The following is a 55,649-nucleotide window of genomic DNA, read 5'->3' as shown; positions in this document are numbered from 1 at the left end:
TTCAGGGTCCGCACCGGCTTCGGGTAGGCCGCGTTCCAGGTGTCCAGCCCCAGCGAGTGGTGGGCCGAGGTCCGGGCCAGCTCGCAGGGGGCCGGCCCCGGCTCGGCCACCGCGGGTCCCGCGACGAGCGACATGGCGGCGAGGGCCGTGAGGGAGGTGAGCCCCGCCGCGGCACTGCGCATGCGGGAGCTCTCCACTCCCCCGGGTGTCTGCTGTCGCGGCACATGGACCTCCGGTGAGCGTGGCGGGCATCCCCCTCACCTTGTGCCGATACATGGGCAATTGTCCTGTTCCAGTGCCCCACCTGAGTGAGCGGACGGTCACGCCACTGACCCTCCGGAAGATCACGGAACGTCACATGCGATCAGCCGGGGACCCGACCCGCTCAGAGCCGCGCAGGGTGTAGCCGAAAACTGTCGTACACCCGTCCGTACCCGCCCGACCCCCGTCACGGATACCGGCGGCGCGGCTGGATAGCCCCTCCCGGCTGGCTCTATGATCGGCACACTTTCCTGCTCCGACACCGGGAGAAAGCCGTGAGCGGAACTCCGGAAGGGACCGGACCGGCGGCCGAGGGGAACCGGCCGGTCACCACGCAGCGTCACCCCGACGGCGCCGACGCCCCCCGTCAGCACCCCGAGCACACCGACCGCACCGCGAGCCCCCGGCCCACCGGACCACCCGGCTCCGCCGCCGGACCCGGACCCCGGGACTACCGCGCCGCCTTCGACGCCGCCCACCTCGCCATGGCCGTCATCGACCGCGAGGGCCTGGTCGTCGCCGCCAACCGGGCCCTGGGCGCCCTGCTGGGCGCCGAACCGGAGGCCCTCACCGGCCGGTCCGCCGCCGATCTGGTGGACCTGGCCGCCGAGGCCCGCACCTGGCAGGCGTACCTGGAAGTGCTCCGGGGCCGCCAGGCCAAGCTGCGCTGCACCCGGCGACTGCGCCACCCGGAGGGCCACTCCCTCTGGACCGAGATCACCCTCGGCCCCGTGCCCGGCACCCCCGACGTGCTGCTGTCCGTGGCCGACATCAGCGACCGCCGCGACCTCCAGGCCCGGCTCCGCCACCTCCAGATGCACGATCCGGTGACCCGGCTGCCCAACCGCGCCCTGTTCTTCGAACGCCTCTCCGCGGCCCTGGAGTCCTCCGCGTACGAGCACGGCGGCACCGGCCGGATCGGCCTGTGCTACCTGGACCTCGACGGGTTCAAGGCCGTCAACGACACCCTGGGGCACCGGGTCGGGGACCGGCTGCTGACCGCGGTGGCCGCCCGGCTCACCACCTGCGCCGACCAGGCCGGGGACACCGGCGGCCGGCGCGGCGGCGGCCATCTGGTGGCCCGGCTCGGCGGGGACGAGTTCGCCCTGCTCGTGGAGGACTCCACCGGCACCGAGCAACTGGCCGAGTTGGCCCGCTCGGTGCTCGCCGCGGTGCAGGAGCCCTTCGACCTGGCCGGGCAGCGCCTGTCGGTGTCCGCCTCGATCGGTGTGGTGGAGCGCACCGCGGACGGGGCCACCGCCACCGGGCTGATGCAGATGGCGGACACCACCCTGTACTGGGCCAAGGCCGACGGGAAGGCCCGCTGGACCCTCTTCGACCCCGAGCGCAACGCCCACCGGATGACCCGGCAGGCCCTGGCCTCCACCCTCAGGCCGGCCGTGGAACGCGGGGAGTTCCATCTGGAGTACCAGCCGCTGGTGGACCTGGAGAGCGGGGTGGTGCGCGGGGTGGAGGCCCTGGTCCGCTGGCACCACCCGCAGTTCGGACAGTTGCCGCCGAATCGGTTCATCGGAATTGCGGAAGAAGACGGCTCCATCGTGCCGTTGGGCCGCTGGGTGCTGCGCGCGGCCTGCCGTCAGGCCCGCCGCTGGCAACTGGAACACCCGGCGCGCGAGCCGGTGTTCGTGAGCGTGAACGTGGCCGTCCGGCAGGTGTGGGACTCGGACCTGGTGCGGGACGTGGCCACGATCCTCGCCGAGACCGGGCTCGCCGCGGAGCTGCTCCAACTGGAGCTGACGGAGTCCGCGGTGATGGGTTCGACGGGCCGCCCGCTCCAGGCCCTCCAGGAGCTGCGGGACATGGGGGTGCGCATCGCCATCGACGACTTCGGGACCGGCTACTCGAACCTGGCCTACCTGAGCAGGCTGCCGGTGTCGGTGCTGAAGTTGGACGGCTCCTTCGTGCGGGGCTTCCGCTACGAGGAGGGCTCGCACCCGAACCCGGCCGACGAGACCATCGTCGAGGCCCTCGTGCAGCTGGCCCACCGGTTGGGGCTCACCGTGACCGCGGAGTGCGTGGAGACCGCGGGCCAGGCGGCCCGGCTGCGCCGGGTGGGCTGTGACACCGGGCAGGGTTGGTTGTACTCGCGGGCGGTGGCCCCGGAGCGGATCTCGGAGATGATCGGCGAACAGGCGGGCGCCCCGGCCCTCGGATCCTGAGGATCCGGGGGCCGGGGCGCCGGGCGCGCGGTCCGGGGAGCGGTCCCGGGAGCGGGGTCCGCCCCGCACCCCCGGTCACGGGGTGCGGGGCGGTCCGTCGCTCGGCGCGCGGTGGGGGGAGATCAGCAGGCGCCGAGGTCCTGCCAGACGCCCCACTCACCGGTGGTGCCGGGCTCCTCGTTCTGCGTCCACCACTTGGCCTTCCAGTTCTTGCCCTTGTGCGAGACCAGGGTGCCGCCGTTGTAGACGGTGCCCGCCGCGTACGCCGGGTTGGTGCAGCTACCGGCGGGCGGCGTGGTCGGCGGGGTCGTGGGCGGAGTGGTCGGAGGCGTGGTCGGCGGAGTGGTCGGAGGGGTCGTCGGCGGCTGGGTGCTGCCGCCGAGGGCGTCCGAGATCTGGTTCAGCAGCGTGATGTTGTTGTCCAGGCCGAGCAGGGAGTACATCATCGCGCCGCCCAGGCCGCGCTGCTTGCCGTAGTCCACGCGGGCCTGGATGGACTTCTGGTTGAGGCCGGTGAAGAACTCGCCGTCCTTGTAGAAGTACGAGGACTTGGCCTGGTCGTCCCAGAAGGTGGTCGCCGGGTTGTCGACGATCCCGCCGAGCTCCTTGTAGTGGGCGATGCCGGCCTGCTGGCTGAGCGGGCGGGCGCCGGAGCCACCGGTGGCGGACTGGGCGAGGCCGTTGGCGGCACCCGCGGGGACGCCCTTCCAGCCGCGGTAGTAGAACTCGTAGCCCAGGGTCAGCTTGTTGGCGGGGAAGCCGCCCGCGATCCCGTAGGTCGGGTTGCCGTCGATCCAGGAGTCGATGGCGTTGTCGATGCTGTACTTCTCGGTGCCCGGAGCGATCGGGTCGGTCGGGTCGTTGGCACCCGAGTACAGCGGCGACTGGTGGTACGTGGGCCCGTCGCCGTCCCAGGCGCCGTGCATGTCGTACGTCATGATGTTGGCGTAGTCCAAGTACTGGCCGATCTTGTCGGTCTCGATGTACTTGATCTTGTCCTGGCCGGCCGGCATGGCCGCGGTCAGCATGTACTTCTTGCCGCCGTTGGCCGCCCCGTACTCGTTGAGCTGCTTGCGGAACTCGGCGAGGAGCAGCGTGAAGTTCTGCTTGTCCTCGGGGCCGTAGTGGTTGCCCAGGTGGCCGCCGGAGGAGCCCGGGTACTCCCAGTCGATGTCGATGCCGTCGAAGATGCCCGCCGCGGTACCGGCGCCACCGAAGCCGCCCTCGACCGGGAGGTTGCCCTTGAGGTACTGGTCGATGCAGGAGGAGACCAGCTTCTTGCGGGAGGCGTCGGTCTTGGCCGCGTCGTGGAAGTACTTGGAGTACGTCCAACCGCCCAGCGAGATGTTGATCTTCAGGTGGGGGTACTTGGCCTTCAGTTCCTTGAACTGGTTGAAGACGCCCACGATCGGCTGGTCCCACTTGTCGGCGACGCCGTCCACGCTGTCGGCCGCGCTGAAGGACTTCTGGTAGTCGGCGTACGAGTCGCCCGCACCGTCACCCGCGTTGGGGTTGTTGTCGTCACCGGCGGCCTTGTTGGCCATGAAGCAGGTGAGGTTGGTGGGGTGGATGTTGCCGAACGAGTAGTTGATGATGTCCAACTTGCTCGCTATGCCACGGGTGTCCAGGTGCTTCGGGTAGAAGGCGTTGCCGTAGACGCTCCACTGGTCGTAGTACGCGATGCGCACTCCGCCGGATGCGGCGGTGGTGGAGGCGTCGGCTGCCTGTGCGGTGGTGAGTCCTGCGAAACCTGCCAGTGCTCCGGCGGCGAGCCCGGCGGTGGCGAGAGCCGCCACGAGCGGTTTACGGATGTGCATGAACTTCCTCCGGAGTGCGGGAGGGGCGGGGGGTCCACGTGTTGAGGAAAGTGATAGCCGTCACCCGAGGACCCCGTCAATGGTTCAGTCCAAAGAAGGACTAGACCAGTCTCAGAGCAAAACGGCATGTCAGGGACGTGAGCGCACATCAGAAACCGCCCGCCACCCCCGGTGACGAGCGGTTTCGTTGATCTCTCGACCATCCCGCGGGACAGGTTTCGGCAACAAACCAGCCAAACCCCGTTCGCACCCCGTTGGCCGGTCAGGCACCCCCTCCGGGCAGGCCGTACACATCTGCGACGAGCTCGTAGGAACGCAACCGGGCAGCGTTTCCATGGACGTTGGACGTGAGCATCAGCTCGTCCGCCCCGGTGCGCGCGAGCAGACCCCCGAGCCCGGCCCGGACCTGTTCGGCCGTGCCGTGCACCACGTTGCGCGTCCAGTCCGCCACGAACTCCCGCTCCACCTCCGAGTAGGGGTAAGCCTCCGCCTCTTCCGGGCCGGGCACCAGACCCGGGACGCCGCGACGCAGCCGCAGCATCGACAGCGCCCCGGTGAGCACCTGCCGGTACGCCTCCCGCTCCTCGTCGGCGGCCAGTACGGCCACCCCGATCAGGGCATAGGGGGCGTCCAGGACCGCGGAGGGCCGGAAGGACCGCCGGTACAGGTCCAAGGCGGGCACGGTGTTGGCCGCCGAGAAGTGGTGGGCGAAGGCGAAGGGCAGGCCCAGCTCCCCGGCCAGCCGGGCGCTGAAGCCGGAGGAGCCGAGCAGCCAGATCGGCGGCCGGCCGGTCCCGAGGCCCTGCACCGGTCCGGGCACCGCGTGGATGCGGGCGTACGGGTGCCCGTCCGGGAAGCCGTCGTCGAGGAAGCGGACCAGCTCGGCGAGCTGCCGGGGGAAGTCCTCGGGCCCGTCCTGGCCCCGGCCGGGCCCGCGCAGGGCCGCCGCGGTGCCTCCGTCGGTGCCGGGGGCGCGGCCCAGGCCGAGGTCGATCCGGGCCGGGGCCAGCGCCTCCAGGGTGCCGAACTGCTCGGCGATGGCGAGCGGGGCGTGGTTGGGCAGCATCACCCCGCCGGAGCCGAGGCGGATCCGGTCGGTGTGGGCGGCCAGGTGGGCCAGGATCACCGCGGGCGAGGAGCTGGCCACTCCGGGCATGGAGTGGTGCTCGGCGACCCAGTGGCGGTGGTAGCCGCGGCGCTCGGCGAGGCGGGCCAGCTCCACGCTGGTCCGCAGGGACGCGGCCGCGCTGCCGCCGGTGCCCACGGTGACCAGGTCGAGGACGGACAGCGGGACCGACGCGGAGCCCTGCGCGCGGCCGCGGATGCCGTGCGGGTCCGCGGCGGGGTCCGGGGCCCGGTCCGCGGTGGGGGTGGCCGGATCCGGGCCCCCGGGGGCGGCTCCGCCGCGCGCGGGTCCGGCGGGGGCCCGTTCCTCCGTTCCGGGGGCGTCCGGTCCACCCGGTCCGGCCTCCTGGCTGCCCGTTCCGTCCTGCCGTCCTGCGTCCTTCGCCTGCACCGTGCCGCTCCCGTCCGTGGTCGAGCCCGTCCGAACAATCCTTGCGAAGGGGTCGAACAGGGACGGGCCGCCGCCCATTCCCCCCGGGCACCTCCCGCACGGCGGTGACCTTGGCATATGCCGGGGGCGAGGGCGGTTCCAGGACGATGTGATCGAGCCATCGAACTCTTCAACAGCCGTGCCGCGCGGCGGGCTTGGTGGTTATCGTGGAAGTGGAAGCGCTGACTACCTGCCCAGGGGGGACCGTGGCGCTGAAGCCCGAGCCGACCGCGCCGTTCCATTCGGTGCAGTACGCACTCCGCGTACTCGAAACGATCTCGCGGCACGCGGGCGGGGTCTCCGAGCCACAGGTCGCCCGCGAGACGGGCCTCCCGGTGGGCCACCTGGCCCCGATGCTGCGGATGCTGCGCCGCGAGGGGTACGTGCTGGAGGTGGCGGACGGGGCCTACGCGATAGGCGACTCCCTGCTGCTGCTCGGCTCCGGCCCGGACCGACAGCGGGCCCTGCGGGACAAGCTCCAGGAGAACCTCGACCGGCTGCGGGACTCGCTGGGCGCGGCCGTCTACATCAGCCGGTACCTGGACGGCGAGGTGCGGATCACGCAGGTCGCGGACGGGCCGCGGGCCCCGAAGGTGCACGAGTGGGTGGACTTCCGCTCGGCGGCGCACGCGAGCGCGGTCGGCAAGTGCCTGCTCACGCAGCTGGACCGGAACGGTCGCCGGGACCACCTCGCGCGGCACCGCACGGCCCGGCTGACCTCGCGGACGATCACCGACGAGCGGGTGCTGTTCTCGCAGCTGGACGCGCAGCCGGCGACGGTGCCGGTGCTGGACCTGCAGGAGTACTCGCTGGGCACGGTGTGCGCGGCGGTCCCGATGACGGCGGGTGCGGCGGTGGGCTGCGTGGCCCTGTCGCTGCCGGTGTCGGACGTGTACCGGTTGCGGTCGGCGGCGGACACCCTGAACCGGCGGGCCGCCTCGCTGCTGCTGTCGCTGACGCTCTGAGGCCCCGACCCGTCGGGCGGGCGCGCGGGCCCGCCTCCGTCCGGAGACCGGCCGTCCGGCCCGGAAAGCACTTCGGGCGGTTCCCGGTGAACCGGAAACCGCCCGAAGATCAGGTGCGCCGCCAGGGACTCGAACCCCGGACCCGCTGATTAAGAGTCAGCTGCTCTAACCAACTGAGCTAGCGGCGCCTGCTGACAGAGAAAATACTACCCGGTCCCCGGGGGTGCTCGTGACCACCCCACGGGCGGGCCGCGCCGGGGCCGCCCTCACCCGGCCGAGGAAGGCCGCAGGTCAGCGCTCCAGCAGCGCGGCGCGGCCCTGGTCCCGGTAGCGGGCGAGCAGGGCGGCGAGGTCGGCCGGCGCGAGGGGGCGCAGGGCCTCGGTCCCGGGCGGGCGCCACCAGACGGGGTCGGGGGCCGCGCCGGGGGCGGGGGCGGGGCGGAAGCCCTCGCGGCGCAGGGCCACCCGGTGGATCTTGTTGGTGGCGGTGACGGGCATGGCGGGGACGATCCGGAGGTAGGAGGGGGACATCTTGGTGCCCAGGTCGGGCTGGGCGGCCAGGAAGGCGGCGAACCCCTCCGGGTCGAAGACCTCGCCGTCGCGGAGGGCGAGTGCGGCCATCACCTGGTCTCCGGCCACGGGGTCGGGGACGGCGTACACGGCCACGGCGGCGGCGCGCTCCCAGCGGGAGAGGATCTCCTCGATCATGGCGGCGGCCAGGTTCTCGCTGTCCACGCGGAGCCGGTCGTCGGTGCGGCCCGCGAAGTAGAGGTAGCCCTCCTCGTCGCGGTAGAAGAGGTCGCCGGTCCAGTACCAGCCGCCGCGGAGCCGGGCGGCCTCGGCCTCCGGATTGCGCCAGTAGCCCTCGAAGGGGCTGCGGCCGCGGTTGACCAGCTCCCCGATGGCCCCGGCGATCCCGTGCAGGGTGCCGTCCGGGCCGCGGCGGGCGGGCGGGCGTTCCCGGCGGGTCTCGGGGTCGACCACGGCGAGGTCCTCGCCGGGGGCGGCCCGGCCGAGGGCTCCGGGCGGGGTGCCCGGGGTGCGCCGGAGGGCGGCCCCGCCCTCGGAGGAGCCGTAGCCCTCGACGAGGGGGACCCCGAAGCGGGCGGCGAAGCGGGCCGCGTCCACGGCTCCGGCCTCGGTGCCGAAGCCCCGCCGGAGCCGGTGGTCGCGGTCCTCGGGGCGGGGCGGGGTGGCGAGGAGGTACTGGACGGCACGCCCGACGTAGGTGAAGTAGGTGGCGTCGAAGGCGCGGACGTCGTCGAGGAAGGCGGAGGCGGAGAACCGGCCGCGCAGGGCCACTCCGGCCCCGGCGGCCAGGGCGGGGGCCCAGGCGGCGATGACGGCGTTGCCGTGGAACATCGGCATGCAGACGTAGTGGACGTCCTCGGGGACCACGCGGAACTGCCGGGCCAGCGAGGCGCCCGCGGCGGCCAGTCGGCCCTGGGTGCACAGGGCGGCCTTGGGGGCGCCGGTGGAGCCGGAGGTGAAGTAGAGGAGGAGGGTGTCGCGGGGGCCGGGTCCGCCGCGGCGCAGCACGGCCTCGCCGGGGCGGGCGTCCTCGTAGGGGGCGAGGAGGGCGGCGTACTCCTCGGTGCCGGTGACGAGGATCCGGACTCCGGGGAGCTCCAGGCCGGCGAGGAGGGGCAGGTGGCGGGGTTCGGTGACGAGGATCCGGCAGTCGGTGTGTAGGACGTCGCGGGCCAGCTCGGGTCCGCGCCGGGTGGGGTTGATCCCGGCGACGGCGGCCCCGGCGAGGGCCGCCGCGCCGAGCCAGCACGGGAACTCGGGAGTGTTGTCGAGCAGCACCCCCACGTGCGGGGAGGCACCGCGCGGCAGCAGGTCGGCGAGGAGCGCGGCGCGGGCGGCGGACGCCCGGGCGGCCTGGTGGTGGCTGAGCGAGACCGTGTGGTCCCGCAGCCCCGTCCGGTGGTCATCCCACCGGCGGGCGATCAGCTCCGCGACGGTCCGCGGCGCCTCCGCCCGTGTCGCCCGGTCCGCCGTCGCCCCCGCTGCGCTCCCCATGCTGCCGCACGGTAGCTGACGGAGCGTCAGAACTGAACGTCGGAGCAGGAGTAGAACGCCATCGGGGTGTCGTTGACGGTCCACACGGCGAGGATCATGTGCTTTCCGGCCTTGCCGGAGGGCATGACGCCCTGGTGCACGGTGGTCATCGCGGGGCGGGCGCCGTTGTAGGCCACCGTGAAGAAGGGCGCGGGCTCCAGGGCGGCGCGGGTGAGCGGCTTGGTGGAGTCCCAGCCGTTCTTGGTGATGTAGTAGCGGAAGTCCGTGGTGGAGTGGTTCGCGGTGAACTGCCAGCGGAAGTTGTAGCTCTGGTTGGCGTACACCTGGGTGGCGGGCCAGTTGCCGCCGCGCGGGTCGTCGAGCTGGGCGAACTCGGAGTGGCCGCCCGCGCAGATCTTGCCGTCGGCGGGACCCGCGGCCGGGAAGCCCTTGAAGCCCTCGACGCTCTGGGGCTCCCACTGGATCGGGCCGCAGTCACTGACCGCCTTGGTCTGACAGAGCTTGCTGCGGCTGATGGGCTGGTCGATGTAGCCGTGGCTCTGGGCGGTCGGGGCCATGGCGATGCCGGCACCGACGAGGACACCGAGGCCGACGCCGGCGGCGGTCGCACGACGGCCCGGGGGCTTGGGCATACGGAAGAGGCGCATGTTGCTCCTTGGGGCGTGGGGGGAGTACCTGGGGAGGGGCGCGCGCATTTCTTAGGTCTAGACCAAGTCCCAGACTATGGACATGAGTTGTCCATGTCCAGACCAATGTGCGAACGGCCGGACCCCGGCTGTTTCCGGGGTCCGGCCGTGCATCCGCCCGCGCGGTACGGGAGTTGAAGGTGCGAACGAGGGGGCCCGAGGGCCGCTCCCTCAGTCCTGGCGGCTGGTGCAGAAGGCCACGGTGAGGTCCTTCACCAGCGCCTTCCGCTCGTAGTCGTCGAGCTCCACCAGCCCCCGCGAGGTCAACCGACCCACCGTGTCGTGCACGGCGTCCACCACCGAACTCAGCACGCTGTCGCGGTGCCTGGCGTCGATCACGGCGATCCGGCGGCGCTGCATCGCCGCCGCGACCTCCGGCGCGTACTCGATCCGGGTGGGCTGCGCCGAGAACACCTCGATCCCCACGGCCTCGGTCTCCGCGGCCAGCATCCGGGTCAGGTCCGCCCCGACCGCCTCCGCGTCCCGCAGCGTCGGCCCGTCCTCCTCGAAGGCGTCCGCCGGCAGCCGGGACAACACCCGCGCGGTCGCCGCCTCCACCTGCTCGGCCAGGTACTCGGTGTGCTCCTCCACGGCCAGCGCCGCCCGAGCGGTGTCCCGGACCTGCCACACCACCTGCACCACCACCCGCAGGGCCAGTCCCGTCGCGTCCACCGCGGGCATCGGCTCGCTCCGCCAGTGCCGCAGCCGCACGTCCACCCGGCGGCGCAGCAGCAGCGGACTCACCCACACCAGCCCGGTGCGACGCACCGTGCCCCGGTACCGGCCGAACAGGGTCAGCACCCAGGCGTGACCGGTCCGCCCCCGACCCAACCCACCGAAGGCCAGCAGCGCCACCACACCCAGCACGCCCAGCAGTCCCAGCGCGGGCCAGTCGGCGGCCCCCAGCCCGCCGAACGGCCGGGGCTCCAGCCCCAACAGCCCCTCGGCCCGCCCCGGCAGCACCCCGGACCGGACCGCCACGACCCCCCAGCCGGCCAGCGCGGCCAGCCCCGTCAGCACCCCCGCCCCACCGGGCAGGGCCGGCCCCCGGCACTCCCGCAGCCTCGGGTCGGCGGGCGGCGCGGTCCGCCGCGGCGCCGCCGGCACGGGATCGCGGCGCGGCGAGGACCCGGGCCGGCGCGGCGGCACCGGCACCCGCACCGCCTCCGCCGCCGAACCGTCCCCGAACACCAGCCGGACCGGGATCCCCGCCACGGCGTCCGGATCCGGCACCCACGGACGCATGCCCGGCCCCGGGATCCCGCTGTGCGCCCGGGCCGGCACCGGCGCGGGCGGGTCCCACGCGTCCCCCTGGAGGTCGTACGCCTCCTCCCGGCCCTCCGCCGGGTACGTCTCGGACGCGGCCCAGGGCTCGATCCCGGGCTCGATCTCGGGAGCCGTCCGCGGCTCGGCCTCCCGATCGGTCTCCGGATCGGCCTCCGGATCGTCGTCGCGCTCCAGCTCCAGGGCCCAGTCCGCGCCCCACTCCACCCCGGCGGCACTCGCCCAGGGCTCCGTCGGAGCGGCCACGGCCGTGACGACCACCGGGTGCGGCTCGGGCGCCCGCGCCGGGGCCGGCACGGGCGCGACGGCGGCCGGGACGACGGGGGCGGCCGGGACGGGCACCCAGGCCGCGGGGACGCCCACCACCACGGGCCGCGCCGCGGCGGGAGCCGAGGCCGGAGCAGGAGCCAGGGCCGGAGCGGGGGCCCCCTCGGGCCCGGTGGCCGGCGCGGTGAGCCGCGCGACGGCCTCCGCGGCGACCGGCTCGACACACGGGCCGGCCACCGCCCGGGGCGGGCAGGTGAAGGGGAGCATCGTGCCCGTGGTGGTCGTGGTGCTCATGGGGAACATGCCTGCCTCCGTCATGCGAAGAGCCTCCGCCAGGTCTCGGGTCCCGGGTATCCGTCCGCCGCCGCGCCCCGCCAGCCCAGCGCCCGCTGGAACGCCTCGGTGTTGCGACGGTCCGCCTCGCCCCAGGTCTTCCCGGGGCCCTTCGTGTAGTGCTTGCCGAAGCCCTTGCGGACCAACTGCCGCCCCAGCGCCTCGACGGCCGGATGACTGCTCCCCGGCCGGAACACCGCCGCCCCCGGGTACGCCGGCGCCTTCACGGTCGGCGTGCCGGATCCCGTCGGGGCGGCCGGGATGCCCCGGCCCTGCTTCGTCACCAGCAGCCGCCAGGTCGCGGGGCCGGGCAGGCCGTCCGCGTCGGCCCCGGTCCAGCCCTGGGCCTGCTGGAAGGCCCGGGTGGCCCGGCGGTCAGCCTCGGTCCAGCGCGTCCCCGGCCCGTCGGGGTAGAAGCGGGCCGCGCCGCGCGCGACGAGCATCGTGCCCAGCCGCTTCACGTACGGGTTCGAGGCCCCCGGCCCGAAGGCACCGCGGCCCGGGTACGCCGTGCCCGGACCGGGGCCGGGCGCCGGAGCGGGCGCCGCCGGCGGCTTCGGCGCCGGGGTCGGCGCGGGGACCACCGGGGACGGGGCGGGCGTCTCGGGGACCGGTTCGGCCACCACCCCGGACAGCCCCGTGTAGCGGTACGGGAGGTACTTCGCCGCGTTGTTCCAGTACCCGTACGGGGTGGCCTGCTTCCGGGTGTGCGGGCGGGTCTGCTCGTAGGCCGTGTAGTACGTGCGGGTGTGGTCGGTCCAGCCGCCGAAGATCGTGACGTGGGAGCCCGCGCTCGGATCGGCCGGGTTGTGGAAGAGCAGGATGTCCCCGGGCTGGAGCTGCTCCTTGGTGATCCGGACGGCGTACCGGTCCAGACTGCCCGTCCACTCGTTCGTCCCCAGGTCCCAGGCCATGGAGACGAAGCCGGAGCAGTCCTGGCGGTAGCCGTCCGTCCAGTAGGTGCTCATGCTGTACGGCACCTTCGCGTCCAGCCAGCGCCGGGCCCGGTTGATGATCGTGGCCCGGTCGGTGCGGCGGACCCCCGGCGCGGTGGCGGGGCCCACGTCCGGGGCGGCCGGTCCGGAGCCCGGGGCGGGCCGCGGGCCGTGCAGCGAGCCGGGGGTGCCCTGCGGGGTGTCCTCGGCCGTACCGGCGGGAGCGGGCGCGGGGGCCGGGCGCACGGGATCGGGACCGGGGGTGTGCGGCGCCCCGGCGGCGGCCGTGCCCGCGCCGCCGAGCACCACGCCCGCGGCCGTGACCAGCACCAGGGCCTGCCGGGCGGTGGGGGCCGCGGTCCGGGCCGCCGCCCGGCGGGCCGTCCGCTGCGCCACGCAGCCGGGGCAGGGGCAGTCGCCCGCGGGCGTGTACTCCCGGAAGACCGGGGTGGGCATCGGCGGCGTCGTCATACGGTCCGTCCACTCCCCTGAGGGCTCGTCAGCTGCGTTGCGGCCATCACACATACTGCACGCAAAACCCATCTAAGATGGGTTAATCAGACAAGCCGGGCGTGGCTGGTCACGAGCACCTCCCGACGTGGGGTAGAGTTTTCTCTGTCAGCAGGCGCCGCTAGCTCAGTTGGTTAGAGCAGCTGACTCTTAATCAGCGGGTCCGGGGTTCGAGTCCCTGGCGGCGCACAGACGGAAGAAGCCCCTCACGGCGACGTGAGGGGCTTCTTCGTGTGCGCGGGGCGGCCCGCCGGCCGGGCCACGGGGCGGGCACCGGGACGCCGGCCGGGAGCGGAGTCCTCAGACGGACGCGCCGGGCGAGGGCTTCGCTCCTCCGGCGGGTCCGGTCATCACCCCGGTCAGGTAGGCGGAGACGACCACGTTGGCCGTGTACGCGTGGGTGGCCCGGTCGTAGCGGCCGCCGCAGGTGATGAGCCGCAGTTCGGCGCGGCCCGCGACCCGGGGCCCGTACACCTTGGCCGGGTCGAAGCGGTCCCTTTCGTGGACCCGGACCTCCTCCACCGTGAACTCGGCCACCGCCCCGTCGGAACGGGCGACCCGGACGGTGTCCCCCGGCTTCGCCGAGCTGAGCCCGTAGAAGACGGCCGGTTTGGAGCGGGTGTCCACGTGCCCGACCAGCAGGGCGGCGCCCGCGGCCCCCGGGCGGGTGCCGCTGCCGTACCAGCCGACCGTGCCGGGGCTGTCGTACGGCGGCGGGTCGATGGCCCCGTCCGCGTCGAGGCCGCGGGACACCACCGGGGCCTGGACCCCGAGGGCGGGCAGGTCCACCCGCTCGGGGGCGGCCGCGCCCGGCAGCGGGGCGTGCGGGGCGGGCAGGCCCGGTACGGCGGCGGCACCCGCCGCGCCGGTGTCCCGCCCCGGGACCCCCGTGATCTCCCGGCCCCACAACCACAGTCCGAGCACCAGCACCGCCCAGGCCGCGCCGGTGAGGAGGCGGCCGTTGCCCGTCGCGCGCGGCTCAGCCGCCATGGCCCGGGCCCGTCACTCGCCGCTGCGGCGGCGCCGCAGCCGGACGGCGCGGCCCGCCACGGCCAGGGTGGCGGCGCAGGCCAGGACGGCGCCGATCACCGTGTGCGGGAGTCCGGGGCCCTCGTCGCGGGCGTCCCGGGCGGCGGTCTGCCGGAGGGCGTCGGCCTTGTCCCCGGTGGCGAGCTCGGCGGCCATCCCGCCGCCGCCCGCGTGCACCGGCCAGATCGGGGACGGGTGGTGGGTGGGCCGGTGGGTGGGCTCGTGGTGGACCACCTGGATGCTGCCGGTGGCCTTGGCGTCGCGGCCGTCGCAGGTCACCTGGATCGAGTACCAGCCGGGTTTGGCCCCGGAGCGGATCATGGCCTCGCCGTAGAGCGGGTTGCCGCCGCCGTCGCGGCCCGACAGGTGGGCGTCGGCCACGAACACCGGGGACTTGGCGGCCCCGGTGGTGCCGTCGCAGCCGTTGACCCGCAGCTCGATCTGGGCTCCCGGCGAGGCGGTGGACGGGGTGGCCCAGACGGTGCCGCGGTGTTCCTCGGCCGACAGGGCGGTCGGGGCGGCCGTGAGGACCAGGGCGGACGCGGCCACGAGCACCGCGGCGGGCCCGGTGGCACGGAGAGCGAGCAGATCAGTGCGCATCGTGAAACCTCCTGGTAGGAGGTTCACGCGTGGGCGGGGGCGGCGCATCCCGGCAGGCGCGCGGCTGACCCGTACGGGTCACCCCGGCACCCGCCCGCGGACCGGGCGGGCGCCTTCGACGGGCGGCCGGCGTCAGATGCGCTCGACGAGGTCCGCGATGGAGTCGACCGTCTTCGAGGGGCGGTAGGGGAACTTGTCGATGTCCTCGACGGTGGTCAGACCGGTGAGCACCAGGAAGGTCTGCATGCCCGCCTCCAGGCCCGCGAGGACGTCGGTGTCCATGCGGTCGCCGATCATGGCGCTGGTCTCGGAGTGGGCGCCGATCGCGTTGAGCCCGGTCCGCATCATGAGGGGGTTGGGCTTGCCCGCGAAGTAGGGCTTCTTGCCGGTGGCCTTGGTGATGAGGGCGGCGACGGCGCCGGTGGCCGGCAGCGGGCCCTCGGTGCTGGGGCCGGTCTCGTCGGGGTTGGTGCAGATGAACCGGGCGCCGGCGTTGATGAGCCGGACCGCCTTGGTCATGGCCTCGAAGCTGTAGGTGCGGGTCTCGCCGAGGACCACGTAGTCCGGGTCGTGGTCGGTCAGGATGTAGCCGATGTCGTGCAGGGCGGTGGTCAGGCCTGCCTCGCCGATCACGTAGGCGGTGCCGCCGGGGCGCTGGTCGTCCAGGAACTTGGCGGTGGCCAGGGCGGAGGTCCAGATGTTCTCGACGGGTACGTCGAGGCCCATCCGCTGGAGGCGGGCCTGGAGGTCGCGCGGGGTGTAGATGGAGTTGTTGGTGAGGACCAGGAAGGGCTTGCCGGATTCGCGCAGCTTCTTGATGAACTGGTCGGCGCCCGGGATGGGGGTGCCCTCGTGGATGAGGACCCCGTCCATGTCGGTGAGCCAGGATTCGATCGGCTTGCGCTCTGCCACGGGACTGTCCTCTGCTCTGCGGTACTAGACCTCTGGGGACCTCTGGTCTGTACCACCCTATCGGGGAAGACCGGGGGGCGCGTGCGGCGTCCACGGCCCGGACCGAGGGGGCGCGGGCCGGTCCCGGGAAGGGTTCCGGGGCCGCTCCCGGGGGCGTGCGGGGCGGTCCGCGCACGGGTGCGGGAAGGGTCCGCGGGGATGGCGGGGCGGGTGCGTGCGGTCGCCCCGCCACCCCCGGGCGGGGCTCAGCCGAGGGTCACGTCGTCCACGGCCCAGAACCAGTTGTTGTTCCCGGCGTACCGGAAGCGGACCTGCGCCTCGCGGGCCCCGGCGGGCACCTGGAGGGAGACGGTCTCGGTGCGGGCGAGGGCGTCGGCGGCGTGGGTCTTCACCACGGTGGCGGGGCCGCCGTCCCAGGAGACGAGTACCTGTGCGGTCTGACCGGCCTCGTGGCGGTAGTGGGAGCGGTACCGGAGGGTGGCCGTGGCGCCGCCCGTCACCTGGTACTTCGGGGTGACGAGGCTGGAGTCGAAGGTGCCGGTGTGGGGCTTGTCGTCCCACTCGTCGGAGTCGGCGACGGCGAACACGTCACGGGAGCGGACGTTGGACTCGCGCCACTGGTCGCGCTGGGAGGCGGTCCAGAACTCGTCGGTGGCGAAGGACCAGCCGGCCCACTCGGTGACGCCGCCGGCGCCCATCTTGGAGTTGTCCACGGCCCAACCGGTGGGCGGGGTCTTGGTGAAGCCCTTGGTGGTGGCGGGGATCCCGGTCTCGTCCACGCGGGTGCGCAGGGCCGGCCGCAGGGTGTCGAAGGCGTCCCCGACGGGCGTGCCGAGCGGGGCCCCGTCCAGGCCGGTGGTGCTGACGCCGACGTGCTGGAGGGCGGTGGCGGCGACGTCGGCGAGGCGGACGTCCTCACGGACCGAGCCGGCGGGGATGCCCGCGCCCTCGGCGAGGACGAAGGTGCCGCGTTCGGCGAGGGTGGAACCGCCGTGGCCGCCGGTCGCGGTGTGGCCGTGGTCGGTGGTGACCAGGATCCGCCAGTCCTCCTGCCCGTAGTTGGGTCGTTCGCGGACGGCGGTGAGGAGCTGTCCGACGAGGGCGTCGACGCGGGCCACGGTCTCCAGGTACTGGGCACTGGAGGCCCCGTAGGAGTGTCCGGCGGCATCGATCTCGCCGAGGTAGACGAACGTGGCGTCCGGGTCGGCCCCGCGGAGTTCGGTGGCCGCGGCCGCGGCCACCTTCGGGTCCTCGGTGCGGTAGCCGTCGCGGTCGCCCTTGAGGGAGAGCCGCTTGTCGACCTTGGCGGAGAAGATGGGGCCGTTCTGGTCGGTGGAGGTGATGGGCTCCCAGTCGGCCGCCGCGTACGTGTCCAGGGAGGGGACGGCGTTCTCGATGCGGGTCAGGAAGTCCGGGTACGCGGTGTAGTTCTTGCCGGTGAAGGAGTTGTCCTTCACCCCGTGCTTGTCGGGCCAGACGCCGGTGGCGATGGTGGACCAGCCGGGGCCCGAGGAGGTGGCGGCCATCGGGTTGGCGTAGAGGTTGCTCTTCGCGGTGAGACCGCGGCTCATGATGCCCTTGAGGTGCGGGGCCTGGGCGGCTTTGACGCGGTCGAGGACGGCGCCGTCGAGGCCGATGACCAGCACCTTCGGGGTGGTGGCCGCGGCGGCGGAGCCGCTGGTGGACGCGGCCGTGGCGGGCTGCGCGAGGGTGACTCCGGCCAGCAGGGCGGCTGCGGCGGTGGTCACGGCGAGGGCGCGGCCGGGCAGGACAGTGGGCACGTACTCCTCCAGGAGCAAGTGGGAAGGGGGGACGGGGCGGGGGTGCGGCCGGGCCCTGCGGGAGTGTTCCCGGGCCCGGTGAAGCGGGAGTTGACGGCCGGCGGCGGTTCAGCTGCCGGTGGCGGTCTTCCAGGCGTCCACGTAGGCGGGGAGGTTGGCGTCGATGTCGGCCCAGTCCGGTTCGAAGACCTCCACGCCGGCCATCAGGCGGGTCAGGGCGACGGCGTTGGCGTCGGTGGGCTTGATGTCGGCGCGGGCGGGGAAACCGCCGCCGACCTCGCTGACGAGGCGCTGGGACTCCTCGCCGAGCAGGTGGTCGAGGAGCTTGCGGCCGTTCTCGGAGTGCGGGGCGTCGGCGACGAGTCCGGCGGCGTAGGGCAGGGCGAAGGTGGTGGGGCGGCCGCCCTCGCGGGCCGGGAACCAGATGCCGAGGTTCGGCATGGACCTGGACTGGGCGAAGTTCATCTGCACGTCGCCGTTGGCCACGAGGAGTTCGCCCTTGTCGGTCTTGGGGGCGAGCTTGCTGGTGGACGAGGACGGGCCGACGTTGTTGGCCTGGAGCTTCTTCAGGTAGGCCATGGCTGGCTCCTTGCCGCCGAAGTCGTGCATGGCCTTGATGAGCACGGCGGTGCCGTCGCCCGCGACCCCGGGGGTGGAGTACTGGAGGCGGTCCTTGTAGCCGGTGTCGAGCAGTTCCTCCCAGGTGCGGGGGGCCCGCGGCAGCTCCTTCTTGTTGTGGACGAAGCCGAAGTAGTTGTTGACCACGGAGGTCCAGGTGCCGTCGGCGGCCTTGTCACCGCCCTTGACCCGGTCCGAGCCCTGGGGCCGGTACTTCTCGATGAGGCCCTTGCCGGCGGCCTGCTGGATGAAGGGCGGCAGGGTGATCAGGACGTCGGCCTGGGTGTTGGTCTTCTCGCGCAGGGCGCGCTGGACCATCTCGCCGGAGCCGCCCTCCACGTACTTCACCTCGATGCCGGTCTTCTCGGTGAAGGAGGCGAAGACCTTGTCGTACCAGCCGTCGCCCTTCTCGCCCTTGAGGCCGTCGGCGCTGTAGACGGTGACGGTCCCGGCGCCCTCCGCGCCGTCGGCGGAGCCGCCGCAGCCGGTGAGGGCGCCGGCGAGGAGGGTGGTGCCGAACAGGGGGACGGCCGCGGCGCGGAGGACGCGGGTGCGGGAGGCGCGGGTACGGGTGCGGGGGGTGCGGGGCGGGAGCGGCATGGGGGTCCTTCGGAGGAGGGCGGGTACGGGGCGGGAGCGGGGGGTGGGGCGGGAGCGGGGGGTTCGGGGGGTGGGTTCGGGGCGGCGCGGAGCGGGCCCGGGGCGGACCTGCGGTACGGGCCTTCGGTACGGGCCGAGGTGGGTGCGGGGTGGTGGCGGGTGGGCCGGGCCGGTCAGCGGTAGGAGGCGCGGGTGCGGATCCGGGAGACGGCGAGGAGGACCAGCACGGTGGTGGCCATGAGGACCACGGCGAGGGCCGAACCGCCGAAGAGCGAGCCCCGGTCGGTGGCCGTGAAGATGCGGACCGGCAGCGGCAGCCAGTCCGGCGGGTAGAGCATCATCGTGGCGCTCAACTCGCCCATGGACAGGGCGAAGCAGAGCCCGGCGGCGGCGTTGAGCGACGGCAGCAGCAGCGGCAGCCGGACCTTCCACAGCACCCGGGCGGGCCGGGCGCCGAGGCCGGCGGCGGCCTGTTCGTAGGCCGGGTCCAGGCGGTCCAGGGCCGCGGAGACCGACTGGTAGGCGAAGGCCGTCACGAGGACGGTGTGGGCCAGGACCACGATGGGGGCGGTGCCGTTGAGCAGCAACGGGGGCCGGCTGAAGGCCACGAGCACGGCGAGGCCCACGACCACCGAGGGGACCGCCACCGGCAGCACGAACAGGGCGTCCACGAGGCGCCGGCCGCGACGGCGCAGCGCGGCCGCGGCCATCGCGGCCCAGGTGCCCAGGGTGAGGGCGAGGAGGCTGGCGGCGACGGCGGTGGCCAGGCTGGTGGTGAGGGCCTGGAGGGATTCGCCTCGGACGGCGGCTTCGTAGTGGGCGGTGGTCGGCCCCGAGGGCAGCACCCCGGACCAGTTCGTGGCGAAGGAGGCCGCCGTGATCACGAGCAGCGGCAGCGCGAAGAGCGGCAGGAAGAGGAGGAGGAAGAGGGCCCAGACCGTCCAGCGGCCCGCCCGGCTAGGCACCAGCACGCTTGCTCACCACCCGGTAGAGGCCGAACAGGCCCACGGAGATCGCGATGTTGACGACGGCGACCACGCAGGCCGCGGGATAGTCGGATTCGAGGATGGCCTTGCCGTAGACGAGCATCGGCAGGGTGGTGACGTCCTTGGCGCCGGTGAACAGCACGATCCCGAATTCGTTCAGGCACATGACGAGGACGAGGCTGCCGCCCGCGGCCAGGGCCGGGCGGGCCTCGGGCAGGATCACCCGGCGGATGATCCGGCCCGGTCGGGCGCCGAGTCCGGCGGCCACTTCCAGCTGCGCGGTGTCCAGTTGGGAGAAGGCGGCGAGCAGCGGGCGCATCACGAAGGGGGTGAAGTAGGTGATCTCCGCGAGGAGCACCCCCCACGGGGTGGAGAGGAAGCGGAACGGACCCTCGGAGCCGGTGAGTTCCGTCCAGGCGCCGTTGGCGAGCCCGGTCGTGCCGTAGACGAACAGCAGGGCGAGGGTGATCAGGAAGGACGGGAAGGACAGGAACACGTCCACGAACCGGGCCACCGCGCGGGCTCCGGGGAACGGTACGAAGGCGATGACGAGCGCGAGGGCGAAGCCGAGGACCAGGCAGCCGGCGGTGGCGCCGAGGGCCAGCCACACGGTGGTGCCGAGGGCCTCGCGGAAGGCGGTCGAGGAGAACACCCGGGCGTAGGCGGCGAAGGGGCCGCCACCGCCGTCCGGGGTGAAGGACTGCCGGACCAGCAGGGCCAGCGGGTAGAGGAAGGCGACGCCGAGGACGGCCAGCGGGGGCAGCACCCACAGCCACCGGGGCAGCCGCTCGGCGAACGGGCGGGGGCCGGGATCGGGACCGGCGGCGGGCCCCGGGGCACGGTCGGCGCCGTGGTGGGCGCCGCGATCGGTGGCGGGCGCCGGGGTGCGGCCGGGGCCGTCGGGGAGGGGCGCGTTTCCGTCGGTGGTGGCGGGCGGGGCTCCGGTCCTAGCCATCACCCACCCCCGCGGCCAGCAGTACGGCGTCCCCGGGAGCGAAGTGCAGGGTGACCTCCGTGCCCAGTGGCGGGGTCTCGCGGAGTTCCGGCAGGTCGGCCTTGACCCGGTGCCCGGCCACGTCGACGTACAACCGGTGGGTGGCGCCCCGCCACTGCACCTCGGCGATCCGGCCGCGCAGCGCGTTGGGGCCCTCGCCGAGGCCCAGGCGGTGCGGACGGACGCACAGGGTGGCGGTGGAGCCGGGGGCGGCCCCGGCCGTGTCGAGGGCGAGGCTGCGGCCGTCGAAGACGGCGGCCCCGTCGGCCACCGTCACGGGCAGCAGGTTCGCGTTGCCGACGAAGGAGGCGGTGAACTCGCTCCGCGGGTTCCGGTACAGCTCCTGCGGGGTCCCGCAGTCCTGGAGCCGGGCCCGGTCCATCACGGCGATCCGGTCCGCGAGGGTGAGGGCCTCCACCTGGTCGTGGGTGACGTACAGCATGGACACCTCGGGGAGTTCCCGGTGCAGGCGGGCCAGTTCGGCGAGCATCCCGGAGCGCAGCCGGGCGTCCAGCGCGGACAGCGGCTCGTCGAGGAGGAGCACACCGGGGCGGATGGCCAGGGCCCGGGAGATCGCCACCCGCTGCTGCTGACCGCCGGACAACTCCCGCGGGTAGCGGCGGGCGTACCCGGCCATGCCGGTCATCTCCAGGGCCTCGGCGACCCGGCCGGGGATCGAGGCCCGGGGCGCCTTCTGGGCGCGGAGTCCGAAGGCCACGTTCTCGTCGACCCGCAGGTGCGGGAAGAGGGCGTACTGCTGGACGACCATGCCGATGCCCCGCCGGTGCGGGGGCAGGTCCGTGACGTCCCGGTCACCGATCAGGATCCGGCCGGAGGCGGGGCGCACGAACCCGGCGACGGCGCGCAGGGCGGTGGTCTTGCCGGAGCCGGAGGGGCCGAGCAGGGCCACCACCTCCCCGGGGCCGACGGTGAGGTCCAGGGAGTCCAGGACGGTGGTGCCGTCGTAGGCGACCGAGACGGAGTCGAAGCGGATGCCGCTCACGGGGTGGTCCCGGGGGCCCCGTCGGACCCGGCTGCCCGCTCGGACCCGTCGACCCGCTCGGCCGTGCCGGAGGTGTCGGAGCCGCCGGGGGTGCCCGAGGTGCCGGACTCGAGACGGGCGAGGAGGTCAGGGAGGGCGGCGACGGAGCCGAGCACGTGCGTGGCGCCGTGTGCCTCCAGCCGCTCCCGGTCGTGCGCCCCGGTGAGCACGCCCGCGACCACTCCGGCACCGGCCCGGGTGCCGCTGAGCATGTCGTAGGCGGTGTCCCCGGCCACCGCGACCTGCCGGACGTCCTCGGCGGCCCCGGTGCGCAGCAGGGCGGCGAGCACCAGGTCCGGGTAGGGGCGGCCGCGGCCGGCGTCGGCGGGGCAGAGCGCGAGGGGGACCAGGTCCCGCCAGCCCAGGGCGTCGAGCAGGGCGTCCTGGGTGGTCCGGGAGAAGCCGGTGGTGAGGACCACCGTGCGGCCCTGCTCCCGGAGGCGTTCCACGGTCTCGCGGGCCCCGGGCAGGGCTTCGACGAGGCCGCCGGCCACGAGTTCCGCGTACGCCTCCTCGAAGGCGGAGTTGGCGCTCCGGGCGGCCTCCTCCGAGCCGTACAGGTGACGGAAGACGGAGATCTTCGACTCGCCCATGGTGGCGCGGACGTACGCGAGTTGAGCGGTGTGCTCGGGGGTGCCGGTCTCCACTCCGAGGTGGGCGGCGGCGCGGGCGAAGGCCCGCTCGACCAGACCGCCGTCGGAGACGGTGGTGCCGGCCATGTCGAGGACGACGAGGGGGTGGAAGGGGGTGGGGATCCCCCGGGTGGGTACGGCCGCGCTGGTGTCGGGCACGGGGGCTCCTGCCGTGGTGTCGGGGTCGGCGTGCGGGGTCACGTGGGGATGGGTGTCCGTGGCCAGGCGCGTGTCCGTGGTCGCGTCGGGGTTCGTGGTCATGGGGTTCACCAGCCCAGGTCGTTCGCGGTGGTCTCGGCGATGGCGGGCGAGCAGGTCATGCCGCGGCCGCCGGGCCCGGTCACGAGCCAGACGCCTTCGCGGACCTGCTGGCGGTGCACCACCCGGGTGGTGTCGGTGCACTGGGCGTAGACCCCGGCCCACCGCCGCCGGACCTTGGGCAGCGGGCGGCCGAGGAAGCCCTCGACCACGCGCGCGAGGTGCTCGTACGGCTCCTCGGTGGTGTCGAAGGCGAAGGGGTGCTCGTACTCGTGGGTGTCGCCCACGGTGAGTCCGCCGTCGAGCCGCTGCACCATGAGCAGTTGAATGTGGTGCGCGGCGGCCACGGGCTCCTGCGCCTGATCGGCGTCGAGCCGGTCGAGGGCGGGGCCGCGGTAGGCGGGGTAGTAGCGGAAGCTGTCGGCGTCGGCCACGGAGGTGGTCAGGGGCTCGCCGAGGGGTTCGGTCTGCATCATCTGGAGGCGGACCCGGCGGACGGGGAGCTCGGGGGCCAGTTCGCGGACGAGTCCGGACAGCCAGGCACCGGTGGCCAGGATGACGGCGTCCCCGCGGTGCACGTCGCCGTGGTCGTCGCGGACGGCGGCGGTGCCGACCACCTCGCGGACCTCGCGGCCGGGCAGGAAGGTGTAGCGGCCGGAGGCGGCGAGCCGCTCGCGGAGGGCGAGTTGGGCGGTGCGGGGTTCCACCGCGGCGTCCCGCTCGCACCACAGGGCGGCCTCGAACTCCCCGCGCAGGGCCGGGTTGAGGGCGCGGGCCTCGGCCGCGGTCACCAGGCGGTGGCCGCGCTCGGCGGCGTCCGGACCGGCCGCGGCCGCCTCGGCCACCGCGTACTCCCGGGCGGTGCGGACCGGGGTCAGGGACCCGTTGGCCCGGAAGCCCAGGCCGGGCACCTCGGCCCCGATGGCCTCCCACAGGGTGCGGGCGCGCAGGGCGGTGGCGAGTTCCTCACCCCGTGCCCGGCCGCTCACCCACACCTGGCCGAAATTGCGCAACGAAGCGCCGCGGGCCTCGGCCTCGCGCTCGATCTGTACGACCTCGTGGCCGCGCTGGACTGCCTGCCAGGCGTGCATGGTGCCGACCACGCCGCCTCCGACGACTATGACTCTCACGCCGGAAACGGTCCTCTCGGGCCGTGTCCCGGGAGGAGCCGGCCGGGAACGGGTCGGTGAACAGCCCCCGACGATTGGACCAGACCCGTTATCTTTCTGTGATCAAAAGGAGGTGAGGGAGGGGCGATTCGAGCGCTATGTGTCGGTTCAGTCGTGGCGGAGGTGGGTCGTGAAGCTGAACCGGTCCCCACGGTAGAGCGAACGGACCCGTTCCAGCGGGCGGCCCTCACCATCGCGGGAAACCCGGTGGATGAGCAGCATCGGCAGGGCCGGCGGGGTGCCGATCAGCAGGGCCTCGCGCGGGGTGGCGAGGACGGTCTCCAGCTTCTCGTCGGCGTCCCCGAAGGAGATCCCGAGCCGTTCCCGGAGGTACCCGTAGAAGGAGGAGTCCGGCTGGAAATCGACGTCCAGGCGGGGCACCCGCTCCACCCGCACGTAGGTGCTCTCCAGCCCGACCCGCTCGTCGTCGGCGAGCAGCACCCGCTCCAGGTGCCAGACCGGCTCCCCCTCCGCGGCGCCGATCGCGGGGGCCAGGGCGGCAGGGCAGGAGAACCGCTCCAGCCCGATGAGGCTGCGGCCGGGACGACGTCCCTGGCGACGGACCCCCTCGGTGTAACTGGCCAGCGACAGGGGCTGCTCCAGCTTCGGCCCGGCCACCACGGTGCCGCGCCCCGCCCGCCGCAGCCGGCCCTCCAGCAGCAGCTCGCGCAGGGCCTGCCGGACGGTCTCCCGGGAGACCTCGTACCGCTCGGCGAGGTCCCGCTCGGTGGGCAGGGACCCGCCCTCGCCGAGCGCGTCGATCAGGTCCGAGACCCGGGCCTTGACCGCGTAGTACTTGGGGATCCGGCCGTGCTCGGGGATCCCGGAGCGCACGGGCGCGCCGGGGCTGTGTTCAGTGGCTTCCACCCGGGGGACTCTACGGGCCGCAGGTGACGGGACCGGGCGGGGCGGGGCGGGGGTGGGGAAGAGCGGGGCAGGCCAGGGGGTGCGGGCCCTCCTGCGGGTGGGTGTGCGGGGGCGGCGGGTACGCGGGGCGCCGGGCGGGGGGCGCCGGCGGGTCAGCGGGTGGGGGTGCGGCGGAGGCGGCGGGCCGTCAGCAGGAGGGCGGCTCCGGCGGCCGCGGCACCGGCGGCGCCGCCGGCCAGGGCGTGCAGGGTGTCGGTGCGGCCGGTCCGGGCCAGCGCCCCGGCGGCACCGGCCTCGACGGGCTCCTCCGGGTTCTCCACGGTGAAGCGGTATCCGCCGGCCTCGCCCACCCAGTCCCCGTCGTCGCCCTTGCGCTGCACGAGGGCGGCGTCCGCGACGAGTTCGCCGGGCGGGGTGTCCGCGGTGAAGGACAGCCGGACGGGCACGGTCACGGAGCCCTGCGGGCCGAGCGCGAAGCCCGGGAACTCGCCGCCCCCGTCGAAGACGGCCACGACCTCGTCCTGGTCGGTGTCCTCCAGCGTGACCGGGTAGACCCGCCCCCGGTCGACGAACTCCATGCGCAAGCGGTCCGAGGTCAGCGTCCGGTCCCGGTCGGAGAAGACGACCACGGGGTGCACGGCCCGGCAGTGGTCGCCGGTGGAGTTCGTCAGGTCCAGGTACCAGGTCTGGGCCCCGCCGCCGCTCCGGTACACCGGGGGGCCGCCCCGGATCCGCGCACCGAGCGGGAAGCGGGTGCTCTTGCCGTCCCCGCAGCGCGGCTGCACGCGCGCCGGCAGTGCCGGAGCGGGCTGCGGCCCGCTCCCCTCGCTGACGTCGCGGGGGACGGGCGCGGGCCGCGCCGCCGCCACGGTCACGGCGGGGGCCGGGAGGACGGGGATCGCGCGCAGGGCGGGGAGGGAGGTGGTCGGGAGTCCTGCGAGGGCGGGCCGTGCGGACAGCGCGGGAGCGGAGGCGGCGGCCGGGACTGCGAGCGCCAGGGGGGCGAGCGCGGTGGCCGCGGCGGACAGGGCCAGTGCTGAGCGCAGTCGCATGGAGGAGTTCCTTCGCTGCTCGCCGGACGATGGTCTGACCAGGTGACTATCACCCCGTCGTCCCCGGCACCCTCCCACGCGCGCGTGCTCCCCCCTCCCCCACACGCCGCCCCGGGCCCCCCGATGCCCCGTTCGGAGGACCGCCCACACTTCCCCTCCGCACGCACTCCCCTCCGCCCCCACCTCTCCCCCGCCCTCGCCCCCTCCGTCCTCGCCCCTCTCCTCCCCGCCACCCCGGTCGGTCGGCGCGGTCAGGGGCCGGAGCCCGCGGGATCGGCCCGGGCGTTCGGGTGGAGGGGCGAGGGGGCCGGGAGGGGGCCGGGGCGGGTGAAGAGACCGGCGAGGACCAGTTCGGCGGCGCCCGCCGCCACGGTGCCGGACGGGGCGAGCGCCACCGGCACCCGGTACGGCCCCGGGGCACGGGCCGCCAGCACCCGCGCCACCCCGCTCACGTACGTCTCCGCGGCCGCCTCCAGGGTCCGGCCGCCCAGCACCACCCGGTCCACGTCGAGCAGGGCGACCAGGTTCGCCGTGGCCTCGCCCAGCAGTCGGGCGGCCCCGGCCTCGTCGCCCCGGTCGACGGCGTCCAGGCACAGCGCCTCCACGCACCCCCGGGCCCCGCACCGGCAGGGCGGCCCGTCGAGCAACAGCACTTGGTGCCCGAACTCCCCCGCCCCGCCCCGGGGGCCCCGGTACGACCGCCCGTCCAGCACGATCCCGGCCCCGAGCCCCGTCCCCAGGTGGACGTACACGAAGTCCCCGCCCGGCGTCACGGCCGGCGGGAGCGGGGCCGGGCCCGGACCGGCGCCCGGGTGCGCGTGGGGGTCCGTGCTCGCGCCCGTGGCGGGCGGGGGGACGGCGGGCGGGAGGACCGCGGCCAGGCGGACCGCCGCCGCGTTGGTGTCCTTGTCGAGGGCCACCTCCGCCCCCAGCGCCTCCGTCAGCGCGGCGCGGAGCGGGAAGCCCTCCCAGGCCGTCGCCCCGGTGACCCGGCCGAGTACGCCGCCGCGATGGTCCAGGGGTCCCGGCACCGCGCAGCCCACGCCCAGCAGTCCCGACGCCGGCACCGCGGGATCGGCGCGGACCCCGGCCACCGCCCGGACCGCGACCGGCAGGACCGCCGCCGCTCCCGCCTCGAAGTCGAGGGCCCCCCGCCGCTCTGCCACCACCCGGCCCCACAGGTCCACGGCCACCGCCCGGAACTCGTCCCGGTCCAGGTGCAGGCCCACCGCGTGCCCGGCCCCGGGCACCAGGGTCAGCACCGTGGTGGGTTTCCCGCCGGTCGAGGCCCGCCGTCCGGCCTCCGCCACCAGCCCCTCGGCCCGCAGCCGGGCCGTGATCTTGCTGACGGCCTGCGGGGTCAGACCGGTACCGGCGGCGAGTTCGAGGCGACTGACCCCGGCCGGTCCGGCGGCCCGCAGCAGGCCGAGCACCAGTCCGGCGTTGTGGCTCCGCAGCGCCCCCACGTCCAGCCCGCGCCGCACCACCACCCCCGGCACCTTTCCCGATCCCGATTCCAGTCCCGATCCCGAGCCTGATCCGGCCCGCGCCGAACCCGCCGACGACCCCGGCTCCGCCTCCGAATCCGACTCCGACTCCCGCACGCTCGGTTCACCCGGCCCTTTCGTCCCGGCCACTGCCGTGCACTCCGCGCTCGGACAGCCCCGCTCCACCCGGGCCGCGCGTTCCGGGCCCGGTCCCCATCATCCCTCCCGCTTGCACTTCCGCAACAGCGTTGCTTAAGTGGACGGCATGGTCTTCTCCCCGCTCCGTGTCGGTCTGGTCGGCTACGGCCTGGCCGGCTCCGTCTTCCACGCCCCCCTGATCGCGGCCACCGACGGCCTGGTCCTGGACACGGTGGTCACCACCGACGAGGACCGTCGGGCGCAGGCCCGTGCCGAGTTCCCGGACCTGCGGTTCGCCGACTCCGCGAACGAGCTCCTCGGCCGGGCGGACGAGCTCGATCTGCTGGTCATCGCCTCCCCGAACCGCACGCACGTCCCCCTGGCGACGGCCGCCCTGGAAGCCGGGCTGGCCACGGTCGTGGACAAGCCGCTGGCGGCCACCGCCGCCGAGGCCCGCACCCTCGCGGCCCTGGCCGAGGAGCGCGGCACCCTGCTGTCCGTCTTCCAGAACCGCCGCTGGGACAACGACTTCCTGACCGTCCGCGCCCTGATCGAGAACGGCGAGCTGGGCGAGGTCCAGCGGTTCGAGTCCCGGTACGAGCGCTGGCGGCCGCAGCTGAAGGGCGGCTGGCGGGAGTCCGGGAAGCCGGAGGAGATCGGCGGACTGCTCTACGACCTCGGCAGTCACGTGGTGGACCAGGCCCTGACCCTGTTCGGTCCCGCCGTCGCCGTGTACGCGGAGACCGACGTGCGGCGCGCCGGGGCCGAGACGGACGACGACACCTTCCTCGCCCTCACCCACGCGGGCGGCGTCCGCTCCCACCTCTACGTCAGCGCCACCACCGCCCAGCTCGGCCCCCGCTTCCGGGTGCTCGGCTCCGCGGCCGGGTATGTCAAGTACGGGCTCGACCCGCAGGAAGCCGCCCTGCGCGCGGGGCAGCGGCCCGGCACCGGAGAGCCCTGGGGCACCGAACCGGAGGAGCTGTGGGGGCGGGTCGGCTCCGGCGAATCCCCGCTGACCGGCGGCGGCCGGCCCGTACCGACCCTGCCCGGCGCCTACCCGGCCTACTACGCGGCGATCGCCGCGGCCCTGCGCGACGGAGGCCGTCCCCCGGTCACCGCCCACGAGGCGGCGGCCTGCCTGGAGGTCCTCGAAGCGGCCCGGCTCTCCTCGGCCACCGGCACCACCGTCACCCTTCCGGCTCCCGACCCCGCCTGACCGGGCACACCCCGGCCCCGGCCGACCGGGCCGCCCCGGCCCTGACGCACGCCCGCCCCCGACCGACTCGGCACGAGTCGGTCGGGGGCGGTACGCGCTACGGCAGGAGCAAGGCGGCCGGCGGCGGAGACGACGGAGGAGGAGGAGCGGAGGAGGAGCGGAGGAGGAGGCGGCGGCGGACAGGGAGCGGATGCCCGCCGACTCCGCCCGCCCCGGCCCCTCCCCTCCCCCTCCCGCTGCCTCTCGCCGTGCCCGTCAGGCGTCCTTGAGCTCCTGCCGCTGACGGCCGAGCCCGTCGATCTCCAGCTCGATGACGTCGCCGGCCCGCAGGTACGGCTTCGGCTCCGGCTGCCCCATGGCCACACCGGCCGGGGTGCCCGTGACGATGACGTCGCCCGGGTGGAGGGTCATGAACCGGCTCAGGTAGTGGACGACCTCGCCCACCGGGAAGATCTGGTCCGACGTGGCGCCGTCCTGCTTCTGCTCACCGTTCACCCACAGCCGTACGCCCAGGGCCTGCGGGTCCGGGATCTCGTCGGCGGTGACGAGCCACGGCCCCAGCGGGGTGAAGGTCTCGCAGTTCTTGCCCTTGTCCCAGGTGCCGCCCCGCTCGATCTGGAACTCGCGCTCCGAGACGTCGTTGACGAGGACGTACCCGGCGACGTGCGCCAGCCCCTCGGCCGGCGAGTCGAGGTAGCGGGCGGTGCTGCCGATCACCACGCCGAGCTCCGCCTCCCAGTCCGTCTTCACGCTCCCGCGCGGGACGAGGACCGTGTCGTCCGGGCCGACCACCGTGTCCGGGGCCTTCAGGAACATGATCGGCTCCTCGGGGATCGCGGCCCCGATCTCGGCCGCGTGCCCGTGGTAGTTGAGGCCGATGCCCACCACCTTGCCGATCCGGCCGACGGCGGCGCCGGTGCGCAAGCCCTCACGGTCCAGGACGGGCAGCTCGCCGGAGGCGGCCGCTTCGCGGATCCGGCCCAGGGCGGCGGCATCGGCGAGGAGGGCGCCGTCGATGTCGGGGACGAGGCCGGACAGGTCCCGCAGGGTGCCGTCTTCGTGGAGCAGCGCGGGGCGCTCCGCCCCCACCGGTCCGACGCGCAGCAGCTTCATGTGCATTCTCCCGTGGTCGTGGCTGGTCGACCCGGCGGCGCCCCCGCTTGCGCGGGCATGCCGACGGGCCGGCCGATGGGTTGCGGCCATCGGAGATTGGTCGATCCTCCAAGAAGTCCGTCCCGTCCGCAAGACCCCGTTCACGTACTGGACCAAACTCCCCCTCCCTCACTCCCCTCCCGCCCCCTCCCTCACTCCCTTCCCCCGCCCCGCCTCAGGTGGCCGGTGTCGGGACGGCCGCCGTGGTGCGGAGGCGCTCCGCGCGGTCCCAGCGCCATTGGAGCCAGCCGCGCTCCGCGGCGGTCCAGGCCGTGGTGGTGAGGAGGTAGAGCCCGGCGGCCAGCGGGACCAGCGCCGCCGTGATCAGCGTGCCGAAGGCCAGCAGCGGCATCACCGAGGCCACCTTCCGCAGGGCCTCCTCACCGGGCACGGCGGCCTCCGCCCCCGTCGCCCTCCCGCCCCGCGCACCGGCACCCGTACCACCCTTGGTGCCGGTACCGCCCTTGGTGCCCGTGGCTCCCTTGCCCCCCGCCCGGCCCGCTCCGGCCCGGTCCGCGCCACCCTTCCCCGCGCCACCCTTCCCCGCTCCGGTGCCGGACCCGGCGGCGGGGAGACCCGGCAGGCCGCCGGCGGCCAGGGCGCGGCGGGCCCGCAGCACCGTCCAGCAGGCCACCGCCGCGATGGCCGCGAACAGCCCCGCGAACACCAGGCCCTGCGGGCCGAAGGGCCCGCCCTCCGCCAGGGCGTCCGACCAGCTCCAGCCCAGCGGCGCCGCGAACAGACGGTGCTCCAGCAGGCCGTTCACTCCCCCGCCCACCTCCGAGGAGGAGAACAGCCGGTACATCACGAAGAACACCGGCAGCTGCACCAGCATCGGCAGGAAGCCGGCGAACGGCTTCACCCCCGCTTCGGCGTGCGCGGCGAGCACGCCCTCGCGGAGCCGCTGCGCGTCCCCGGGGGCGGAGTACCGCCTGCGCAGCTCCGCGAGCCGCGGGGCCAGGGCGGCCCGCGCCCGCTCCGACCGGAAGGCGGACCGGGTCAACGGGTGCAGGACCACCCGCACCAGGACGGTGCACAGGACGATGGCCGCGGCGGTCGCGGAGGCCGCGAACACCGGGTCGAGCAGATCGGCGAGCCACGAGACGGACTCGCCGGTGGCGGACACGAGGACGGACACGAAGGACACGGAGGACTCCAGGGCGCTTCCCCGCCACGACCGGACGGCCCCGTCGGCCGCGGGCCCGGAGCCTCCGCCGGGCCGCCCCGCTCCCCGGCCACCGCACCGCACACAGGGGTGCGGCACGGACGGCCGGAGCGGTCGGGGCACGGCGGGAACGCGCGGGACGCGGCGCACGGCGGTCGAGCGGGCGCGGCGGTACCGAAGGAACGGATCGGGACGGTTCGGCAGACGGATGACGAGCCGTGCGGGAAATCCGCTCCGAGGGCACGGAAGCTGCCCGGAGTACGGAAGGCACCGCGGCGCTGAGCGCGCCGGAGGCACGGGAGGGGAACCGGCACGCGGCGCCCGCGGAACTCCCTACGCGACCGTCGGGAAGAGCCGCCCCGGCGCCCTGGGGCGCCTGCGGCCGGACGCGTCGGGGTCACGCTGCGGCAGGAAGGCCGTGCGCTGCTCCCGGTCCCGTATCGCCGTGCGTATGAGGTGGGGTGGCACGGGCCGCGCTCCGGCGGCCGTGCGGGCGGCGCGGGCGAGCAGGGCCGCGCCGGCCGTGGTCGTGGCCGCCGAGGCGGCCGCGAGGGCCAGGGCACCCGCGAAGGCGCCTTCCCCGGGAACGAGCCCGAGGGCGCCGGCCAGAGCGAGGAGGAGGATGAGGACGGCACCGAGCCGCGGCAGCCACGGCGCCACGGCGCGGACCCGGCCGGCCCTTCCGGCCGCCGACCCTCGCCACGACTCGGGCGCGGGCGTCGGGGGATCCACCAGTGGCGTGCGCGTCGCTCGCATCGGTTTCCCCTCCTCCCCTGTCGCCGAGCCCCGCGTTCCCACGGCTCCCGTTCCCGTCTCCCCGCGGCGTGCGCACACGGGTGCGCGCGGGGTGGGCACATGTCGGGCCCCCACGCGTGAACCCCGGGGATTCGTGCGTGAATTCGATAGTAGCCGGGGCGTGGGGGAACGAAAGGGGCCGAGCGGTATCTCAGGGGCGAATCAGGGTTACCCCCAGACTCTCGGAGCCCCGGCCGCCCGCCCCTGCCGGCGCCCCCGCCGACGCCCTCAGCGCCGTTCGGTCGACACGAGGGTCCCCCACACCACCAGCCGGTAGCGGGAGGTGAACTCGGGCGTGCAGGTGGTGAGGGTGATGTACGAGCCGGGCTCGGAGTACCCGTACGCGGGCCGGACCACGCTGCGCGGCACGGGGGCGATCACCCCCGTGTCCCGGGCCAGGGTCTGGTCGAGGCGCCGCCCCACCCGGTAGGTGTACCGGTGGCCGCGCACGTCCACGACCAACAGGTCCCCGGCACGGAGCCGGTTGATGTGGCGGAAGGGTTCTCCGTGCGTGTTGCGGTGTCCCGCCAGGGCGAAGTTGCCCGGTGCGCCGGGCCGCGCGGTGCCCGCGTAGTGGCCCACGTACCCCTTGTCCAGGACGCCGCGTTTGCTGGTGCCCTCGGCCACCGGGGCCACCACCCCCAGGCGCGGGATCCGCAGGATCGCGTACGCCTGGTCCCAGTTCGGCGCCGCGGGCCGCGGCCGACCGGCGCCGCCCGCACCACCGCCGGCGGCGCCGCCCCGTCCGGTTCCGGTCGAGGTGCCCGCCGCCTCCCCGGGCACGGTCACCGGCGGCCCCGGGTCCGTGGGAGCCGTCCGGTCCGTCGGACCGGGCACCGGCGCGCCGGGATCCCCCGACGCCCCGCCGGCCACGCCCCCGTCCCCCTCGCCGGTCCCGTCGCCGGTGCCCGCGGAGGAGGCCCACTGCCTTTCCAGGGACCGCACTTCGGCACGGGCTCCGGCCAGCGCCTCCCGGTTCGTCCACCACAACTGATGCACCACCAGCAGCATCAGCACCAGGCCGGCCGTCACGGCCGTCTCCGCGGCGGCCCACAGCCCGCGCGCCGCCCACCGCCGCCGTCCGGGACGCCGCCCGCCCTGCACCACCACAGGTATCCGCTCGCGCACGGCCCGCACCTTAAGTCCTGCCCCGCCAACTGACCAGCGGCAGTACGGTGTGGACCATGCGCCCCGACACGCCTGCCGAGCACATCGACGAAGCCGAGCGCCTCATCCGCACGGCGAACCGCTACCCCGAGGACCAGGAGCCCCTCCTCCTCCAGGCCGCGGCCCACCTCGAACTCGCCGAGGAGCGCGAGCGGGCGAGCACCCTCTACGGGCAGCTCCTCGCCGCCGACCCGGCGAACCCGCACCTGATCAAGGCCCTGCAGGCGGCGAACCTGTGGGAGTACGGCCACGAAGCCGAGGCCCGCGCCCTCATCGAGGGCATCCGTGCCGCCGCCCCACAGGACGCGGCCCCCTGGGAGGTCATCTCCGAGACCCTGGAGGCCCACGACGAACTCGAAGCGGCGCAGGCCACCTTCACCGAGGCCGCCGATCTGCTGCTGCCCGGCGAGGAATCCCCCCTCACCCAGGCCACCGTGGCCCTGCTGACCGGCCGCCACCGGGTCCGCCGACTCCTCGGCCTGCCCCACGACGACCGGGACATGGTCGCCGACACCCGGCACTCCGGCCCCGTTCCGCTGGACGAACTCCACGACCCCAAGCGGATCTGGGCCCTCGGCTCCGACGACCCGGCCGAACTCCGCGCCGAGATCGCCCGCCTCCGCGCCGAACTGGGCGACCGCCGCGCCGCCCTGTCCCGGCCCTTCCCCGTGGCCGTCCTGCACTGGCCCGCCGCCGAACTGGCCGAACTCCTCGACTCCTATCCGGCGCTCGCCGCCGAGTACCCCTCCCACGAGGCCCACTTGGAGGCCGTGGAGTCCTCGCTGCGCGCGCTGTCCGCCTCCGGCACCACCAACCTGGGCATCGTCACCGCCACGGTCCCCTCGTACGAGGCGTTCGCCGCCTCGGAGCGGACCGCCCCGGCCTCGCCCTCCCTGCTGGCCGAGTACGCGACCACCCTCGCCGCCCGCGGCCGCGCCACCTCCTGGCCCCCCACCCCCGGCACCCCGTGCTGGTGCGCCTCCGGCCTGGCCTACGAGACCTGCCACGGCAAACGCCCCTGAAGCCGTGCCCCTCAGAGCGGCAGTTCGAGCTGGGCGTGGCCGCGGGTCCGGAGGGCGGGCGGGGCGGACCGGCTCCCGCCCAGGGCCAGGAGGGCCCGCAGCGAGGCCACGACCAGCTCGGGGCTCGCGCGCAGGAGGGCGGGCGCGGTGCTGGCCACGAGGACCCCGTACGACTCCAGGCGGAGGCGGCGACGGAGCGTGGCCTGCCAGGCGTCACGGGTGTAGTGGTACTCGGCCGAGTCCACCTCCAGGGCCACGCCCTCGTCGGGCCAGTAGGCGTCCGGCGAGGCCAGGAAGGCCCCGTCGGGGGCGTAGAGGCGGGCGTTCCAGAGCGGGGCGGGGAGGTCCGTACCGGCCAGTGCCTCCCGGGCCCGCCCCTCGGCCGGTGAGCGGACCCCGGCCAGGAGCTCCGCCGCCGCCCCCGAGACCGCGGGGCGGCGCAGGGCGCGCGCGGCCCGCAACTCGGCGTGCAGGTCCTCGGGGTGGCACCAGCCGGACTGGACCACCCGGGCGAGCACCGACCGGGTCAGGTCCGGATCCTCGCTGCGGAGCGCGAAATCGGCGGCGGCCCGCAGCGGGCGGACGCTCGGCACCCCCGACACCGTGATCGTCACCGGCCAACGGCGCGTGCTCACGGGCACCACCCCGGCGACCGGCACGACCGTGCGCGGAGCCCGGACCAGCACGTGGGCGGGGACGGCCGGGGCCTCCCGCACGCCGATCAGGGCCAGGGCCGCACCTCCGGTGAGGGCGGCCGCGGCCCCCGGAGGCCGGTCGGCGGCGGGCCCGGCCGCGTACAGGACGGCGGCGAGGGCCCGTTGACGGGCGTCGGGCGGCCCCGTCTGGAGCAGGTGCACCCGGGGCAGCAGCCGCTGCCAGGGCCCACCCGGCCGGGACCGCCGGGCGATCGTCGCGGCGGACACCCCCTCGCCGCGGAGTTGGCCGGTGGTCAACAGGCCGTGCTGGCGGAGCGCCAACCGCTCCGCGCGGACGGGAAGGGCGGGGCGGCGGACCGGGGACCGGGACGGGGTTCCTCGACGCGCGGGGTGGGCGGGGTGGGCAGGACGCGTGGGGTGGGCGGGACGGGCGTGGGGTGCGGGCCGGGGCCCGGATGGCGTGATCATGCTGCCGGTATGCCCGGTGGGTACCTTTTCACCCCGGTCGGGGCGCGGTTCGGGTCGGGGCGCGGTTCGGGTCGGCCGCGTCGGGTCGGATCGGGGTGCGGGCGCCCCGGGACGCGGGCGGGCGGGTCAGGCCGCGGCCGGGTGGTCCGGGGAGAGGAAGACGAGGACGCCGTTCTCGGTGCCGGGCAGCGGGCTGAGCTCGTGCCAGCCGAGCCGGCGGTACGTGGCCACGGTGTCGGTGGCCTTGCGGGCGGTGAGCAGCCAGGCCCGGGAGTCCGGGGCGTCCGCGGCGATCTCGGCGAGGAGGGCGCGGCCGGTGCCGTGGCCCCGGGCGTGCGGACGGACCGCCAGCTCGTCTATCTCCAGCGCCCCGATCAGGCACTCCGCCAGGCGTTCGGGGCCGAGCTGGGTGGCGACGTGGCCGTAGGCGCGGTCCGCGGGGAACGGTGCCTTCGTGATCCAGCCCGTGGCGAAGCCCTCGATCCCGGTCGGGGACTGGGCGAGAGCGGTGCGGAACCCGGGGCGCCGGGTGTCGGTGTGCAACCGCGCCGAGAACTGGCGAATGGTTTCTTCATCCTCGTTCCACGGCGGGGCGGAGAAGACCTCCGCATAGGCGTCGACCAGTTCCTCGGAGAGGTCGAGCACGGTCCGGCCGTAACAGATCACGGGGGCGGCCTCCAGGAGCGGCGGGAGCGGCGGGAGCGGCGGGGTGAGGGTGGATGAGGGGGTCCTGGGGGGATTGGGAGGGTTTCTCGTGCTGAGACCGAATCTACGCCGGAGCGGTTGCCCGGCCGGGCCGGTTCGCAGAACCGGAGGGTGTGCGACAAATCCGGCGCGGTACGGGACGCGCGGAGCCGTGTCGTGGGGCGGTGGCGGCGCGTTGAAGCGGTGACATGCCCGGTCGGACCAGGGGGTCCCGGTGTACAGACTGCTGCTCGGCGCGGGTGGCTGCGCGGTCGCGTTCTTCCTCGTGCTCGGGGTGGTGGCGATGCTGCCGCCGGCCGTGCAGGAGGCGGTCCCGGACACGGTGATCGGCGGAGCGGTCATGGTCCTGGGGCTGCTCGGAGCGGCCAGGCTGGCCAAGCGGGCGCGGTAGTCCCGCGCGCGCCGGGGCGGCCGCAGGGGCCGGTCCCGCGGCACGGGAGGAGAGCGGAGCGGCGGTACGGGGACTCCGGAGCCGCACCAGCGCGGCTACAGCGGGGCTTGCGAGCGTGGCCCGGCGGCCGGTGCCGGTGACCGCGGACGCGGGGTGACCCGCGGACGCGGACGCGGGTGACGACGAGCGGGTGGTCGGGAACACGGCCGGGCGCGCATACGTCCCTATGGACGTATCGGCGTACAGAAATACGACATGCGACATACGGGCACGGCGATCGCGCCTGCCCGGAGACGGGGTCCCGCGCGGATGCGGACGGGCCCCCCACGGAAGGGCGGAAAACGGAATGGGCATGGCACAGGTGCCGTCGTCGGCGGTGGCCGCGGCCGGACTGGTCGGTGGGTACGCGGTGGCGCGCTGGACGCGCAAGCGGCCGCTGGGCGGGGTCGTCCTCGGCGCGGCGGGCGCGGTGGCCGCGCGGGCCTGGCACCAGAAGGCCGGTGCTCCGGCCGCGGCGGCCCTCGGCGGGCTGTACGTCGCCGGGTTCGCGGGGGCGCACCCGCTGGCCAAGAAGGTCGGCGCGTGGCCGGCGGTGTTCGGCGTGGCCGGTGTGGTGGCCGCGGCGTCCTGGGCGGTGGCGGACCGGGGCTGACCCCGTAGCGCGCGACGGGCCCGGGCAGGGGCCCGCGGCCGGGTGCCGCGTTCGGGTGCGCGTTCCGGGTGCCGCCGCGCCCGTACGCGCGCGACCGCCGCGAGGCCGGCTTCGGGTCGCCGCCGTCACCCGAGCCACCGCCCCTCGGCCGAGCCGCCCCAGCCGCCCGAGCCACCACCCGGGCCCCTGGGGCGTCCCCGGGGCCGTCGTCCGTGCCCCGGGGACGCCCCAGGGGCCCCGGGTACGGACCCGGTCAGGCGCCCAGGGCCTGGGAGACGGTGTAGATCAGGAGGCCGGCCAGGGCGCCGACCACGGTGCCGTTGATGCGGATGAACTGGAGGTCGCGGCCGATGTGGGCCTCGATCTTGCGGGAGGTGTGCTCGGCGTCCCAGCCGGCCACGGTGTCCGTGATCAGTGAGGTGATCTCGGTGCGGTAGCGGGTGACCACGTGGACCAGGGCCCCCTCGATCCAGCCCTCCACCTTGGACTGGAGACGGCCGTCCGTGGCGAGGCGGGCGCCCAGCGAGATCAGGGAGGTGCGGACGCGCAACCGCAGCTCGCTGCGCTCGTCCTCGGCGGCGGACAGGATCATGGCGCGGATCGCGGACCAGGCCGAGGCGATCACGTCCTGCACCTCGCGGCGGGCGAGTATCTCCGACTTGAGGCGCTCCACGCGCGCCCGTGTCTCCGTGTCCCCCTGGAGGTCGGCCGCGAAGTCCGCGAGGAAACGGTCCACCGCCCCGCGCGCCGGGTGCTCGGGCATGTCGCGCATCTCCGTGACGAAGCGCAGCAGCTCCTTGTAGACCCGTTCGCCGACCTTGCGGTCCACGAACCGCGGGGTCCAGCCGGGCGCCCCGCCCTGGACGGCGTCCATGACGGAGTCCCCGTGCGTGACCAGCCAGTCGTGGGCCTTCACGCAGACCAGGTCCACGACCCGGCGGTGCCCGCCGTCCGCGACGATGCGCTCCAGGGTCTTGCCCGCCCCGGGGGCGATCTCGACGTTGTCCGCGCGGCGCGTGATGGCCTCGCCGACCACCGCCTGCACGTCGGAGTCCCGCAGCACGGTCAGGGCCCCGCGCAGGGCCGTCGCCAGCTCGGCGGTGACCCGGTCCGCGTGCTCCGGTTCCGCGAGCCAGGCCCCCACCCGACCCCCGATGGCGAGGGAGCGCAGGCGGGCGGTGACCACCTCCGAGGAGAGGAAGTTCTCCCCGACGAACTCGCCGAGGGAGAGGCCCAGCTGGTCCTTCTTGGTGGGGATGATCGCCGTGTGCGGGATGGGCAGCCCCAACGGCCGCCGGAACAGGGCCGTGACGGCGAACCAGTCGGCGAGCGCGCCGACCATGCCCGCCTCGGCCGCCGCGGCCACGTACCCGGCCCAGCCGCCGGCGCCCGCGTGCTCCGCCCAGGTGGCCAGGGCGTAGACGACGGCGACCAGGACCAGCAGGCCGGTGGCCGTGGCCTTCATCCGCCGGACGCCGCGCCGCTTCTCCTCGTCGGCGGCGGAGAAGGCGAAGACCCCGCCCACGGTCCCACGGGCCCCGGCGCCCTCGCGGGGCCGCTGCCACGGACGCGACCCGGCGGCCGGACCCGATACGGAACCGGGGCCCGACGCCGGACCCGAGCCCGACGGGGAACCGGCACCTCCGTCCGACCCCGTGCCCATGCCCGTGCCCATGCCCGCACCCGCACCCGCACCCGCACCCGCACCCGGCGCACGTTCCACCGGGGGCTCCTGCGGAGCCGGCCCCGGAAGGGCTCGCTCCACGGGCTCGGTACTGTCCTCACTGTCCTCTGCGCGTCCCACCTGTCCTGCCCTTCCCCCTGTCACGTACCGTTCTCGCCACTGTCGCCCACGCGGCCCGTTCGGCCCGCTTGACTCACCGACCTACTTGACCGACTCCCGGGACCGGCCACGAGTTCCCGGCGTCCCCCATTCCGGCGAACCGCCCCGGAGGAGGAACCCCGCACATGCCCGCCCGCCGTCCCCGGAACCGCCGCCCGCACCGGACCGGACCGAGACCGCCGATCACCCCCTCGGCCGGCACCGCGGCAGCACCGCACACCGACCCGCGCACCGACCCGCAGGCCGACGCGCGCACCGACCCGCACACCGGCCGGCGCGGCACACCCCGGACCACCCCCCGGACCGCCCGCGCCACGACCGCCGCCACGGCCGCGGCCACCGCCGCCCTGGTCCTGGTCACCGGCTGCGCGGGCGGCGGCAGCGCCCCGGAACCCGGCCGCTCCGCCCCGCGCGACGCCCCCGCCGGGCCGGTCGACGACGGCGGCCCCGTCACCCCCTCCTGGATAGCCACCTGGTCGGCCTCCCCCGTGGGCGCCGAACCGGACACCGCGCTGCGCGGCCACGCCGGCCGCACCTTCCGCAACGTCGTGCACACCACCGTCGGCGGCACCCGGGTCCGCATCACCCTGTCGAACCTCTTCGGCGAGAGCCCCCTCACCGTGTCCCGCGCCACCGTCGGCCGCGCCGCGGGCGCCGACGGATCGGTGTCCCGGGCCGCCTCCGGAAACCGCTCCCTGGCCGCCGCCGAACCCGGCTCCCTGGTCCGCCTCACCTTCGGGGGCTCCGGGACCGTCACCATTCCGCCCGGCGACGAGGTCACCAGCGACCCGGCCGAACTGACCGTCCCCGCCGACGCCGACATGCTCGTCAGCACGTACGCGCCCAGGAGCCCGGCCGGAGAGCCCGGCGGACCCGTCACCCGGCACCCCAGCGCCCGGCAGACCTCCTACGCCGCCGACGGGGACGCCACCCGTGACGAGTCCGGCACTCGCTTCACCGACTCCGTCAAGTCCTGGCGGCAGCTCGTGGCCATGGACGTGTTCACCGACCGCGCGGTGGGCGCCGTCGTCGCCTTCGGCAGCTCCCTCACCGACGGCATGACCTCCACCACGGACACCAACCGCCGCTGGACGGACTTCCTCGCCGGACGGCTGCGCGGCACCGGGAAACCCCGGCTGAGCGTGGTCAACGCCGGAGTCAGCGGCAACCGGCTGCTGCGCGACGGCACCGGCCCCCGGGCCCTCGACCGCTTCGAACGCGACGTGCTCGGCCGCGCCGGAGTCAAGATCGTCGTCATCCAGCTCGGCATGAACGACATCCTCAAGTCACCGCGCGAGACCGAACCCGACCGCATCACCGACGCCCTGCGCAAGCTCCGCGACCAGGCGCACGCCCACGGGATCCGCGTCATCGGCACCACCCTCCCGCCGTTCCGCGGGCACAAGGCGTACACCGAGGGCCGCGACTCGGTGCGGCGGTCGGTGAACGCGCGGCTCCGCGAGGGCGACGTCTTCGACGAGACCGTCGACTTCGACCGCATCCTCCGCGACCCCGAATCCCCCAGCCGGCTCCGCTCCGACTACGACTCCGGGGACCACCTCCACCTCACCGACGAGGGCTACGCCGCGATCGGCCGGATGTTCGACGTCGCGCTGCTCCGGTAGCCGGACCCGGCGGGTGGGCGCCACGGCCGGGACCGGCCGCACCCCCACCCGCCGGGCCCGCTCCCGCTCAGAGCTCCTTGCGGAGGTCCACCCGGCCACCGCCCGGCCCCTGGTTCCGGCGCGGCTTGTGCTTGATCTCCACCGCGCCCCAGAACGCGAGCCCCGTCACCACCACGCGGACCGTGGCGGGCCCCTCGTACGGCACCACGTCCTTGCCGCGGTCCTTCGCGCGCTCCTTCGGACGGTGCTCCTCGAAGGCGCCCATGATCCCGACGCCCCGCATGTCGACCTCCACGCCCGGCGGGACGACGATCTCCACGCTGCCCATCACCGCCACGCAGTTGATCACCACCTCGCGGGCCTCGAACCGGGCCTCGCGCAGGTCGAGCACGCCCGCTCCCCAGAACGCCACCGCCTGGAACCGCGACGGGACCGTCCAGGTCCCCTTCCGCTCGAAGGCCCCCAGCACGGCCACACCCACCGCGGAGCCCCCCGGAACGCCGGCCGCCGGCGGACCCACCACCCGGGGGCCCTCCGGCGACGCCCCGCCCGCCGGCACCGGCGCGGCCGGCACGTGCGCCACCGGCAGCGGCGCACCCCCGGCCCCCGGCAGGTCCCGCGTCAACGGCTCCAGCTCCCCGTAGGTGCGGGAGGCGTACGCCGTCGTCATCCGCTCCTCGAACTCGTCCATGTCCAGGCGGCCCTCGGCCACCGCCTCGCGCAGCCGCTCCACCACCAGCTCCCGGTCCGCGTCGGAGGCCCGCAGCTCGTGCGGGGCGGGACCGGCCCCGGACTTCGCGGGACCGGCGGGATCCGCGGGCCGCGCGGGTCCGGCCGTACCGGGGGACTCGGGGGACTGGGGCTGCTCGTCACTCATGGGGCCCACACTATGCAGAACCCCGGCCCCACCAGTAGGAGTTGCCGGGGCGGAACCGGCCGGCCCGCGGCCCGCCCCCGCACCCGCCGGACACCCCTCAGACCCCCTCCGCGTACATCCGCGCGATGACCTCCTCGATCTCCGGCTCCCGCACCGACAGGTCCACCAACGGGTACTCCGCCGCCACCGCGGCCACCAGCGGCGCCGCCGAGGAGGCCGCCGGGAAGGCCAGCCACTGGCGCGGCCCCTCCACCCGGACCACCCGGGCCCCCGCCACCCGCACCGGCGGAAGCTCCCGCTCCAGGTCCACCACCAGGGTCCGCTCGCTCTCCCCCACCGCGTGCAGCCCCGCCGGAGCCCCGTCGTACATCAACCGCCCCCGGTCGATGACCATGACCCGCTCGCAGAGCTGCTCGATGTCCTGGAGGTCGTGCGTGGTCAACAGCACCGTGGTGCCCCGCTCCGCGTTCAGCTCCCGCAGGAACCCCCGGACCCGCGCCTTGCTGATCACGTCCAGCCCGATCGTCGGCTCGTCCAGATAGAGCACCTCCGGATCGTGCAGCAGCGCCGCCGCGATGTCCCCCCGCATCCGCTGCCCCAGGGACAGCTGCCGCACCGGCACCTCCAACAGCTTCCCCAGGTCCAGCAGCTCCACGCAGCGCTCCAGGTTCGCCGCGAACCGCGCCTCCGGGATCCGGTACATCCGCCGCGCCAACCCGTACGAGTCCCGCAACGGCAGGTCCCACCACAGCGTGGTCCGCTGCCCGAAGACCACCCCGATCCGGTGCGCCAACCGGGTCCGCTCCCGACTCGGATCGATGCCCGCCACCCGCACCCGACCGGCGCTCGGCGTCAGGATCCCCGTCAACATCTTGATCGTCGTGGACTTCCCGGCCCCGTTCGGACCGATGTACCCGACCATCGCGCCCCGCGGGACCTCGAAGCTGATGCCGTCCACGGCCCGCACCACCTGCCGCTCCCGGCGCAGCCGGCCCGTCCGCCGGCGCACCTCGAAGACCTTCTCCACCCCCTCCAGGGAGATCAGCGCCTCCCCACCGCCCCGCCCCCCGGACGCCCCGCCACCACCGGACACCGCCGCACCGCCGCCCTCCGCCGCCGTTCCCTTCATCGACACCCTCCTCAGCTCCCCGTACTGCGGTACGCCCGCAGCCCGACCCGCCAGGCCAGCACCGCCGGCACCATCGCGACCGCCGCCACCAGCGGACTGGTGAACGCCACCCACGAGGGCAGTCCGAACGGCAACGGCCGCCCCAGCACGTACAGCGCCGGGATCCAGTTCACGAAGGCCAGCGGCACCACGAAGGTCACCGCCCGCACCATCTCCCGCCCGAACACCGCGGGCGGGTACTGCAGCATCGTCGCGCCCCCGTACGTGAACGAGTTCTGCACCTCCGCGGCGTCCCCCGCGAGGAACTGGAAGGCCGCACCCCCCACGAACACCGCCGCGAAGATCCCGGTGCCCGCCACCACCATCACCGGCAGCAGCAGCACCTTCTCCGCCGACCAGGACACGTCCACGGCCAGCGCCCCGTACCCCATCACCACCACGCCCTGCGCCACCCGGCCCAGCCGCCGCAGCGCGAACCGGTCCGCCGCCACCTGCACGAACACCGGCACCGGCCGCACCAGCATCGTGTCCAGCGAACCGTCCCGGATCCGCATCCCCACCCGATCCGTGTTGCCCAGCAGCAGATCGGCCAGCCCCAGCGAGGCCGCGCACGAGCCGTACAGCAGCGCCACCTCCGGCAGCGAGAACCCGCCCAGGGCGTCCACGTGCCGGAACATGATGTAGACGCCCGCGAAGTCCAGGGCGCTGGTCGCCGCGTTCCCGACCACCTGGAGCGCGAAGGAGGCCCGGTAGGTCATCGTCGAGCGCACCCACATGCCCACGATCAACAGGTAGCCGCGCACCGCCTCCGCGGCCCGCCCGCGCAACGTCCCGGCGGCCCCGTACGCCCCGTACGGACCCCACCCCGACCCCGCACCGCCGGCGGGGCCCCCGGCGTCCGCCCGCAGGTCCGTACGCGCACCCGCTCCGGTCTCAGCCACCCTGGACCACCACCTTCCGCGTCGCGGACGCCTGCGCCAGCCGCCCGGCCCCCAACAGCACCACGACCCAGCCGAGCTGGAAGGCCAGCGCCGCTCCCGCCGCCCCGGCGCCCGAGTGCACCCCCAACAGCACGTCCATCGGCACCTGGAGCATCGCCGACCAGGGCAGCGCCCGGACCACCTCCCCGAAGACCCCCGGGAACACGGTCAGCGGCAGCACCACCCCCGAACAGAACATCGACACCAGCAGCTGCATCATGTTGACGCCGGACCCGTCGAGCAGCCAGAAGGCGCACAACCCCACCAGGTAGCGGAGCGCGAAGCTCACCACCAGCCCCAGCCACACCGACACCAGGAACAACAGCCACCGCCCCGGATCCGTGGGCAGCGCCAGATCGAAGGCCAGCGCCCCCACCACCGTCGGCGGCACCCCGCGGGCCAGCAGCTGGAAGGCCGCCCGCCCCAGATCGGCGGCCAGCCACCACAGCTGGAGATCGGCGGGCCGGTACAGGTCCACGGCGATGTCCCCGGTCCGGATCCGCTCCTGCATCTCCTCCTGGAAGCCCCCACCGATCAGGGCGCCCGCGGCCAGCAGGGACTGGGAGATCCACACGAAGGTCATCGCCTGCGCCTGGTCGTAGCCGCCCAGGCCGGGCCGCTGCTCCCACAGGGCGAGATAGGTGTAGGCCACGATGAAGCCGAAGACGGTGTTGGTGAACACCCCCGCGGCGGTGGCCGTGCCGTAGGTCGCATAGCGGCGGAAGCCTCCCACCGCCACGGCACCGTAGAGTTTCCATGACGCGTTCCGGTACGGGCGGGTGTCTGCGCGCACCCCCCTCACCACCCCTCATGATCACGAATCGGCGACGAAGCGGCCACGGACCGCTCCGGCGGGCAACCATTCGCGCGGGGCGGCCGTCTGAAACCGTGCTGCACCGAGCGTTCCCGTGCGCGGCCGGAGGACCGGGACCAAAGCGACCGAGCTTAGTGCGGCGGGGGAACCCGCGCGACCGAATGGGACCGGTGCGCCGCGTTACGGTGTTCCATCGCGCGCAGAACAGCAGGAACCAGCGAGAACCAGCAACAAAGCGCAAGAACCCGCAAGAACAGCACCAAAAGCACCACCAGCACGAACCCGTGGAAACAGTGGAATCGCCTGACCCGCGATGCGAGACGGCCGGCCGAGGAGTCCTGGAGACATGAGCGACGAGTCACCGAAGCAGGGTTGGACACCCCGCGACCCTGACGCGACCGCCTCACCCGCCGCCGCTCCGCAGAGCCCCAAGCAGGCCCGCAAGGCCGCGAAGGCCGAGCGGAAGGCCGCCCGGAAGGCGAAGCGGAAGGGCTGGCGCCGGATCTTCCCGACCTGGCGGATGCTGCTGGGCCTGTTCGTGCTGTGCGGACTGCTCGTCGGCGGTGCCCTCGTGGCCGGGTACCTGCTGGTGCAGATCCCCGCCGCGAACCAGGCCGCCACCGCCCAGAGCAACGTCTACCTCTACGCCGACGGCTCCACCCTGGCCCGGGACGGCGAGGTCAACCGGGTGAACGTGCCCCTGGCGCAGGTCCCCAAGACCGTTCAGGAGGCCGTGCTCGCCGCCGAGGACCGCGACTTCTACAAGGAGCGGGCCGTCGACCCCAAGGCCATGATCCGCGCGGCCTGGAACACCGCCACCGGCAAGGGCAAGCAGTCCGGCTCCACCATCACCCAGCAGTACGTGAAGAACTACTACCTGGGCCAGGAGCAGACCGTCGAGCGGAAGGCCAAGGAGTTCTTCATCGCGATCAAGCTCGGTCGCGAGTCCTCCAAGGAGGACATCCTCGAGGGCTACCTGAACACCAGCTACTTCGGGCGCAACGCCTACGGCATCCAGGCCGCCGCCCAGGCGTACTACGGCAAGGACGTCGGCAAGCTGAGCACCGCCGAGGGCGCCTACCTGGCCACCCTGCTCAACTCCCCCAGCCGCTTCGACGTGGTCGCGCACCCGCAGGAGCGCGGGGCCGCCACCGGCCGCTGGAACTACGTCCTCGACGGCATGGTCAAGCAGAAGTGGCTGGACCCGACCGAGCGCGCCACGATGAAGTTCCCCGAGCCCGGCAAGGTCCGCACCGCCGCCGGCCTGTCCGGACAGCGCGGCTACCTGGTCGAGGCCGTCAAGGACTACATCGTCGACAACAAGATCATCGACGAGAAGACCCTCGCCACGGGCGGCTACCGGATCACCACCACGATCGAGAAGGAGCGGCAGAACGACTTCGTCAAGGCCGTCCGCGACAAGGTGACCGAAGAGCTCGACCCCAAGAACAACAAGAAGGACCGCGTGGTCCGGGTCGGCGGCGCCTCCATCGACCCCGCCACCGGCAAGGTCGTCGCCATGTACGGCGGCATCGACTACACCAAGCAGTACGTCAACAACGCGACGCGCCGCGACTACCAGGTCGGCTCCACCTTCAAGCCCCTCGTCTTCGCCGCCGCCGTGCAGAACACCTCGTCCACCCAGGACGGCCGCCTGATCACCCCGAACACGATCTACAACGGCGACAACAAGACCCCCGTCCAGGGCTGGGAGGGCGAGCGCTACGCCCCCGAGAACGAGGACCAGGTCAGCTACGGCAACATCACCGTCCGCAAGGCCACCGAGAGCTCGGTGAACTCCGTGTACGCCCAGATGGCCGCGGACGTCGGCGCCGACAAGATCAAGGAGACGGCGTTCGCGATGGGCATCCCCAAGGACACCCCGTCCATGGGCGACGGCCCGGCGATCGCCCTCGGCACCGCCACCGCGAGCGTCCTCGACATGACCCAGGCGTACGCCACCCTCGCCGCGCACGGCGAGTACACCCCGTACACCCTGGTCACGAAGATCTCCAAGAAGGGGGACACGGTCCCGCTGCCCAAGCGGGATTCGGTCCGCGCGATCAGCCGCGAGGCCGCCGACACCACCACCTCCCTGCTCGTCAGCACCGTCGAGTCCGGCACCGCCCGCGCCGCCCTGAACTCCGGCCACCCGGCCGCGGGCAAGACCGGTACCGGCGAGAAGGACAAGTCGGCCCTGTTCGCCGCCTACACCCCCGACCTGGCCACCGTGGTCTCGATCATGGGTCAGGACCCGGACACCGGCGTCCACGAGGAGCTGTACGGGGCCCTCGGCGAGGCCCGCATCAACGGCGGCGGCTACCCGGGCCGCATCTGGGCCGCCTACACCAAGGCCGCCCTCCGCGACTCCGAGCCCGTCGAGTTCGACCTGGAGACCATGGTCAACTCCGCCCCGGTGGCCCCGCCGGACCCGACCCGCAGCGCCCCCGGCGGTGACGGCGGCACCGACGACGGCGGCACCACGGACGGCACCCGCGGCGGCAACGACAACGGCGGCCGCACCGAGGGCGGCACCGGCGGCAACGGCGGGAACCGCGGGGGCAACGACAACGGCGGCACCACGGGCGGCAACCGCGGCGGGACCGACAACGGCGGCACGACCGGCGGCAACCGCGGCGGCACCACCAACGGCGGGAACGACACCGGCGGCACCACGGGCGGCGGCGACACCGGTGGCACCGACGGCGGCGGAAACCCGGGCGGCACCGACGGCGGCACCGACAACGGCGGCGGGAACGGCACCGTGACCGGCGGCGGCACGGTCACCGGCGGCGGCGCCGGCGGTGACCAGGGCGGCATCGCCACCGAGGGCGGCACCACCCGCGGCACCGGGAACTGATCGGCCCGACCCCCGCCGGACCCGACCGGTCCGGCCCGCACCCCACGAAGGCCCCCCTACCCCGCGACCGGGGTCAGGGGGGCCTTTCGCCCGGGACCAAGGGCCCTTTGCCCCCGCCGCCCCCGTGTGAGAAGGTCGAACACGAGGCCGGAGAACGGCCTCCGGACGAGGGGTGCCGTACCCGGACGAGACAAGACGGTGCCAGGGAGTTTCACCATGGCCTGGCTCGTTCTCATCGTCTCCGGCGTCCTCGAAGCCGTCTGGGCGACCGCCCTCGGCAAATCCGAAGGCTTCAGCCGCCTCCTCCCCTCCGTGGTCTTCGGAGTGGGCCTCACCCTCAGCATGGCCGGACTGGCCTTCGCCCTGCGCACCCTGCCGGTGGGCACCGGATACGCCGTCTGGGTCGGCATCGGCGCCGTCCTCACCGTCGTCTACGGCATGGCCTTCGACGGCGAGGCCGTCTCCCTGGCCAAGGTGCTGCTGCTCGCGGGCATCGTGGGCTGCGTGATCGGCCTCAAGGCCCTGCACTGAGGCACTCGGGCAGTCGGGCACCGGAGCGCCGGGGCACGGACGCTCCGACGGAACCGGCCCGGCACGGGACGGCGAGCCACGCGCCGCGGCACGGCACGGCAATCGTGGGACGCAAAGCCAGGGGGCCGGTGACGGTCTTCGTCACCGGCCCCCCGGCACGTTCCGCGGGTCCGGGACCGCTACAGGTACAGCCCCGTGGAGTCCTCGGAGCCCTCCAGCCGCTCCGCGGCCACCGCGTGCAGGTCGCGCTCGCGCATCAGCACGTACGCCACCCCGCGGACCTCGACCTCGGCCCGGTCCTCGGGGTCGTACAGGACCCGGTCACCCGGCTCCACCGTGCGCACGTTCTGCCCGACGGCCACCACCTCGGCCCAGGACAACCGCTTGCCCACGGCCGCGGTCGCCGGGATCAGGATGCCGCCGCCGGAGCGCCGCTCGCCCTCGGGAGAGTCGGACCGGACGAGCACGCGGTCGTGCAGCATCCGGATGGGCAGCTTGTCGTGCGTGTTCTCGCTCACCCGGAAAACCTACCTGCCCGGGCCCCCGCAGGACCCCGGAGGGGCCGGAGAAGCCTCGGAACGGCCGCGCGCACCGCGGCCGCCTCAGCCCCGCCGGCGGCGGGAGGCCGTCAACAGGCCGAGCACGCCGACGGCCAGCAGGGCCACCGGCACGACGCGCTCCAGCCGGGGCCGGCCGTCCTCGTGCCGGAACCCGGCCTTCACGTCGGTCACGACGCGGTTGACCGCGACGAAGGCCCGGCCCGCCGTCTGGTCGACGGTCGAGGCCACTCGGGCCTTGGCGTCGCCGATGATCGTCTGGGGGTGCATGCGCACGCCGATCTCGTCGAGCGTCTCGGCGAGCTGCTCGCGCCTGCGGACGATGTCCGCCTCGATCTGCGCAGGGGTCCTGACTTCCGACACCGCGCTGCCTCCGTGGATGGTGTGTGGGCGTAGTCCGACCTGGACAGTCTGTCAGCTTACGCTCGTGAGGTACTGCACCCCCTATGAGGAGACCGCGAGAGATGAGCGAGCGACTGCAGCCCGGCGACACCGCCCCCGCCTTCACCCTGCCCGACGCCGACGGCAACGAGATCTCGCTGGCCGCCCACAAGGGCCGCAAGGTGATCGTCTACTTCTACCCCGCCGCCCTGACCCCCGGCTGCACCAAGCAGGCCTGCGACTTCACCGACAACCTCGACCTGCTGGCGGGCGCCGGGTACGACGTGATCGGCGTCTCCCCCGACAAGCCGGAGAAGCTGGCGAAGTTCCGTGACAAGGAGAACCTGAAGGTCACCCTGGTCGGAGACCCCGACAAGGAGGTCCTGACGGCGTACGGGGCCTACGGGGAGAAGAAGCTCTACGGCAAGACGGTGACGGGCGTCATCCGCTCCACCGTCGTCGTGGACGAGGAGGGCAAGGTCGAACGCGCCCTCTACAACGTCAAGGCCACCGGCCACGTAGCCAAGATCATCAAGGACCTGGGCATCTGACCCACCCGGAAGGGCCCGCACCGATCACGTTCGGTGCGGGCCTTCCACACACCCGGCGTGGCCATCGGACGATCGGCTCGTTGCTCCACCCGAGGGACCGCACGCGCGACCGGGAAGAGAACACCACGCCGGAAGGCCCGTACACCGAAGCCAGCCTCACCGAGGCGGCCCACACCTCACGCACCCTGAGCGAGGCCCTGCGGAAGCTGGGCGTGGACCCGAAGGGGCCGGCGCGGCGCCGGATCCGCGACCGGATGCGGAAGCTGGGCGTGGACACCGCCCACTTCGAGCGGGAGGGTGTGAGGTGGACGAAGGAGGTCCTGTCGGAGGCCGTGGCCGCGTCGACGAACATGTGCCAGGTCCTGCGGCATCTCGGCCTCGACGTCGTCGGCGGCCACCACACCCACATCAGCCGACGCGTCCGGGCCCTGGGGATCGACACCTCGCACTTCCGGCTGTCGTCGCCCGCCAAGCGGCAGCAGCCGAGGCGAACGCACGAGGGCGCTGCTGGTGAAGCAGGAGGGGCCGGGCCTGCGGCGGGCGCAGGGTGAGCGGTTGAAGCGGGCTCTCGTCCGGCTGGGGGTCGACGAGCGTTGCGTGACGTGCGGGACGGGGCCTACCTGGCGGGGGCGACCGCTCACGCTGGAGGTCGACCACATCGACGGGGACTGGCGTGACAACAGGCAGGAGAATCTACGTCTCCTGTGCCCGAACCGTCACTCCGTCACGGACACCCGGCGCGGCCGCTCCAAGAGGCGGGTCCGGTGACGGCGAAGGTCCGCGTGCGGCCCGGTCGACGTCCTCGCGCGAAGCCGGCGGGAGGGGTCCTGTCGGAGGCCGTCGCCGCGTCGCGGTCCTTGGCGGAGACGCTCCGTCGGCTCGGTCTGCCCGATACGGGAAGCACGCGTGCCGCGCTGAAGCGATGGATCGACGACGACGGTCTGGCCACGGCCCACTTCCTGGGCCGGGCGCACCGGGGCGGCACGCCCGGGCCGAGCTCCGTGCGGCCCGCGGCGGAGGTCCTGGTGGAGCGGCGGGACGGACGGCGCACCCGGACGCATCTGCTGCGGCGGGCTCTGAGCGAATCCGGCGTGCCGGACCGCTGTGCCGAGTGCGGGACCCCTCCCGTGTGGCTGGGCATGCCCATGACGCTGGAGGTCGACCACGTGAACGGGGACCGGTGTGACGACCGTATCGGGAATCTGCGGCTGCTGTGCCCCAACTGTCATGCCTCGACGAGCACTTGGTGCCGGGGCACCTCTCCCCGTCGATAGGGTCTCGCGGGATGGCCCACGGTCTCGTCGGGCGCAGTACAGTGTGGTGTGCTCGCGCCCGTGCGCCAACTGGTTGAGCGGCGATCTTTAGGTGGTCGTGTGTGTCGGTTCGAATCCGATCGGGCGTACCAGTGACCGGGGCCGGTCCTCCCTTCCGGGAGGACCGGCCCTTCGCGTGTCCCGTCCGTCCGTCAGCCGAGGAGTTCGCGGAGGTGCGGGAGGAGGGCCTGGAAGGCGTTGCCGCGGTGGGAGATGGCGTTCTTCTCCTCGCGGGTGAGTTCGGCGCAGGTGCGGGTGTCGTCCAGGGGCTGGAGGACGGGGTCGTAGCCGAAGCCGCCGGTGCCGGAGGGGGTGTGGCGGAGGGTGCCGAGGAGGCGGCCCTCGGCGACGCGCTCGGTGCCGTCGGGGAGGGCGAGGGCGACGGCGCAGTAGAAGTGGGCCGTGCGGTGGGGCGCGTCGATGTCGGAGAGCTGGGCGAGGAGCAGGTCCAGGTTGGCGCGGTCGTCGCCGTGGGTGCCGGCCCAGCGGGCGGAGAAGATGCCGGGGGCGCCGCCGAGGACGTCCACGCAGAGGCCGGAGTCGTCGGCGAGGGCGGGCAGGCCGGTGGCGCGGGCCAGGGCGTGGGCCTTGAGGAGGGCGTTCTCGGCGAAGGTGACGCCGGTTTCCTTGACGTCCGGGATCTCGGGGAACTCGTCCGCGCCGACCAGCTCGTAGGGCAGGTCGGCGGCGGACAGGATGGCGCGGAGTTCGGCGATCTTTCCCGCGTTGCGGGTGGCGAGGATCAGGCGGGTCATGCCCTCCAGTATCCCCGTGGCGGGTGCGGGGTCCGGCCGGGGTGCCGGGCCGGGGCCGGCAGCGGGGGCCGGTGTCGGGTCAGGGGGTGCAGACCTTCGTGAGTTCGGCGGCGGCGTCGGTGATGGGCGTGATGTCCGGGGTGGCGTCGCCGTTCCGGATCGAGTCGCGCACGTTCCCGACGCCGGTGGTGAGGGAGTCGACGGCCTTGCCCAGGTCGGTGTTGTCGGTCTGGTCGCCGATCTTCTTGAGGTTCTGCTCGATCCGGTCCAGGGCGTTCTGGGCGTCCTGGGGGCTGTTGTCGGCCTGGGAGACGGCCTGCTGGAGGTCGTTGACCCCGTCCGTGACGGCCACCGCGGTGTTGGCGCAGTCGAAGGCCGTGGAGACGGCATCGCACGCGGTCAGCACGGGCACGGCGAGGGCCGCGGCCAGGGCGAGTGCGGCCAGGCGGTGGTGCTTGGACATCGGTGGGTCCCCCCAGGTGTCGGACGCGGCCCCCGGACGCGGTTCGGCGGTGGGCCGGTGGGGGTCGGACCCGGTGTCCGGCCCGCTTCCGCGTGCGTGGACGGGCGCACGGTTTCGATGCCGTGCGCCCGTACCGGTGCAGACGCCGTGGGGGCGGGTTCCGGTTGCGTGCCGGCGGCGAGGGGGTCGCCGCGGTGGGGCGGGTGGCCGGACGGCCGGGCCGTCAGAGTTCCAGGGCCTGGCGCTGGAGCGCTTCGAGGTCGGCGCAGCCGCCGGCGGCGAGGTCGAGGAGGGCGTTGAGCTCCTTGCGGTCGAAGGGCTCGCCTTCGGCGGTGCCCTGGACCTCGACGAAGCGGCCGTCGCCGGTGCAGACGACGTTCATGTCGGTCTCGGCGCGGACGTCCTCCTCGTAGCAGAGGTCGAGGAGGGGGGTGCCGTCGACGATGCCGACGCTGACGGCGGCGACGGTGCCGGTGAGGGGCTTGCGGCCGGCCTTGATCAGCTTCTTCTGCTGTCCCCAGGCGACGGCGTCGGCGAGGGCGACGTAGGCGCCGGTGATGGCGGCGGTGCGGGTGCCGCCGTCGGCCTGGAGGACGTCGCAGTCGAGGACGATCGTGTTCTCGCCGAGGGCCTTGTAGTCGATGACGGCGCGCAGGGAGCGGCCGATGAGGCGGGAGATCTCGTGGGTGCGGCCGCCGATCTTGCCGCGGACGGATTCGCGGTCGCCGCGGGTGTTGGTGGAGCGGGGCAGCATCGAGTACTCGGAGGTGACCCAGCCCTCGCCGCTGCCCTTGCGCCAGCGGGGGACGCCCTCGGTGAAGGAGGCGGTGCAGAAGACCTTGGTGTCGCCGAAGGAGATGAGGACGGAGCCCTCTGCGTGCTTGCTCCAGTTCCGTTCGATGGTGACGGGGCGGAGCTGTTCGGGCGTACGGCCGTCGATGCGAGACATGCGGTCGAGCCTAAGGGATGGCGGGGTGGGCGGCGGGCGCGCGAAGACCCCGCCGCGGCGGGCCGGGCGGGGTCCTCGGGGTGCGTGGGCGCCGGGGCGCCGGAGCCGTGGGGCTCAGCTCACATCATGTCTTCGATCTCGGCGGCGATCGGGTCGGCGTCGGTGCCGATGACGACCTGGATCGCGGTGCCCATCTTGACGACGCCGTGGGCGCCGGCGGCCTTGAGGGCGGTCTCGTCGACGAGGGAGGGGTCGTTGACCTCGGTGCGGAGGCGGGTGATGCAGCCCTCGATCTCGTCGATGTTGTCGATTCCGCCGAGCCCGGCGACGATCTTCTCAGCCTTGGTGGCCATGTGTCTGTTCTCCCTGTTTCAAGGAACGTCTCGGCGGATTCGCCCCGGAGATGAGGTCCGCCGGTGAGTCCGCTTTGTCACGGTAACCCACGGTTGGCCCATCTTCGCGAGCGCGGCTCCGGCTTCTGCCGAATGATGACGATCACGGATCCCCGCCCTCTCGGGCGGATCCCCGCGACCGTATCGACAACTGGTCTACACCAGTGTGCATCAACCGGCAAAACGGGCCGTCAGGGAGGACGCCGATGAGCGCGAGCAGCGCCGCAGCAGTGCCCCAGCAGAAATGGTGGAACGGCCTGTTCCAGGGCCTCCAGAAGATGGGGCGGAGCCTCCAGCTGCCGATCGCGGTGCTGCCCGCCGCGGGCATCCTGAACCGGCTCGGCCAGCCGGACGTCTTCGGCAAGGACGGGCTGAACTGGACCAGCGTGGCCAAGGTCATGGCCGGCGCGGGCGGGGCCCTCCTCGACGCCGACCTCGGCCTGCCGCTGCTGTTCTGCATCGGCGTGGCCATCGGCATGGCGAAGAAGGCCGACGGCTCCACGGCCCTGGCCGCGGTGGCCGGCTTCCTCGTGTACCGCGGGGTGCTGCACGCCTTCCCCAAGTCCTGCGAGGACGGGGCCGCCGCGGTCAGCGTGGGCTGCCAGGCCACGGACGGCACGGTCTCGGCCTTCGGCTACCAGAATCCCGGGGTCTTCGGCGGCATCATCATGGGCCTGTTGGCCGCGTGGTTCTGGCAGCGCTACCACCGGGTGAAGCTGGTGGACTGGCTCGGCTTCTTCAACGGCCGCCGACTCGTCCCGATCATCATGTCCTTCGTCGCGATCGCCTTCGCCGCGCTCTGCCTGTGGATCTGGCCGCCGGTCGGCGACGCGCTGGAGAGCTTCTCGGACTGGCTGGTGGGCCTGGGCGCCTGGGGCGCGGGCATCTTCGGCGTGGCCAACCGCGCGCTGCTGGTGATCGGCCTGCACCAGTTCCTGAACGTGCCGGTGTGGTTCCAGTTCGGCAGCTACACCAAGCCGGACGGCACCACGGTGCACGGTGACATCAACATGTTCCTGGCGGGCGACCCGAACGCCGGTCTGTTCCTGACCGGCTTCTTCCCCATCATGATGTTCGCCCTCCCGGCGGCCGCGCTGGCGATCACGCACTGCGCGAAGCCGCGGCGCCGCAAGGAGGTCGGCGGCCTGATGCTCTCGGTGGGCCTCACGTCCTTCGTCACCGGCATCACGGAGCCGCTGGAGTACTCCTTCCTCTTCATCGCCCCGGCGCTGTACGCGATCCACGCGGTGCTGACCGGCGTGTCGATGGCCGTGAGCTGGGCCCTGGGCGCGAAGGACGGCTTCAGCTTCTCGGCCGGTCTGATCGACTACGTCATCAACTGGGGGCTGGCCACGAAGCCCTGGCTGCTCGTCCCGATCGGCCTGGCCTTCGCCCTCGTCTACTACGCGATCTTCCGCTTCGCCATCACCAAGTTCGACCTGAAGACCCCGGGTCGGGAGTCGGACGAGGAGATCGACCAGATGGAGCGGGACAACCTCAAGGCGTAGCGACCCGCAACACGCAGGCACCGCAAGGCGTGCCGGGCCTTTGGGCCCGGATCGGCAAGGCCCTCGGATCCTTCGGTCCGGGGGCCTTCGTCATGCCCGCGGGCGGCTTCCGGGGCGGCCGGCACGTGGTTCCGCTTCGGCCGTGGGGGCGGGGGTTCCGGGGCTTTGGACCCCGCCCGGGGAGTGTGGCGCAGACCACAGGAAAACGAAGGTTCCTTATCTAACCCTCACCGTGTTACAACTGGTCTACACCACCCATTGGTGTAGACCACGCGACCCACTCCGGGACCCGCGTACCCCCTTTTCTGAGACGTCGCCGTCCCCTTGCATGTCCTCCGGCGGCGCCTTGCCTACTGGAGGAAGTTGTGTCCACGGCTGCCGCCCCCGCGGCTGAGAAGAAGAAGGGCTCCGGCGCGATGGCTGTCATGCAGCGCATCGGCCGCAGCCTCATGCTGCCCGTCGCGGTGCTGCCCGCCGGGGCGCTCCTGCTGCGCCTGGGCGCCGGCGACATGCTCGGCGACAAGGACGTCTTCCCGGAGTTCATCGTCAAGATCGCCGGTTACATGGCGGCCGGCGGTGGCGCGATCCTCGACAACATGGCGCTGCTGTTCGCCGTCGGCATCGCGATCGGCTTCGCCAAGAAGTCCGACGGCTCCACGGCCCTCGCGGCCGTGACCGGTTACCTGGTCTTCCAGAAGGTGCTCGCCACCTTCACCGACAGCAACCTCCCGCAGGTCGCCTCGGTGGTCGACGGCAAGATCGTCATGAACGACGCGCCGGTCAACGCGGGTGTGCTCGGCGGTGTCGTGATGGGCATCATCGCGGCCCTGCTGTACCAGAAGTTCTACCGGACCAAGCTGCCGGACTGGGCGGGCTTCTTCGGTGGCCGCCGTCTGGTCCCGATCCTCTCCGCCCTCGCGGGTCTGGTCGCCGGTATCGTCTTCGGCCTGATCTGGCCGGTCCTCGGCACCGGTCTGCACAACTTCGGTGAGTGGCTGGTCGGCTCCGGCGCCGTGGGCGCGGGCATCTTCGGTGTCGCCAACCGCGGCCTGATCCCGATCGGCATGCACCACCTCCTGAACTCCTTCCCGTGGTTCCAGGCCGGTGAGTTCGACGGCAAGCACGGCGACATCGCCCGCTTCCTCGCCGGTGACCCGAGCGCCGGACAGTTCATGACCGGCTTCTTCCCGATCATGATGTTCGCCCTCCCGGCGGCCTGCCTCGCGATCGTGCACTGCGCCCGTCCCGAGCGCCGCAAGGTCGTCGGCGGCATGATGTTCTCGCTGGCCCTGACCTCCTTCGTCACCGGTGTCACCGAGCCGATCGAGTTCACCTTCATGTTCATCGCCCCGGTGCTCTACGCGATCCACGCGGTCCTGACCGGTGTGTCGATGGCGCTGACCTGGGCCCTGGGCATGCGGGACGGCTTCGGCTTCTCCGCCGGTCTGGTCGACTACCTGCTGAACCTCGGCATCGCCGAGAAGCCGCTGCTCCTCGCGGGTGTCGGTGTCTGCTTCGCGGTGGTCTACTACGTGGTCTTCCGCTTCGCGATCACCAAGTTCAACCTGCCGACGCCGGGCCGCGAGTCCGACGAGGAGCTCGCCGAGCTCCTCAAGGCCGAGGCCAAGTAAGGCCCCGCCAGCCCACGATTAGTCCGCCGAGCATCGGCCCGGCCATCATGCCGGTGGTGTTGGTGACGGAGCCGAGGGCGTTCGCGGCGGGCAGCTGCTCGGGCGGCAGCAGCTT

50 protein-coding genes, 3 tRNA genes, 2 pseudogenes and 1 riboswitch (1 of these 56 running past the window's edge) are annotated in these 55,649 nt (G+C 74.0%); of the genes and pseudogenes, 16 read left to right on the top strand and 39 right to left on the bottom strand.

The window, feature by feature from the left end:
* Positions 1-182: the 5' portion of a M6 family metalloprotease domain-containing protein gene (locus tag ABTZ17_RS07475; protein WP_502994615.1), read on the bottom strand. Its footprint begins 1,012 nt before the window's first position; 182 of the gene's 1,194 nt are visible here — the first part of the coding sequence; the start codon lies at positions 180-182; the stop codon falls past the left edge of the window.
* Positions 183-536: 354 nt separating this feature from the next.
* On the opposite strand from ABTZ17_RS07475, the gene ABTZ17_RS07470 reads away from it, so the two are divergent.
* Positions 537-2,441: a putative bifunctional diguanylate cyclase/phosphodiesterase gene (locus ABTZ17_RS07470; protein ID WP_352194558.1), complete on the top strand. Its 1,905-nt coding sequence runs from the start codon at positions 537-539 to the stop codon at positions 2,439-2,441.
* Positions 2,442-2,563: 122 nt separating this feature from the next.
* On the opposite strand, the gene ABTZ17_RS07465 is transcribed toward ABTZ17_RS07470, so the two are convergent.
* Positions 2,564-4,258, bottom strand: a complete 1,695-nt coding sequence (locus tag ABTZ17_RS07465; protein ID WP_352194557.1) for a glycosyl hydrolase family 18 protein — start codon at positions 4,256-4,258, stop codon at positions 2,564-2,566.
* A gap of 262 nt (positions 4,259-4,520) precedes the next feature.
* Entirely contained in the window at positions 4,521-5,582 is a 1,062-nt protein-coding gene (locus ABTZ17_RS07460; protein WP_352194585.1) for an LLM class flavin-dependent oxidoreductase, read from the bottom strand.
* 437 nt (positions 5,583-6,019) lie between these two features.
* Here ABTZ17_RS07460 and ABTZ17_RS07455 point away from each other — a divergent pair, with 437 nt between their 5' ends.
* Positions 6,020-6,778 carry an IclR family transcriptional regulator gene (locus tag ABTZ17_RS07455; protein ID WP_352194556.1) on the top strand — a complete coding sequence of 253 codons (759 nt, stop codon included), beginning with the start codon at positions 6,020-6,022 and terminating at the stop codon, positions 6,776-6,778.
* Between the two features lie 114 nt (positions 6,779-6,892).
* Here the strand turns inward: ABTZ17_RS07455 and ABTZ17_RS07450 are convergent.
* The 5 genes from ABTZ17_RS07450 to ABTZ17_RS07430 form a co-directional block, all read right to left on the bottom strand.
* Positions 6,893-6,966 (bottom strand) — tRNA-Lys (locus ABTZ17_RS07450).
* A gap of 103 nt (positions 6,967-7,069) precedes the next feature.
* Positions 7,070-8,803 carry an AMP-binding protein gene (locus tag ABTZ17_RS07445; protein ID WP_352194555.1) on the bottom strand — a complete coding sequence of 578 codons (1,734 nt, stop codon included), beginning with the start codon at positions 8,801-8,803 and terminating at the stop codon, positions 7,070-7,072.
* Between the two features lie 26 nt (positions 8,804-8,829).
* Positions 8,830-9,450 carry a lytic polysaccharide monooxygenase auxiliary activity family 9 protein gene (locus ABTZ17_RS07440; RefSeq protein ID WP_352194554.1) on the bottom strand — a complete coding sequence of 207 codons (621 nt, stop codon included), beginning with the start codon at positions 9,448-9,450 and terminating at the stop codon, positions 8,830-8,832.
* Positions 9,451-9,660: 210 nt separating this feature from the next.
* Positions 9,661-11,358, bottom strand: coding sequence for an SPFH domain-containing protein (locus ABTZ17_RS07435; protein WP_352194553.1), 1,698 nt, complete (start codon positions 11,356-11,358; stop codon positions 9,661-9,663).
* Positions 11,355-12,764, bottom strand: a complete 1,410-nt coding sequence (locus ABTZ17_RS07430) for a peptidoglycan-binding protein (protein ID WP_352194584.1) — start codon at positions 12,762-12,764, stop codon at positions 11,355-11,357. The genes ABTZ17_RS07435 and ABTZ17_RS07430 overlap by 4 nt, the downstream gene beginning before the upstream one ends.
* A gap of 169 nt (positions 12,765-12,933) precedes the next feature.
* Between ABTZ17_RS07430 and ABTZ17_RS07425 the strand changes: the two genes are divergently transcribed.
* Positions 12,934-13,007 (top strand) — tRNA-Lys (locus ABTZ17_RS07425).
* Positions 13,008-13,118: 111 nt separating this feature from the next.
* Here ABTZ17_RS07425 and ABTZ17_RS07420 read toward each other — a convergent pair.
* The 13 genes from ABTZ17_RS07420 to ABTZ17_RS07360 all read right to left on the bottom strand — a co-directional run bounded on the left by ABTZ17_RS07420 (position 13,119) and on the right by ABTZ17_RS07360 (position 26,857).
* On the bottom strand, positions 13,119-13,808 hold the full coding sequence (locus ABTZ17_RS07420; protein ID WP_352194552.1) for a class F sortase: 690 nt from the start codon (positions 13,806-13,808) through the stop codon (positions 13,119-13,121).
* Positions 13,809-13,820: 12 nt separating this feature from the next.
* A complete protein-coding gene (locus tag ABTZ17_RS07415) occupies positions 13,821-14,447 on the bottom strand; it encodes a hypothetical protein (RefSeq protein ID WP_352194551.1) in 627 nt (208 codons plus the stop codon).
* A gap of 132 nt (positions 14,448-14,579) precedes the next feature.
* A complete protein-coding gene (locus ABTZ17_RS07410) occupies positions 14,580-15,359 on the bottom strand; it encodes an HAD-IIA family hydrolase (protein WP_352194550.1) in 780 nt (259 codons plus the stop codon).
* Positions 15,360-15,604: 245 nt separating this feature from the next.
* On the bottom strand, positions 15,605-17,140 hold the full coding sequence (locus tag ABTZ17_RS07405; protein ID WP_352194549.1) for an alkaline phosphatase family protein: 1,536 nt from the start codon (positions 17,138-17,140) through the stop codon (positions 15,605-15,607).
* Between the two features lie 108 nt (positions 17,141-17,248).
* Positions 17,249-18,358: a 2-aminoethylphosphonate ABC transporter substrate-binding protein gene (locus ABTZ17_RS07400; protein WP_352194548.1), complete on the bottom strand. Its 1,110-nt coding sequence runs from the start codon at positions 18,356-18,358 to the stop codon at positions 17,249-17,251.
* A 173-nt stretch (positions 18,359-18,531) separates the two neighbouring features.
* A complete protein-coding gene (locus tag ABTZ17_RS07395) occupies positions 18,532-19,329 on the bottom strand; it encodes an ABC transporter permease (protein WP_352194547.1) in 798 nt (265 codons plus the stop codon).
* Positions 19,316-20,299, bottom strand: coding sequence for a 2-aminoethylphosphonate ABC transporter permease subunit (locus tag ABTZ17_RS07390; RefSeq protein WP_352194546.1), 984 nt, complete (start codon positions 20,297-20,299; stop codon positions 19,316-19,318). The genes ABTZ17_RS07395 and ABTZ17_RS07390 overlap by 14 nt, the downstream gene beginning before the upstream one ends.
* The gene (locus tag ABTZ17_RS07385; RefSeq protein ID WP_352194545.1) at positions 20,292-21,341 is read right to left on the bottom strand and encodes an ABC transporter ATP-binding protein; all 1,050 of its coding nucleotides are present in this window, start codon (positions 21,339-21,341) and stop codon (positions 20,292-20,294) included. Before ABTZ17_RS07385 ends, ABTZ17_RS07390 begins: the two co-directional genes overlap by 8 nt.
* Positions 21,338-22,213: a phosphonatase-like hydrolase gene (locus ABTZ17_RS07380; RefSeq protein ID WP_502994618.1), complete on the bottom strand. Its 876-nt coding sequence runs from the start codon at positions 22,211-22,213 to the stop codon at positions 21,338-21,340. Before ABTZ17_RS07380 ends, ABTZ17_RS07385 begins: the two co-directional genes overlap by 4 nt.
* A 65-nt stretch (positions 22,214-22,278) precedes the next feature.
* Complete coding sequence (locus ABTZ17_RS07375; protein ID WP_352194544.1) at positions 22,279-23,400, bottom strand: TIGR03364 family FAD-dependent oxidoreductase; 1,122 nt, start codon at positions 23,398-23,400, stop codon at positions 22,279-22,281.
* Positions 23,401-23,547: 147 nt separating this feature from the next.
* Positions 23,548-24,306 carry a GntR family transcriptional regulator gene (locus ABTZ17_RS07370; RefSeq protein WP_352194543.1) on the bottom strand — a complete coding sequence of 253 codons (759 nt, stop codon included), beginning with the start codon at positions 24,304-24,306 and terminating at the stop codon, positions 23,548-23,550.
* Between the two features lie 152 nt (positions 24,307-24,458).
* Positions 24,459-25,358, bottom strand: a complete 900-nt coding sequence (locus tag ABTZ17_RS07365; protein WP_352194542.1) for a hypothetical protein — start codon at positions 25,356-25,358, stop codon at positions 24,459-24,461.
* Positions 25,359-25,609: 251 nt separating this feature from the next.
* Positions 25,610-26,857, bottom strand: a complete 1,248-nt coding sequence (locus tag ABTZ17_RS07360) for an ROK family transcriptional regulator (RefSeq protein WP_502994614.1) — start codon at positions 26,855-26,857, stop codon at positions 25,610-25,612.
* A 253-nt stretch (positions 26,858-27,110) separates the two neighbouring features.
* On the opposite strand from ABTZ17_RS07360, the gene ABTZ17_RS07355 reads away from it, so the two are divergent.
* A complete protein-coding gene (locus ABTZ17_RS07355; RefSeq protein WP_352194582.1) occupies positions 27,111-28,202 on the top strand; it encodes a Gfo/Idh/MocA family oxidoreductase in 1,092 nt (363 codons plus the stop codon).
* 255 nt (positions 28,203-28,457) lie between these two features.
* Here ABTZ17_RS07355 and ABTZ17_RS07350 read toward each other — a convergent pair whose 3' ends face one another.
* The 4 genes from ABTZ17_RS07350 to ABTZ17_RS07335 all read right to left on the bottom strand — a co-directional run bounded on the left by ABTZ17_RS07350 (position 28,458) and on the right by ABTZ17_RS07335 (position 32,442).
* Positions 28,458-29,315, bottom strand: coding sequence for a fumarylacetoacetate hydrolase family protein (locus ABTZ17_RS07350; RefSeq protein ID WP_352194540.1), 858 nt, complete (start codon positions 29,313-29,315; stop codon positions 28,458-28,460).
* Between the two features lie 214 nt (positions 29,316-29,529).
* Positions 29,530-30,501, bottom strand: a complete 972-nt coding sequence (gene yidC / locus ABTZ17_RS07345) for a membrane protein insertase YidC (protein ID WP_352194539.1) — start codon at positions 30,499-30,501, stop codon at positions 29,530-29,532.
* Between the two features lie 351 nt (positions 30,502-30,852).
* Positions 30,853-31,275: a DUF6412 domain-containing protein gene (locus ABTZ17_RS07340; protein ID WP_502994613.1), complete on the bottom strand. Its 423-nt coding sequence runs from the start codon at positions 31,273-31,275 to the stop codon at positions 30,853-30,855.
* 267 nt (positions 31,276-31,542) lie between these two features.
* Complete coding sequence (locus ABTZ17_RS07335) at positions 31,543-32,442, bottom strand: class E sortase (RefSeq protein ID WP_502994612.1); 900 nt, start codon at positions 32,440-32,442, stop codon at positions 31,543-31,545.
* Between the two features lie 56 nt (positions 32,443-32,498).
* Here ABTZ17_RS07335 and ABTZ17_RS07330 point away from each other — a divergent pair, with 56 nt between their 5' ends.
* The gene (locus tag ABTZ17_RS07330; RefSeq protein WP_352194537.1) at positions 32,499-33,503 is read left to right on the top strand and encodes an SEC-C metal-binding domain-containing protein; all 1,005 of its coding nucleotides are present in this window, start codon (positions 32,499-32,501) and stop codon (positions 33,501-33,503) included.
* Positions 33,504-33,514: 11 nt separating this feature from the next.
* Here the strand turns inward: ABTZ17_RS07330 and ABTZ17_RS07325 are convergent, their stop codons facing one another.
* On the bottom strand, positions 33,515-34,627 hold the full coding sequence (locus ABTZ17_RS07325; RefSeq protein ID WP_352194536.1) for a hypothetical protein: 1,113 nt from the start codon (positions 34,625-34,627) through the stop codon (positions 33,515-33,517).
* Positions 34,628-34,753: 126 nt separating this feature from the next.
* Complete coding sequence (locus ABTZ17_RS07320) at positions 34,754-35,293, bottom strand: GNAT family N-acetyltransferase (protein ID WP_352194535.1); 540 nt, start codon at positions 35,291-35,293, stop codon at positions 34,754-34,756.
* A 253-nt stretch (positions 35,294-35,546) separates the two neighbouring features.
* Here ABTZ17_RS07320 and ABTZ17_RS07315 point away from each other — a divergent pair, with 253 nt between their 5' ends.
* The gene (locus tag ABTZ17_RS07315; RefSeq protein ID WP_352194534.1) at positions 35,547-35,723 is read left to right on the top strand and encodes a hypothetical protein; all 177 of its coding nucleotides are present in this window, start codon (positions 35,547-35,549) and stop codon (positions 35,721-35,723) included.
* Positions 35,724-36,075: 352 nt separating this feature from the next.
* Complete coding sequence (locus ABTZ17_RS07310; protein WP_352194533.1) at positions 36,076-36,375, top strand: hypothetical protein; 300 nt, start codon at positions 36,076-36,078, stop codon at positions 36,373-36,375.
* 253 nt (positions 36,376-36,628) lie between these two features.
* Here the strand turns inward: ABTZ17_RS07310 and ABTZ17_RS07305 are convergent, their stop codons facing one another.
* A complete protein-coding gene (locus tag ABTZ17_RS07305; RefSeq protein ID WP_352194580.1) occupies positions 36,629-38,050 on the bottom strand; it encodes a DUF445 domain-containing protein in 1,422 nt (473 codons plus the stop codon).
* A 293-nt stretch (positions 38,051-38,343) separates the two neighbouring features.
* On the opposite strand from ABTZ17_RS07305, the gene ABTZ17_RS07300 reads away from it, so the two are divergent.
* Positions 38,344-39,843, top strand: a complete 1,500-nt coding sequence (locus ABTZ17_RS07300; protein WP_352194532.1) for a GDSL-type esterase/lipase family protein — start codon at positions 38,344-38,346, stop codon at positions 39,841-39,843.
* A 67-nt stretch (positions 39,844-39,910) separates the two neighbouring features.
* Here the strand turns inward: ABTZ17_RS07300 and ABTZ17_RS07295 are convergent, their stop codons facing one another.
* The 4 genes from ABTZ17_RS07295 to ABTZ17_RS07280 all read right to left on the bottom strand — a co-directional run bounded on the left by ABTZ17_RS07295 (position 39,911) and on the right by ABTZ17_RS07280 (position 43,562).
* Entirely contained in the window at positions 39,911-40,720 is an 810-nt protein-coding gene (locus ABTZ17_RS07295) for a DUF1707 domain-containing protein (RefSeq protein ID WP_352194531.1), read from the bottom strand.
* A 97-nt stretch (positions 40,721-40,817) separates the two neighbouring features.
* Positions 40,818-41,849, bottom strand: coding sequence for an ABC transporter ATP-binding protein (locus ABTZ17_RS07290; protein ID WP_352194530.1), 1,032 nt, complete (start codon positions 41,847-41,849; stop codon positions 40,818-40,820).
* An 11-nt stretch (positions 41,850-41,860) separates the two neighbouring features.
* Positions 41,861-42,676, bottom strand: a complete 816-nt coding sequence (locus ABTZ17_RS07285; RefSeq protein WP_352194579.1) for an ABC transporter permease — start codon at positions 42,674-42,676, stop codon at positions 41,861-41,863.
* A 106-nt stretch (positions 42,677-42,782) separates the two neighbouring features.
* Positions 42,783-43,562 carry an ABC transporter permease gene (locus ABTZ17_RS07280; protein ID WP_352194529.1) on the bottom strand — a complete coding sequence of 260 codons (780 nt, stop codon included), beginning with the start codon at positions 43,560-43,562 and terminating at the stop codon, positions 42,783-42,785.
* Positions 43,563-43,989: 427 nt separating this feature from the next.
* Between ABTZ17_RS07280 and ABTZ17_RS07275 the strand changes: the two genes are divergently transcribed.
* Together ABTZ17_RS07275 and ABTZ17_RS07270 are read left to right on the top strand one after the other, a co-directional pair.
* Entirely contained in the window at positions 43,990-46,503 is a 2,514-nt protein-coding gene (locus ABTZ17_RS07275) for a transglycosylase domain-containing protein (protein ID WP_352194528.1), read from the top strand.
* A gap of 140 nt (positions 46,504-46,643) precedes the next feature.
* A riboswitch (guanidine-III (ykkC-III) riboswitch) is annotated at positions 46,644-46,708 on the top strand.
* A gap of 11 nt (positions 46,709-46,719) precedes the next feature.
* Positions 46,720-47,034: a DMT family transporter gene (locus ABTZ17_RS07270; RefSeq protein ID WP_352194527.1), complete on the top strand. Its 315-nt coding sequence runs from the start codon at positions 46,720-46,722 to the stop codon at positions 47,032-47,034.
* Positions 47,035-47,213: 179 nt separating this feature from the next.
* Here ABTZ17_RS07270 and ABTZ17_RS07265 read toward each other — a convergent pair whose 3' ends face one another.
* Both ABTZ17_RS07265 and ABTZ17_RS07260 read right to left on the bottom strand, forming a co-directional pair.
* Complete coding sequence (locus ABTZ17_RS07265; RefSeq protein WP_352194526.1) at positions 47,214-47,552, bottom strand: GroES family chaperonin; 339 nt, start codon at positions 47,550-47,552, stop codon at positions 47,214-47,216.
* An 84-nt stretch (positions 47,553-47,636) separates the two neighbouring features.
* On the bottom strand, positions 47,637-47,954 hold the full coding sequence (locus ABTZ17_RS07260) for a DUF3618 domain-containing protein (protein WP_352194525.1): 318 nt from the start codon (positions 47,952-47,954) through the stop codon (positions 47,637-47,639).
* Positions 47,955-48,055: 101 nt separating this feature from the next.
* Here ABTZ17_RS07260 and bcp point away from each other — a divergent pair, with 101 nt between their 5' ends.
* The 4 genes and pseudogenes from bcp to ABTZ17_RS07240 all read left to right on the top strand — a co-directional run bounded on the left by bcp (position 48,056) and on the right by ABTZ17_RS07240 (position 49,928).
* A complete protein-coding gene (gene bcp, locus ABTZ17_RS07255; RefSeq protein WP_352194524.1) occupies positions 48,056-48,523 on the top strand; it encodes a thioredoxin-dependent thiol peroxidase in 468 nt (155 codons plus the stop codon).
* A gap of 80 nt (positions 48,524-48,603) precedes the next feature.
* Positions 48,604-49,291 (top strand): annotated as a pseudogene (locus ABTZ17_RS07250) (HNH endonuclease signature motif containing protein).
* On the top strand, positions 49,228-49,797 hold the full coding sequence (locus ABTZ17_RS07245; protein ID WP_352194523.1) for an HNH endonuclease signature motif containing protein: 570 nt from the start codon (positions 49,228-49,230) through the stop codon (positions 49,795-49,797). The pseudogene ABTZ17_RS07250 and the gene ABTZ17_RS07245 overlap by 64 nt, the downstream one beginning before the upstream one ends.
* Positions 49,798-49,851: 54 nt before the next feature.
* Positions 49,852-49,928, top strand: a tRNA-Leu gene (locus ABTZ17_RS07240).
* A gap of 60 nt (positions 49,929-49,988) precedes the next feature.
* Here the strand turns inward: ABTZ17_RS07240 and rdgB are convergent.
* From rdgB to ABTZ17_RS07220, 4 genes are all read right to left on the bottom strand, one after another.
* Positions 49,989-50,591, bottom strand: coding sequence for an RdgB/HAM1 family non-canonical purine NTP pyrophosphatase (gene rdgB / locus ABTZ17_RS07235; protein WP_352194522.1), 603 nt, complete (start codon positions 50,589-50,591; stop codon positions 49,989-49,991).
* Positions 50,592-50,670: 79 nt separating this feature from the next.
* The gene (locus ABTZ17_RS07230; protein WP_352194521.1) at positions 50,671-51,054 is read right to left on the bottom strand and encodes a hypothetical protein; all 384 of its coding nucleotides are present in this window, start codon (positions 51,052-51,054) and stop codon (positions 50,671-50,673) included.
* Between the two features lie 223 nt (positions 51,055-51,277).
* Positions 51,278-52,003: a ribonuclease PH gene (rph, locus tag ABTZ17_RS07225; RefSeq protein WP_352194520.1), complete on the bottom strand. Its 726-nt coding sequence runs from the start codon at positions 52,001-52,003 to the stop codon at positions 51,278-51,280.
* 119 nt (positions 52,004-52,122) lie between these two features.
* The gene (locus ABTZ17_RS07220; protein WP_352194519.1) at positions 52,123-52,356 is read right to left on the bottom strand and encodes a PTS sugar transporter subunit IIB; all 234 of its coding nucleotides are present in this window, start codon (positions 52,354-52,356) and stop codon (positions 52,123-52,125) included.
* A 245-nt stretch (positions 52,357-52,601) separates the two neighbouring features.
* On the opposite strand from ABTZ17_RS07220, the gene ABTZ17_RS07215 reads away from it, so the two are divergent.
* Positions 52,602-53,903 carry a PTS transporter subunit EIIC gene (locus tag ABTZ17_RS07215; RefSeq protein ID WP_352194518.1) on the top strand — a complete coding sequence of 434 codons (1,302 nt, stop codon included), beginning with the start codon at positions 52,602-52,604 and terminating at the stop codon, positions 53,901-53,903.
* Between the two features lie 416 nt (positions 53,904-54,319).
* The gene (locus ABTZ17_RS07210; RefSeq protein ID WP_352194578.1) at positions 54,320-55,534 is read left to right on the top strand and encodes a PTS transporter subunit EIIC; all 1,215 of its coding nucleotides are present in this window, start codon (positions 54,320-54,322) and stop codon (positions 55,532-55,534) included.
* A 1-nt stretch (position 55,535) separates the two neighbouring features.
* Here the strand turns inward: ABTZ17_RS07210 and ABTZ17_RS07205 are convergent.
* Positions 55,536-55,649, bottom strand: a pseudogene (locus ABTZ17_RS07205) (MFS transporter); the annotation flags it as partial.

It is taken from the genome of Streptomyces sp. NPDC097619 (genome assembly GCF_040302735.1).
In the GTDB taxonomy this organism is placed as follows: Bacteria; Actinomycetota; Actinomycetes; order Streptomycetales; family Streptomycetaceae; genus Streptomyces.
This window is presented reverse-complemented; position numbering and strand designations above follow the sequence as displayed.

Bases quoted from the DNA above. Each gene is read 5' to 3' on its own strand.
- ABTZ17_RS07465 (WP_352194557.1), bottom strand. From the start codon at position 4,258: ATGCACATCCGTAAACCGCTCGTGGCGGCTCTCGCCACCGCCGGGCTC.
- ABTZ17_RS07445 (WP_352194555.1), bottom strand. From the start codon at position 8,803: ATGGGGAGCGCAGCGGGGGCGACGGCGGACCGGGCGACACGGGCGGAG.
- ABTZ17_RS07440 (WP_352194554.1), bottom strand. From the start codon at position 9,450: ATGCGCCTCTTCCGTATGCCCAAGCCCCCGGGCCGTCGTGCGACCGCC.
- ABTZ17_RS07435 (WP_352194553.1), bottom strand. From the start codon at position 11,358: ATGACGGAGGCAGGCATGTTCCCCATGAGCACCACGACCACCACGGGC.
- ABTZ17_RS07430 (WP_352194584.1), bottom strand. From the start codon at position 12,764: ATGCCCACCCCGGTCTTCCGGGAGTACACGCCCGCGGGCGACTGCCCC.
- ABTZ17_RS07420 (WP_352194552.1), bottom strand. From the start codon at position 13,808: ATGGCGGCTGAGCCGCGCGCGACGGGCAACGGCCGCCTCCTCACCGGC.
- ABTZ17_RS07415 (WP_352194551.1), bottom strand. From the start codon at position 14,447: ATGCGCACTGATCTGCTCGCTCTCCGTGCCACCGGGCCCGCCGCGGTG.
- ABTZ17_RS07400 (WP_352194548.1), bottom strand. From the start codon at position 18,358: ATGCCGCTCCCGCCCCGCACCCCCCGCACCCGTACCCGCGCCTCCCGC.
- ABTZ17_RS07390 (WP_352194546.1), bottom strand. From the start codon at position 20,299: ATGGCTAGGACCGGAGCCCCGCCCGCCACCACCGACGGAAACGCGCCC.
- ABTZ17_RS07365 (WP_352194542.1), bottom strand. From the start codon at position 25,358: ATGCGACTGCGCTCAGCACTGGCCCTGTCCGCCGCGGCCACCGCGCTC.
- ABTZ17_RS07355 (WP_352194582.1), top strand. From the start codon at position 27,111: ATGGTCTTCTCCCCGCTCCGTGTCGGTCTGGTCGGCTACGGCCTGGCC.
- ABTZ17_RS07350 (WP_352194540.1), bottom strand. From the start codon at position 29,315: ATGAAGCTGCTGCGCGTCGGACCGGTGGGGGCGGAGCGCCCCGCGCTG.
- ABTZ17_RS07340 (WP_502994613.1), bottom strand. From the start codon at position 31,275: ATGCGAGCGACGCGCACGCCACTGGTGGATCCCCCGACGCCCGCGCCC.
- ABTZ17_RS07330 (WP_352194537.1), top strand. From the start codon at position 32,499: ATGCGCCCCGACACGCCTGCCGAGCACATCGACGAAGCCGAGCGCCTC.
- ABTZ17_RS07325 (WP_352194536.1), bottom strand. From the start codon at position 34,627: ATGATCACGCCATCCGGGCCCCGGCCCGCACCCCACGCCCGTCCCGCC.
- ABTZ17_RS07310 (WP_352194533.1), top strand. From the start codon at position 36,076: ATGGCACAGGTGCCGTCGTCGGCGGTGGCCGCGGCCGGACTGGTCGGT.
- ABTZ17_RS07305 (WP_352194580.1), bottom strand. From the start codon at position 38,050: ATGGGCACGGGCATGGGCACGGGGTCGGACGGAGGTGCCGGTTCCCCG.
- ABTZ17_RS07300 (WP_352194532.1), top strand. From the start codon at position 38,344: ATGCCCGCCCGCCGTCCCCGGAACCGCCGCCCGCACCGGACCGGACCG.
- ABTZ17_RS07295 (WP_352194531.1), bottom strand. From the start codon at position 40,720: ATGAGTGACGAGCAGCCCCAGTCCCCCGAGTCCCCCGGTACGGCCGGA.
- ABTZ17_RS07290 (WP_352194530.1), bottom strand. From the start codon at position 41,849: ATGAAGGGAACGGCGGCGGAGGGCGGCGGTGCGGCGGTGTCCGGTGGT.
- ABTZ17_RS07275 (WP_352194528.1), top strand. From the start codon at position 43,990: ATGAGCGACGAGTCACCGAAGCAGGGTTGGACACCCCGCGACCCTGAC.
- ABTZ17_RS07270 (WP_352194527.1), top strand. From the start codon at position 46,720: ATGGCCTGGCTCGTTCTCATCGTCTCCGGCGTCCTCGAAGCCGTCTGG.
- bcp (WP_352194524.1), top strand. From the start codon at position 48,056: ATGAGCGAGCGACTGCAGCCCGGCGACACCGCCCCCGCCTTCACCCTG.
- rdgB (WP_352194522.1), bottom strand. From the start codon at position 50,591: ATGACCCGCCTGATCCTCGCCACCCGCAACGCGGGAAAGATCGCCGAA.
- ABTZ17_RS07230 (WP_352194521.1), bottom strand. From the start codon at position 51,054: ATGTCCAAGCACCACCGCCTGGCCGCACTCGCCCTGGCCGCGGCCCTC.
- rph (WP_352194520.1), bottom strand. From the start codon at position 52,003: ATGTCTCGCATCGACGGCCGTACGCCCGAACAGCTCCGCCCCGTCACC.
- ABTZ17_RS07220 (WP_352194519.1), bottom strand. From the start codon at position 52,356: ATGGCCACCAAGGCTGAGAAGATCGTCGCCGGGCTCGGCGGAATCGAC.
- ABTZ17_RS07215 (WP_352194518.1), top strand. From the start codon at position 52,602: ATGAGCGCGAGCAGCGCCGCAGCAGTGCCCCAGCAGAAATGGTGGAAC.
- ABTZ17_RS07210 (WP_352194578.1), top strand. From the start codon at position 54,320: ATGGCTGTCATGCAGCGCATCGGCCGCAGCCTCATGCTGCCCGTCGCG.